This is a genomic window from Selenomonas sp. AB3002, assembly GCF_000702545.1.
Taxonomy (GTDB): Bacteria; Bacillota; Negativicutes; order Selenomonadales; family Selenomonadaceae; genus Selenomonas_B; species Selenomonas_B ruminantium_A.
In genome coordinates this window covers 1-57,671 of sequence record NZ_JNIO01000005.1, presented here as the reverse complement: position 1 = coordinate 57,671, position 57,671 = coordinate 1, and the positions used below count along the sequence as shown (strand labels likewise).

The window sequence follows — 57,671 nt, the reverse complement described above, 5'->3', positions numbered from 1 at the left end:
TCATCTAAAAGCCATCTTGACCACGGCTCAGTTGCCCGGCAGAGTAGAAACCGAGATAAAATCTACTGGCTCCAGCAACAAAGGCTTGGTGCGTGGTGCATCCTATTACGGAGGTGACAGCCATGCTGAGTAACGACACTTGTGAGAAACTGAAGGGCATGGGGCTTGAGGCATTCCTCAAAGGGCTGCGGGAACAGCAGCAGGTCAGCACCTATGCAGATATGCCCTTTGAAGAGCGTCTGGCCATGCTTATCGACTTCGTGTATCAGGATAAGCATGCTACCAAGCTTAAACGCCTTATAAACCAAGCGAAGTTCCGCTTCAAAGATGCCGACAGCAATTCCATAGTCTATGTTAACAGGCAGCTGGACCAGAATCAGATACTCAGCCTGCTTACCTGCCAGTTCCTTGAGACCTATACCAACATCATAATCACAGGCTTTACAGGTTCTGGTAAGACATATCTGGGCTGTGTAATCGGCAAGGCGGTGTGCCGCCATGGCAAGAGTGTCCTCTACATGCGACTGGCCGACTTGTTGGAAAAAATGGCAATCGCTGGAGAAACCATTGGCGGCAAGCTGAAACTGCTAAAAAGGCTGAGCAGGTACAACCTGCTTATCATCGATGAATGGGCTTCACGTACCGTACGCCCGGATGAGGCTCATTTCCTATTTGACTTGGTAGAGCAGCGTTATGGAAACAGCTCCATGCTATTGTGTACGCAGCATCCCATAAAGGAATGGCACAATTTGCTGGGAGGAGATGCCAACGCAGACTCCATTATGGATAGACTGGTTCAGAATGCCATCCATGTCTATACTGGAGAGACAAACATGAGGAACATCCTGAGTCCGTATCCGCTCCACCCAGAGGAGAACCACTAACCGGTTTCCTTCCGTGAATTACTGGTGTCATTACTGTGAACCGGTGGTTCCCTTTTCGTGAACCACCGGTTTCTTTGGCGTGTAATAATCAGTTAACGTAGTGCTGCTCACTTATGGTGGCATTATAGCACCTCTACCTACCGAAATGTGGCCAGGTTAGAAAAGTGGCGAGGATTCAGAACCCCATATTTTTTTTCGCCCTACGAGAAATTTCTGCGTAGAGTAAAACATTGTATAGTTTTCCGACCCTCTACCATATTTATAATATGGGTATCTCTTAGGGAGGAAGGTGATGCCCATAACAAGGTTGGAGCAGCGGAAAAGAAGCCTTGCCGCCGTCAATCGCAAGATTGAAGATATGGAGGCAAAGCAGAGAACCTTGGAGAGAGAGATTGCCCAAGAGAACCAGATAGCTCGAAAACACCAGCGCATTCTGATGGTCTACAAGGCTGGATTGATTTTTGAGGAAGCAGGAATCTTGGAGGATTATGACCATGACAGGATCCTGCAAATATTGCAGGATTACAAAAGGGAGGCAAACTTATTATGAACATCAGCCATCAGGAAGTAGAAAACATTTACCAGATCGTCAGCGGTGACGGGGAGAGGAAAACCGAGCAGCTGGCCAAGAAGAAGGAACAGCTGGAAGTGGTAGAAAAGGATTTGGACAAGCTCCGTGACCGCCGCAATAAGCTGAAAGCAGAAATCAAGACCTTGGAGTATAGCCTGAATGCCAGCAAACACTCCAATATGGTAGGGGAACTCAGCAGCTTCGGCATTGACCTCGAGGACAAGGACACTATGCAAGCAGCCCTCCGGCTCCTTATCGAGAACATGGGCAAGGAGAAAAAGCCGGAAACCGAAAAATCCACTATGCCCCCATCCGGCGATACGGCAGAAGTGAAAATTGCTGCACCTGCCAGCAAGGCCACTTTCTAAGGAGGAAATTCCATGCGTTTATTCATAGCCGAAAAGCCCAGCCTTGCCGAGGCCATTGCCAAGGGGCTGGGCAGTGCGAACAAACAAAGGTCTTGCTTTGTCTGTGGCAATGATGTGGTTACATGGTGCTATGGCCACATCTTGGAGCAATTTGAGCCACAGGAGTATGACGAGAAATACAAATCCTGGGACATCGGCCTTCTGCCCATTATCCCTGACAAGTGGCAGATGAAGGTCAAGGCAAATGCCAAAGAGCAATTCAAGGCCGTGAAGGAGTTCGCCCTGAAGGCCGATATCATTATCAACGCCGGGGACCCGGACAGGGAAGGTCAGCTGCTTGTGGATGAGGTGCTGAACTACATCGGCGTTCTCTCGAAAAAGCCAGTCCAGCGAATCCTCATCAATGCCTTGGATGAGAAGTCCGTCCATGAAGCCCTGAAGGATTTGCGGGATAACAGGGAGTTCATCGGCCTACGCAATTCAGCCCTTGCCCGCTCCCGGGCTGACTGGATTATTGGCATGAACATGACCCGTGCTTGCACAAAACACGCCGAAAAGGCAGGTTACAGCAGCGTGGTCAGCGTTGGCCGGGTGCAGACCCCAACCCTCGGCCTCGTGGTTCGCCGGGAAAAGGAGATTCAGGATTTCCACCCGGTGAACTATTTTCAGGTCAAAGCCACTTGGCAGCACCAGCAAGGGGAGATTGTCTCCCATTGGCAGATACCGGAAGACATGGAGGGACTGGATGCCGATGGCAGACTTCTGGAAAAAGCCCGAGCCGAGGCCATAGTCAGCAAGGTTCAGGGACAAACAGGAGTTATCCGCAAAATGGATCAAAAGGAAGGCCAGTCCCAACCACCGCTTCCGTATTCCTTGTCTGCCCTGCAAATTGCGGCGGGTAAGAAATATGGCTACTCACCACAGCAGGTCTTGGACACTCAGCAGGAACTCTACGAGAAGAAGCTCACCACTTACCCTCGCTCTGACTGTGACTACCTGCCCACCAACCAGCTGGCCGATGTACCGCAGATCCTTGATAACCTTGGCTCCTTGTCAGAGGACTTTGCTAAATTCGTACAAGGAACTGACAGTTCTCTCCGCAGCAAGGCCTGGAATGACAAAAAGATTTCTGCCCATCACGCCATTGTGCCCACCACGGTAAAGGCCAACATGGACGAACTGACGGATATGCAGCGTAACCTCTATGAAATGGTGGCCAAAGCCTACCTTGCCCAGTTCTATCCCCCGCAGAAATTCCTCACTACCCACATTGAGATTGAAGCCACCGGAGAAACCTTCGTGGCAAACGGCAAAGTCATTCTTTCCCCCGGCTGGAAGGTACTCTATCAGGGAGAGCCGACAAACAAAGACGGGGATAAGGAAGAAACAGCCCAGCTTCCAGCGGTGCAAAATGGCGAAAGCGTAACAAACAAGGAAGCCGAACTGGTTACCAAAGTAACCAAGCCTCCCAAGCGTTTCACCACTTCCACCTTGCTGGCTGCCATGAAGAACATCGGCAGTTACGTGAAGGACAAATCTCTGAAGCCCATATTAAAAGACTGCTCTGGCATCGGCACCGAGGCCACCAGAGCAGGAGAGATTGAGCTATTGCAGGAAAGACACTATCTGAAGCTGGAGAAAAAAGAGCTGGTGCCCACAGAAAAGGCCATGATGATAATCCAGCTTCTGCCGGACAGCATCACCTACCCGGACATCACAGCCCTCTGGGAGAAAAACTTAGAGGCCATCAGCAACAGAGAAATGTCCGTGCAGGATTTCTTCGCCCAGCAAAAAACCTATATCCAGCAACTTCTGGAGGATGCCATTCACAGGGAAATCGAGCCTCCCCGGGACATCCCTAAATGCCCCCAGTGCGGCAGACCTCTGAAGCTCATAACCTCCAAGAAGAACGGAAAGAAATATTGGATTTGTACGGACCCGGAAAGAGCTTGTAAATCCATTTTCAGCGATAAGCGTGGAAAGCCTGACTTCAATCCGGCTCCGGCTAAAAAGAAAAACGGCAGCTACGGGAAGAAAAACTTCAAGCGAAAGGCAGGATGATTTATGAATATCGTTATTCTCAGTGGCCGGGTGGCCACTGATATTGACAGCCGTGTAACCAAGGACGGCAGACTGGTTTCCCATTTCAATCTCGCCAGTCCCAAAGGCTTCAAGAAGAACAAGGAAGGCAAGATTCCGGCAGAGTTTCACCGCATAAATGCGTGGGGTAAAATCGCAGAGCACTGCCGGGATTATCTGCTCAAAGGCAGACAGGTAAATGTCCGAGGACACCTTTCCACCAACACTTACACCACCAAAGACGGCAAACGCCTAAATTTCAGCGAAGTAACAGCCGATATAGTTGAATTCGTGGATTATCGTAAAGAAGTTTCCCCTGCCCAGCAGCTTACCCCGGTTGCAGAGAGTGCAGCCATTCCAGTTCCAGAAACAACTGCCTCTATCGGCGTTCCCGCTTTGCAAGATATGAGCATTTCGGCAGAGGCCTATGGCGTGGAAATTCCCTTTTAACAAAAATCAAAAGCAGGAAAATCGACATTTATGTGGAAGCTTCATATCTTAGATGAGTTCATACCATCATATCATCTTTTTTAGGAGGAATTATCATGGCAAGAGTAGTGAATTACGAACAGAAAATTGAGGACATCAAGGCAAAGATTGAGAAGAAAACCGAGGAACTGAAAAACCTCAAGGCAGACTTGGCTAAGCTGGAAGATGCCAAAACCAAGACCGACTTCAAGGTTCTCAACGAGTACCTTGCTGGCAAGGGCATTGCCCCGGATGAGGCTCTTGGCAAACTCAAAGAATTATATGGCGAGTAATCGAGTAGGAGGCTGACCATCTTTGACCAGCCCTCCCAATATTTTTATGCCGTTCCATAACACCACTAAAATCAATCGCCTGGCTTGCCAAGCCCACTCCACTGTATTATAATGACCCAGGTCAATCAAAATACAGAAAAGAGGTTATAAACATGGCAGAAGTAATAAGCAAGTCCGCTCTGGTAGACAAAGTAGCAGAAGCATCCAAGGTTTCCAAGAAGGACACCAAGGCCATCATTGACGCACTTCTCAACACTATCGCTGAAGAAGTCAAGAATGATGCCGAGATCCGTCTCATCGGCTTCGGCACCTTCAAAAAGGCCAAGCGTGCAGCCCGCAAAGGCCGCAACCCTCAAACTGGCGCAGAGATTGAAATTGCTGCAAGCGAGAGCCTTTCCTTCAAATCCAGCGTGAAGTACTAAGAACACCCCAGCCCGCCGCAAGCCTCACAAGGCCCCTGCAGCGGGCTTTTCAATACGCCGAAAGGAGCAGTTTTGCAAGTGAGTACCAGCGATACAAAAGTAATGATTGAAGGCGCCATGAATCTAGAAACTGAATTCCTCATAGCTTCCCTTCAGCAGCCCCGGGAGCACATGCTTGGCAGCTGGCGTTTCGTAGAAGGGCAGTACCATGACATTCCACTGGTGATAGCTGTTACCTCAGTGGGCATGAGCAACGCCGCTGCCGCTACAGCCTTGGGCATTGAGCAATTCCATCCCACGGCCATCATCAGCCAGGGCACAGCCGGAGGCCACGATCCGGCCCTAAAAGCCTACGATATCGTCCTGGGCCAGCAGTCCTTCGATGCCAGTTCTTATCGTACTGCCAAAGAAAAGACTGCTGACTGGAGCCACATGGAGCTGATGGGTACTTACGCCTACAGTCCCGCAGATGGCACCTTCATCCCTCAGGCAGTCCACTATCCTGGAGACTCCAGCCTCCTGAACACTGCTCACATGGTGAGCAGGATCTACACCAGAGGACAGGTCATTGCTGGCACCATAGCCAGCTGCAATACCTGGAATCGGCAGATTGAGCGCATCCAGTACCTCCACGATAACTTCAATTCCTCCTGCGAGGATATGGAGACCGCCTCCGCAGCCCTTGTTTGCCACCAGTACAATATCCCCTTCCTTGGCATCCGCATCCTCTCCAATACCGAGTTCAATGATGAAGACTTCCAGCCAGAGACTGCTCAGGTCTGTCAGCAATTCGTGCTGAATGTAGTTCAGCACCTGACACTGTGATCCTCTTCAGTCTCTCGATTGCCCCAGAAGAAATCACCTCCCCTATCTTTTCATGTTACATGTATAGAATATTCATCACAGAATCAGACTTCCTTGCTTTATCAGCCCCATGATAAGTTCAGAAAGGAGATTTTCACATGGCAATCGTATTTCGCCCTCAAAGAAGCGATCTTGACAAAGCAATGGCTGAAGCAGCCACATTTGACACTGAGGAAGAATTGCTTACTCATGTAAAGAAACTATGGCTGGCTACCTATCCCGATGCAAAATTCAAAGTCAAGCTGAGATCATTGAATGATGAACGCACTGGCTGGGAGAACACAAGGTACGTTTGCATGACCGACAACGGCATAGATGCCCCTTACAGACATCCGAAAGTTGTAGGTATGTGCGATACAGATACCTTCAAAGTCATGTCAAAAGAAGAAGCGCTTACAAAGGTCCACCAGCTGTTGGTTGAATGAAGCGAAACCGCCATCTCCTCCGAAAATCAAAGGCAGCTACGGTTCCTCCAACAATATGATATTTGATACCTGACCAAGAAATGGTCTGTTGCACGTAATCTCAATGTGTGACAGACCATTTCTTTTCTTACAAATAACGCCTTCTCTGCGCTTACAGAACTATTGTTCTATATTATATTTTATGCTATACTATATAGAACATAAGTTCTAGCGAGGTGTGTCGAGGTGACTGATAAGTCATATATCATCATAGACATGAAGAGCTTCTACGCAAGCTGTGAGTGCGTTGCCCGCGGCCTCCCTGCCATGACAACGGATCTGGTGGTAGCAGACCCCGAGCGTGGCAAAGGCACCATATGCCTTGCTGTCTCCCCCTCCCTCAAAGCCAAGGGAGTCAGGAACCGCTGCAGAGTCCATGAGATACCTGCGTGCTTCAAGTACATAGTGGCACCCCCGAGAATGCAGATGTACATAGACTACGCCGCCGCGATATACGGCATCTTCCTCGACTACTTCTGCAGGGACGACATATTCGTCTACAGCATAGACGAATCATTCATAGACGTTACTCCCTATCTGAGGCTGTACAAGAAGAAGCCGCGCGATATTGCCTCCTTTATGCTCAAAGAGATAGACAAGCGACTGGGACTCCCTGCCACCTGTGGTATCGGCACCAACCTGTATCTGGCCAAGATTGCTTTAGACATCACTGCCAAACACGCCCCTGACAGAATAGGCGACCTTAACGAGGAAACATTCAAAAAGACGCTGTGGCACCATCGTCCACTCACCGACTTCTGGCGAATAGGGCCTGGCACACAGCGTACTCTTCACAATATGGGCATCTTTGATATGGCAGGAATTGCTGCCTGTCCGTTTCCCAGGCTCCGTAAGAAATTTGGCATTGATGCCTGCATCCTCTATGACCACGCTTATGGCCGGGAACCGACCACCATAGCCGAAATAAAGGCATACAGGCCCAAAACGAAATCCGTGTCTAATGGTCAGGTTCTTTTGAGGGACTACAGCTACACAGAAGCTCTCACGATACTGAAGGAGATGGCTGATCAGCTGGCGCTGGAGCTGGTGGAACGAGAAGTCATCACAGAATCCGTCACCATGTACATAGGGTACAGCATGCGCTCCGGCATAGTTATCCCCGCCTCTGGAGGAACGGTACGGTTCCCAGAGCCTACGAGCTCCAGCATGGCCATCACCAAGGCTCTCGTAACTCTTTACCATGAAGTCGTGTACCATGACTTCGCTATACGCAGAGTTATGCTCTCAGCCAATCATGTCCTGCCGTCAGCCCAGAGGCAGCTATCCCTGTTCGCCCCCATTATAGATGATGAACGGGAACATCTCCGACAGGAGACCATCCTCAAAATCAAGAAAAGGTTCGGCAAGAACAGTATCCTTAAGGGTATGAACCTCCTAGCCGAGGGCACCACTATCCAGCGGAATCAACAGATTGGAGGCCACAAAAGCAATGGCAGCTATAACTACATTCAACCGAGCAAAGATATTCCAGCCCTTTGATGCTCTGCCTGGGCTGCGAGAAGCACTGGCCCAAAAGGAATGGGAACACGAAAACTTGCAAAATATGGCCGATACCTACCATAATGATGTCTATAGATGTGATAACGAACATCTTTGGTTATCTCTACCAGATTCAAACTGAGTATTAGAATCAGGACGATATCCCTTCATCCTCTTTATTTGGGCGTGTTGGATTATTGTCTATACCACCACCATCAGTTAACTTAAAGACATAATTTTTCTTTCTAAGATGTACGTCAAATTTATCTTTCGATATGTTCAATTCGGTAAATATACTATTGTATATTTTATTTATGTCATCTTCGTTATATTCATATGTCCGTGTATCTGATAAATTCCCCAATAATTCTATCATTTTAATGATTTTATTTGTCCTTGCCTCTGCCAAACGTACAAATTTTTCTCTCTTACTTTCCACAGCCGTACTCCTCCAATTAGTTTACACCTCTTATATCAACTATTTTATGTTTACCTCCAATCAGATCTTCAAATTCCTGTAATTCTCTTAAATATTTCATTCTCTTCTTCTGCGCCTCAGCATGAGCTTCTCCGGAAAACATTCTAGCAGCCATTGCCATGAAATCATCCGTAAATACTTCTCTCACCTTTTCCACGGTTTCTCTAATTTCTTTTTCTAGTTTAATATCATTTTTAATTTTATCTTTTTTATACTGTCCACGCTGGGGGAATTCAACAACTTTTGCCATAGTAAAATCTCCTCTACATTTATAAAAAACTTATTACTATACTCTCAATTCCAGGCGCCTTTTGATAATGTAATTATAGCCCACAAAAACATCTAGGTCAATATTTATTAAATATATATCTATATATTTTTTGTTGTGATATTTTTCATATATCACCGTTGTCTGATAATCAGATAATGAGAAGATAAATTATCTGATTATCAGACAAAGCCTACATACTTTTAACAAAAAAAAGGTGAAGACAAAGCTTCACCTTTTACAAAAATATTTCCTTATAAAACTGTTTTCTATATAAGATTATAGCCACATGACTTGCCTTGCCCGTAATTATTACGACTATTTTCCTGCTCATGAAATTCAGGGCACAAACAATATGAAGCACAAGTACATCGATCCAAGAACGGCGCCGATAGAGGCCATGTCTCCTACTCCTTTGATTTTATGCTCATGTTCCACGAGCTCGAGAATCTTGCGCTGCATCACTTCTTTTTCAAGTGCATCTTCTATATATTGCTTAATCTTAACAAGCCCAGGGTATTGTCTGACATAATCAGCTACCGTAATGATAGCAAAAAAGAGTATGCATGCTCTGTCTATGTTCTCTGGTCTGCTATATAGGCCGGCGAAGAAGAGCCCTCCCAAGTTAAGTAATGATGACAGTAAAGGCATTAACATAACTAGAACAGTCACTATTTGTACTGGCAGCCCCTCCAGCATAAGCAGCATATCCATCATCTTTTCAACAAGTTCTTTTAGGTATTCTTTGGCAGCCTCTTCTCCCATCATTTGAATCTTGATTCTGCTGATCATACGCTTGACGGATAGAATCAGCCAGATTATGGCAAAAGCTTTTAACATGAGTTCGGTCATCTATCATTTTTCCTTTTTAAACTTTAATTGATTGGCGATAGCCAATTAGCAGCCCGTCCCAATACCTGGCGGAGTAACGCGACTGCTCATTATTAACAATCAACCATATTTTGCTGTATTCGAGAAAATATGCTATAATTCCTTTTCGGGATATGCAAATGTAACATTATCGGAGGGATATGTTTTGGCTACTACCAAAAAAACTACTACTACTAAGAAAACCACTACGAAGAAGGCTGCCGCCTCAGAGACCAAGACGGTTGCAGCGAAGACCACAAAGGCTACTGTTACCAAGGCAACTACCACTAAGGCCACTGCCACCAAGAAGAAGTACGTCTATGCATTCTTCAACTGCGACGACAACAAGAGCGCTGCATCCATGAACGTGCGCTACAACAATGAGATGTTCGCTGATACCGCTGCCGGGCGTAAGGCTCTACTCAAGAAGATTGAGGATGAGTGCGCCGCCGGCCGCGTCAACATTGCCGATAAGGTCCTCGTTGAAGAAGCTGTCATCAAGGGCGAGCCTACGGATGCCAGCGCAAAGATCCAGTACGCTTCCATCGAGCGTCTGGTGCTGGTTGGCTAATACGTCAACATATACCATAATATACAGACAAACAAGTCCTCTGCACTGCAGGGGACTTGTTTGTCTTGTGCTGATATATAATTATCACTACTTCAGTAATCTCTGCACAGTGAACGTACTGGCACCCATGATTTCTGCTATTTTCCTGATGGAGTTACCTTCCTTCCTCAGCTTCATAGCCTGCATCTTGGCTCGCAAACCATACTTCTTGGGACGTCCGGTACTTTCCTTACGTTTCGGCGCTTTCTCCGTAAGTAGTTCTCCAAAAGAATCCAATGCTTTCTGAGTAAGCCTCATATTCCAGAAATACTCTGACTCACCTACTATGGCAGGAGAGTCCACAATAAGCTCGTACCAGCTATACAGCGTTCCTGTGTACTCAGCCAATACAGTCAGCTGGCTTTGGTCATCCTTCTTATTTTTCGCTATCTCTCCGTCAAGAAGCCAGCACACGATAGCCTTCTTCATGACTTCAGAGAGCCTGGGACGAGCTCTGTTATTGATATTCTTGCTGGTCAACTTCTTTAGCATGGCCTGCCGCTCCTGTAGTGAAAATTATTTTTCTACACAGATTTTCAAATATATGTGGCAATACAGTACACTATGTTAAGTATGATAACAATCAAGGCGATGTTACCAAATAACGCCGCTATCTTATGCTCCTTGTTGTAGGTCTTCTCGAACAGATCATGCTGGGAAGAGTAGACCTCTATGGCCATAGCTGTCACTCCAATCTCAAAGGTGCCAGTATACTCAGCGGCGCAATACTTCCTCTGGATCTCGACTTCATCTTCTGAAAGAGAAGCAGAATCGCTGAAGGCTATCTTCTTCATTTTGTGGTAGGACTCACCCCATATATGCTTGTACATCTGAGATTCAGAGCCATATGCCCGGACAGCTAAGTAGCAAAGCCAGATACCCAGCATGATGTCCAGGCAGATTTCAACTGCTTCCCTGCCGTCCATGTAGCTCAGAAAGGCACTTACGAGCATGAACGCTCCAACAAATCCACAGTTACCCCTAAAGAAGGAATTTTTAGCCAACATGAGGTACGGCATACGATTGACAACCAATACCCTCAATACTTTTCCTCCTGCATCATGAGCTCAACCTGTTTTCATAATCAATAAATTCTATCACAGATTAATGTTTAATGCAAAATAGTCTATTTCATATCCTCAGGTACTAATGCTGTCTGAATTCGGATGGGGATATTCCTTGCCTTCACCTTATCTTGACGCACCAATTCATTGGTTTTTCCTATAACCTGCTTTGCTATTAAAATATTCTCAGGATTATCAGAGGAAACCGAACCACGATTAATCCACTGCGGATTTGCTTCAACAATTGGCTGCTCGAACCAAACCTTCGTATAAAGCAGTGAATCATAGATTACCCACGGTTTTTTTCTCACATCAATACGTGATAGGTAAATCTTATATTCAACCTGTCCCTTCCCATCTTCAGGTCTGGAATAGAATTCTTTTCGCCAGAAGTAAAAGCCATAGATAGCGTCCCTCTCATAGCTATTCAAAATCTCTAAGCGGTCAACTGCGTAAAACTGGTCGATCAAGGCATCAGCACCATGCCCCACCGGAACGTCTAACCGTTCCCACTTTGCTGCATATGCCGACGAAAAAATGAGACATACAATCAAAATTGCTAAATATATTGCTTTTCTCATGCGCTTATCTCCATATTCACGATTACTGTCAGTTAATTTTGTTAAACATCAGCACTGGTGCACTCTGTTGCCAGTTCTCTATTTAAATCCTACCATTAATTAAAAAAGATTGTCAATATGTACGATAATGTTTAATTATGGTATAATATATCTGTTTGATATACATTTTAAAATCTTTAAGGGGTAAAATCCATGAACCAATTTAAGAAAGAAGTTCTCTCTATTATTTCTAAAGAGGAAAAAATAAAGCTTCCCTATTTGCCAGAAAACTTAAAAGATGAATCTATAACAAATATACTTGGCATGGATATTTATCACATGCTACACGCAATATTCTTGTACACAGAGTTTCCTAACATCACTTCAAGCAAAATTCAACATATCGTAGAATGTAAACAAAAAATAATTTTGACCTCCATACACGAATATCTTTTGGATGTTATCGACGAAACACATCACAGTTCCTTAAACAACATTCCCAAACTTATTGTTTTAATGTGTAATAAATTCGGATTTTGCGATACATACAATAAATTAAAGCCATTCTTTTCAATCGATTATTCCAGAGAACTCAGCGTTACCAATTTAGGAAAAAAATATTATATCTTAACTAATAAAGAAAACGCATTAAATGTAGTAAAGACTTTTTCTTTAGACAACAGTTATTTCCACATTTCCCAAATCGAGGAAGCTATTACATTTAGATTTTCTCGTGACCACAGTGGAATTTATAAAACTAATGAGGCATTACACACTACAGGAATTTATGTAACACAATATTTGGCAACAGAATATATATTAAGACGTTATACAGTTGCCAACTCAATGGAGTTATTTCATTTAAAAGGATTACTATTAAACATCAATGAAATGTACAAGCTATTACCAAATAATTTACATTCTTACTTGGATGCAGAAAAGAACCGTGTTATTGAGAATCTAAATATTAGATTTTCTTGTAATGATATATCGTTAGCATATCCATTTTTATATTTGACGTTATTCAAATGTATAATAGCCATCCTTTTTATCAATCATTTAGAAAACCAACCAACAAATGACTTTACATCACTCAAGGGCAAACATGTTAACAACTTTGTCCTCTGTGGAAAATTATTTAAAAGATACATAAACAAAAAATTCAATCCTCCTGATTGTAATCTCTACACACGTAGAACATTTTTGTACTACTTTGCCGAGACAAATCACCTTTATTTTCGTGAACTCGAAAAAACAAAGTATAATAGCAAACTCTGTAGGCTAAGTATTACTGGGGGAGCAAAAGAGCACCCGCTCAAAATTAATGCAAGTATCCATTATACAAATTTTGACGAATTATATAGGCTTTCTTTATCACAACTAGCAAACTCCTGCAAAGAGGAATGTCTCTTAAAAGAGGAACTCTACTCTTGCTTAAATGTATATAATTATGATACATATAATCCCATAGGTATTTTCCCAACTGATAACGAAAATAAAACTGGCTCAACAACGACCTCAAATCAACAGAAAACGAACTTATTACAACAAGCCACTCCAAAAAAGGCCAGTAAAGATAATCAAGTTAAACGTAAAATAAAGCCTAATGACAATATCAATTTTGATGGTTCTCAACATACTCTTTATATAATGCGTAAAGATCCTAAGTGCATTAATAAACACAGCGTTATTTCTGTTACAGGTATTTTAACAAGTCTAACCGGCCGTCCTATAAGGATAAATGTCAATTATTGCGAGAATTGCAACCGTTTCTATATACATGAAATGGATTTTGACATGTACCGTAAGCGTTATCGCATTCTCCTTGGAAAAATATCACTTGATTTTATTAGTTTCCCGAAGCAAACTGGACAATTCAATCTTGCAGCAGAATCACCATTACGTTTGTGTGGTTACACTGTAAATCAACAGGATAATTATTCCGAATCGGAACGACATGCCATATTAGCCAATATTATGAACCACAAGATAATGAAAAAAGCAGAAATACTTAAGTATCTACACTTCTATATTCAAACTCAGGGAGGAAATAAGCGAAAAGCACTAGCTGTCTCCAAATGGGAAGACGACTTAGATTTTGTCAATAACTATAACTTAAACAAACAACAAAAATACAAAATTAACAAGATTAGTTAAAAACAATCTAAAAGAGACGGGCTCCACAATTTGGGATCCCGTCTTTTTTTTGAGAAAACGGCCAGCTCTCTAATATCACTTTACATAAGGAATTCCGACTTTTTCCCATAGCTGGTTATAAATGCCCCTCGCTGTGCCCTCGTCAGAGCCACATAAAGCAGACATTTCTCTGCCACCAGGGCTTCCTCCCTGGCTATTTGGTCATCTGTTGCAATGACCTGTTTCAGCGGCATTAACCCTTGATTCATACCTGCTATGAACATGTACTGGAATTCCAGCCCTTTGACACGATGCATGGTGGCCAGGCGAATACCGTCCTGTTGTCTGTCATCTGTTTTCTCTTTTTTCAGTTCATAGCAACGAAAGCCCTGAGCCGTGAGAGCCTGGATATAGTTGTCCAGCATGCCATGGGTTCTGGCGGTGAGGCATATATCTTTCAACGGTACGCCGTTAGCTTCCAATTCCTTGACCTGTGTGACGATAAAGTCCAATTCACTGTTGGCGGAGCGGCAATGCTTTACCACAGGAGCCTCGCCGTGGGTCAGTGACTTGCACTTATCGTTAGCCAAGGCCTCGCCGTCCAGATTGTCAAAGTCTATGCCAGACAGGACGGAAAGCGCATAGGCCCTTGTTTCTTCAGTAGTTCTGTAGTTTATACGTAAGATGCTGCTGCGGCCGCGAACTTCTATGCCACACTTGGAAAGGACGGTCTTGTGACGGTAGATGCGCTGATGAGCGTCCCCCACAATAAATATATCATTGGCATGGGATGGTCCTGCAATGCTTCGTATCAGCTCCAGAGCTATCTGACTAAAGTCCTGACCCTCATCCACGATTATATGAGGATAAAGCATATCTTTCGGTTTGATAAGCGTGCGGCACTCATCCATGGCCCAATAAACATCACGTTTCCCCGCTGCCTTCATCTTTCTCTGGTAGATTTCAAAGACTTTCCAAACCTGCTGCCGTTTCTGCCTGTCCAGACGTACGCCACGACCATTGCGGGAGCATCTGATATATTTGGCAACATTCAAGGCATGCTGAGGGATAACCACCCTAGCCCATTCCTCGGCGTAAAAATCCGCAGACAGCCCCAAATCATCAGCCATAGCCTCTGCTACAGCCTCATCCCATACCTCATGCAAAGCTGCTTCATTGTACTCTATCCTGGCCTCATAACCTGCCGTCCGCATAAAATTATTAACCCAGGCGTCCAAATTGATTACTTCTATATGGCGCAGTTCTTCATTGCTGCATATCTTGCGCAGATTCTCCCGGATATCTGCCGCCAGGTTCGCCGTGAAGGTGGTGAACAAAACTCGTTCGTGCCCATTTAGCCCAGCAGCCAGTCTCCTGGCGCGGTGCATAGCCACTACAGTCTTGCCTGTGCCAGCCCCACCTGTGGTCCTGGCGGATCCGTTATAATTATTGTTCACTATCCTACGCTGGGTGGGATGCAGGAATACACGCCACTTTTCCAAAGGACGCCCCAGCATAGCCTGCAGATCTTCTTCTCCTTCCACTACTCTGAAGAACCGCTGATTTTCAGCAGATTCCAGCGCAGCTCTCAGGTCACCTGCTTTCTGTACCTTGTCATCGCGTTCTGCCTGCAGCATTTCAATGACTTCCCTGGCGGGAATGCCTTCCAACAGCCAGGAGAGGCCTTCAAATACATCCGGAGTCAAAATACCTTTGCTGGCTACGAATGCCTCCTTGGAAGTCAAGGAACGTACATATTCCAGCTGGTCTTCCGGTACCCCCAGCTCCAGATACTCCTCTTTGCTCACTTCACCAAAAATGCAGGAGGCCTTTACTGTTTCCACTATCTCCTGAACCGTATAGAGCTGGATAGCCCCGGTAAAGGGATTGATATTGCAGCGCTTACGGGCAGCCCATTTATATGCTTCATCATGATGATCCACCCAGATAAGCATGAACACCCCTGTATTTTCTTCCCGTATGACTATGCCTCGATAGGTATCATCCACACGCACAGACCAGACTTTCTTATCCAGCTTGCTGGCTATTTTTTCATAGTGAATAGCTGCAGACGTAGGATTGCTACGGAATTTCACCAGGAAATCTGATGTATGCTTCTGCGCCTGCGATGGCAACCTGGCAAAGGATTCGAGAAATGTATCACCAATGACTACTTTTACATCCTGCATTTACTCACGCCCTTTCCACAAATATTTCTTCTACGTTTTCAGCCTGTTCGTCAAAGACCTTCCATCCCGCTTTCTGGAAGTTTTCCTTGGCGTCAATACTATCGCTCAGGATAAAGGCTATTTTCCTTTCACTCCAGGCCAACTCTACCATATCAAGCACCCTGCCATTCTCTACCAGTTCATCAGCGATGACATCAGGTATGGGAATATTTCTGTCCTTAAGGGAAGCGACAAATGCCAGCTCTGCCTCATCCGCAAACTCACGCAGCGCCTCCAATGCAACATGCCACCCATTTTTCTCTGTTTCTCCCACATCCGATGCTTCCGTATCTTCCAGTGCTGGCAAAGGCAAGGCCAGATAAGTCTTGTTCACCAGTCCCAGCTCGGAAACAGCGATAAAATTCTCCATAAACTGCATGACGTTGTGGAAATGCCAGAACCCATTCCACTCCAACTCATACTTCTCCGAGCGCAGGTCAGGCCTATCTTCCATTATGGCTGCAGCAACCACGAACTGCTCCGGGCTACTCTTGCCCTTCGCAATATCCAGTCCGGCCAGACAAGTGAAATTTGCTCCATTAGCCCGTGGCTTCCATGAGCCGAACAAAGTCTGCCCGAAGGTAAAGCCCAGCTCGTGGAAATGGCTGTCCTCCCCTATGTCTTCAATCTTCTTGCTCCAACTGTTGAAATCCAGAGCAGAAGTCATCTTACCGGTGTCCAGTAACGACATGGCATAGGCCCTGGCCTGCCCCCGGAACTCGGACTCGGCCCCGGGCAAGGTCAGGTATGCCATGAGCAGTTCAAATGCCTTAGTCTTGGCAGGCTTCAGCGACAAAGCACCGGCTTTCTTTACCATGGGTTCATACATGCTGTCGCCGGAGGGCATTTGGCTCGCATCCAGCGTATTGGTAGCAAAGTCATCCTGCACATGGAAGACTTCCTGTACATCCTTGTAGCTGAGGGACCAAACACGGAAATTGCCGCTGCGGTGGATGGCCTCACGTTTCAAAGTATCATCAGCCACCCTGTCCTTGTGATACATAAAACCATCGGTGAATACGGCCACTGGCAGGTGCTCTCCATCTGAGGTATCAAAGTTAGGCCAAAGGACAAAATCCGGCTTGCAGGGCACACTTACCCCTTGCATGCTGTCCAGATTTACCTGCGGCTCCACTTCCCAAGAATAGGTCTGTCCTTCCTGTCCGTTTTTGTCCTTGATGGTGATATTCAGTATATAGCCCTGCTTGTCATTGACCAATACCTGCTGCACATCCACCTGCCGTGCTTCATTTCCCATCTTTCCCAGAGCCACGATGAACTGCTGCTCCAGCTCGCTGTCAAAGAGATCATTGGTCTTGATGCTGCCCAGGCAGTCTATGGGTTCAATATTATCCTTGCCGCTCAGGATAGAATGAAGCATCTTCATTGCCTCACGGCGGGATATTTCGCCGATATTCTTGCTCTGACGATAGGCATAGAGACAATGATAGCACCCGTCCTTCTTCTCGTCCTCCTTGCACCTGCAATTCTCCAGTACCTGCAACGCCATCTCAAATATTTTCGTCAAGGCATCATCATGCTGCATAAGTTGCTTGAGATAGCCTGTGCCGCCGGGAACAGAATCGTAGATGACCAGATATTGCTTCCGATAATCTCCCTCCTTTACAGGCACTTCACAAATGCTGGCCCGCAGGTGATCCACATTGCCGAAATACTCCTTCATGCCCAGCATGAAGGCCGCAGTGAAGGATTCCGTTTTTACCTTCGTCCCAACAGAAGTTGTTTCAGGAATCAGCAGTCGCAACACTTCTGTTGTGAACTCGCGATAGAGGAACAGGCACTCTTCCTCTGCTTCCTTCTGCAGGGCCTCGTTTTTGTTGGCCTTGCAATAGGGAGCGTGATTTATCTTCCCCTCGCTATCCTTAATCCTGCCGCAGTGTTTGCATACAATGAATCCCTTCCGGGCCTCTGATACACCATTGACGGTCAGTTCCTCCGCTTTGGACACATCAGCCTCGCCAAAGTTGATTTCTCTCAAAGTGGCTTTCTTGACAAATTCATAGCCGAATGGGAAATCATCATTGTTCATGGCATAGGCTTTCTCTATGTCCTTATCCTCGTCCACATCCACCAAAAGTTGCTTCGTGTAGAACCTGACTTCACGATTTTCGCTTCCGTCATCAATGATGCTCTTGTCCATATCCATATTGGAATAGACCATATTCACCCGCAGCATTTCTCTGACCTGGCCTTCATCAGCCCACATGGTGCTTTCACAATGGGGGCAGGCTGCCTTGTTCTTGATGGTCAACTCCTGCTCAGCATGAGCACAGTTGGGGCAGAGACGCCACAGTTCCGGCTTTGCGGTATTTATATCCACCTGATCAATAGTGAACTGATGACCACCAGCATAGAAGCTGTTATTGGGAGCAAACTCGCTGATAGCCACTGAAGCTGCCCGCTTGTACTCATAAACAGAGTTGCTATACTTGGGCTTTTTCTGAGGTTTCTCCTTGTCCTCCTCTTCCTTCCGGAAGAGCACAGCCTTCAAGGTGATGCCTTCTTCCGGGAAAGCATAGTTGGGCAGCAGACCTTCATCAGACAGGAAATTGAAGATATCTTTATTGCGCAGCTGCCTTTTGACATTCACCAAAGCTGTCCGTTCCCGCTGCAGTCCCCTTATTTCTTCCTCATAGGAGCTATCCTTTGGCTTGCTCTCATATTCCTTTTGAAGAATCTTCAGGGCCTTGATATTGGCATCAATGCTGTCAATCTCTGCATTTATTTCCTTAAAGCTCTTCAGTACACGTACCTGCAGGGGAGATTCTTCAAGCCCTTTCCCTTTGGCGAATTCCCGCAGCTCTGCCTCAGCCTGGTCATCCAGATCGCCTTTGAACATGCTGGTAAACATCATGAACAAGGATGACAGCTTCTTCTGTACGTAATTCAGGTAGTTGTTTGGGAAACCGTCCGCCGTCTTGTTTTTGACATTTGTAAGGGCATTCCCCAGGGTTCTGGGAATTGTTCCCTCGGCCACGCCGCTCTTTATCCAGTTGTCCATACAAAAGGCCATGAACTGCCGCTGAAGCACAGCCGAAGCCTTGAGGAAAATGTGAGGGGCTTTGACACTGCCCTGCATCATCTCCAATGGCTCGGTGTAGAAATACAAATCATGAGGCCTGGTGCTTGCCACCGCCAGCACTAGGGAGTTGCCATCCGTACGCCCGGCCCGGCCAGCCCGCTGTAGGAACTGGGCCTGTCCCGGTGGCATACTGCAGAGAATCACAGAGGACAAATCGCCAATGTCGATACCCATTTCCAGAGTGGGCGTGCAGGACAGAATATTGGGATCCCATTCCTGCCTTCCATCCTTTGGGCTGCGCTTGAAGTCATTTTCCACTTTCTCCCGAGCCTCACGCTCAAGAAGTCCCGTGTGTTCCTCGGCATGGATACGCACCAAATCCCCGGAACTATACAGCTCGCCGTAATAACCCAACTCGCTTGCTTCACACTCCTGCATGTATCCCGCGCAGCCCTTGCGTGAGCAGATAGCCCCCTGCATGATATCTATAAAGTCTGCGCTGCACTCGGCTTCGCTGCCACACTTGTCGCATTTCACCGTGGCCACCTGGTCAGAGATATAAACACGTTCTTTGTTCAGGCCGAAAATCTTGATGCTGCCGTCCTTCCCAGGCATTTCATGGACTATATCCATTTTCAAGGCTTCTGCCATGATTATCTCACTGACCTCACGGGATAAATCCTCACGGGTAAATTCGGTTTCCTCCACGCAGTTCTCTATCCAGGCAGTATACTTATAATCCCCCAGAGTATCGAAGTAGTATGGCTTCTTGGCTCTACCTTCCACTTTGCAAACAAATCTTGGAGTATTGCGTCCTGACTTCACTCCTGGTAACCACTTATAGTAATCATTGGAAATCAAATATGGCCTGCCATCCTCCTGACAGTACTTAGTGAACACACCATCATCAAAAGCCCCTTGCTGACGCATGATGTCCAGATAACCATAAACCATCCGCTGGAAATCAAAGGGCTGGGCGTAGCTCATAACTCCCAGTTCATTGATGACGCGTTCCTGCACCTTTTCAGCCAGACTATTGATATCAGCCCTGTCAAAAGTCAGGCATGAACAGCCGGACTTTTCCAGTGTCCTGCCGATGCGGCTAGTGACACCATACTCCAGCATGATTTCATAGCTGATACGACGGCGTATATCCCGAAGCAGGTCATTGGCTGCTTTGTCTGTACCAAGCGCTCTTTTTTCCTTTAAGTCCTTGAATCCCTGGGTCCACTTGAGATTGGGTGGTATAAAGAAGCTGACAAACTTCTCCCGGCTCATCTGCTCCTGCCAATAAGCAAGAAACCCTTCCGTAAACTCTGCCAGGGACTGGCCTGCACCTCCGTTCATCACATAACGCTGCACAGCTCCCCTGAGGCCGAACCGCCAGGTGCGGGAATTGAAGAAACCAGCCCTATGGGCCGCATCCTGCACACTGTCGGAGAAAGTGAGGGTCTTTTTGTCATCATTGAATTTCGAGGCCATGATTTGGGACAGACTGGCACTAATCTCAGATGTACTCCGAAGGCCCATCAGGGATACGCCACGGCGACTGCCGCAGAAGGGGCACTCATACTGGCGATGCTTCTGAGATCCGCTGGTTTTCAGACGCGGTATCAGCACGTCAATATATTCCCCATTGTCATCAGGACAATGGGTTTCATTTTCTTCGTAAGTAATGTGATGGCAATTTGGGCAGAACTTGGCCGGACGCAAGTCCTTATCTCCCTGCCCATCAACGCCTGGATACATCAAGGCGATCTTGTCACTTGTGCTGAAGAAGAGATTATAGAAAGTCTCCAGATTCTTGACCGTGGCATGATGGCCTTCATCCAGTATCCCCGCCCAGCCCGTAGCGCCGCAGTCACGACAGTTGACAATAGGCAGGTAGGACTTCCGCTGTTGTTCATTGAGATCAAGGGACAGCATATAGTCCACATTATGAGCAGACACTCTCCCCAAAAGGCGGCGCAACTCCCTCATCCAGAGCTGTACCTGCACAAACAGGAACGGCCTCAGATGCTCTTCGCTCCCCCTGCGGGCATAGGAAACAAGCGCAAACAAAGAATTGAAGCCCGCTTCTTTATCCTTCCAAGTTTCCATCACAGGATATTTGCGCAAAAGTTCCTGATACAGTCCTTGGCATTGCCAGTAATTGCCCCTCATCAGGCACAATACATCTTGAAAGAAGCCATGCTGCTGCAAAGCCTCCCCCAAGGCAAGACGTGCCCCGGCTTCGGTTTCGTCGCTAAAATCCCACGCCAACTCCGGCAGCCATCCCTCTGCTGCTGCTTGCAAATAGTCCTTTTCATCATCGGCAGCAGAAAACTCATTGAGCTGCTCCACAGTCTCTGCCCCAGGCAGGGACAGATATTTACGTTCTGCATCGGCGAAGTATTCTTCCGGGCTTAATCTGTCCTCGGTGATGACTGCCTCCTCATCAAAAGGCTCTCCAAAGACATCTGAAGCATATTTGCGGATATCCTCATCACTATTCTTGTCACCCATGGTAGCGGAAGTACCCACGCAGCAAAGATAACCCAACGGTGTATTGAGCCGTGCCTTCAGTCGCCGCAGCAGACAAGCCAGGTCCGTCCCCTGGGCACCGTCAAAGGTGTGGAACTCGTCTACCACTATGTACTTGAGTGTCTCAACATTGGTATTGTCCTGCCAGAGAGCGGCATCCTTGGGGCGTACCAGCAGATAGTCCAGCATCTTGTAGTTGGTCAGCAGGATATCTGGGGGCTGATTTATCATGGTTTCGTGGTCAGTGATAACCCCCAGGATATTTGCGTCCTTGTCCGGCTCCATCATCATGGTGGCGCCCTTCCCTTTACCACCGCCTACATACATACCTACGCTAATAGCGGTATCAGTGCCATCGTGCAGCTTAGGACTGCTGTAGATGGCCTTGGCAATACGTCCAGCTTGGTCAGTGGCCAGAGCGTTCATGGGATATATAATCAGAGCCTTTATCCCCGGCTCTCCCCTGTGTTTATAACAGTATTCCAGAACTGGATTCAGGAAGCACTCCGTCTTGCCTGAGCCGGTACCAGTGGCGATAAGGGTAGAGCGTCCATCTTCTCCCGTCAGCCTCTCATAGGCCTTCTGCTGATGGACATAGGGCATAAAAGGCAGCTCCACCCCCTCAAAGCAGTCTGGCATGGTCTCTGCCGTGCGGAAGGGCAGCTTCACCGATATGTAAGGCTCATGATAGACAGCATCATGGCCATCGAACATGGCAGCCAGGGAATCAGCAAAGGGCTCATTGGTCATGGGAAAGGTAGTCTCTATGTAATCCCGGATCCCCTGCTGGAGTTGTTTTGCCAGAATAGATGGAAGCATACGCACTCTCCTATGTCTTACAACCATCAAAAACTACGAAAAAAGCTGTTTGACGCCTTATAAGGTCGTAAATCAGCTTATAAGCCATATATTTCCTAAATATGTAGCTTCACAAATTACTGCTAATATGTCAGAATATGGACAACGAAGTCAACTTGTGAAGGATATGGCTGGGTTCCCGAATGGGAGTAGGCTTATGGCTTAGAATTCCTTTGCCCCTGGGGTTGACTTCCCTTTTTGTTTGGCAACTTATCACGAAGACTCTGAATAATATGTTCAGGGTCTCTTTTTATTTGTTCAAAAATCATGTCAATGGCAGCCATGCTGTATGTATATGTTGGATTTTGGTTTCTTTTGTAAACATAACAATATTTTGTATCAGCCTTAAGATTATAGAATTTTTCAAACAAACCAAAACAAAATCGATTAAACGTATGCCTTTTATCCTCATTAGGTGTAGCAGGATTTATAAAATTAATTTTTCCTTTTTTTATACGTTTATTGATATGGTCTAAACATTTATTCATCGTATACGGGCATTCATTCTGCATATCATGCAATTCCTTTAATATAAAACCAGCCTGTTGTGCATCCTTAGTAAAGGCTATTTTTGCTGTCGCTGATTTAATATCTTTGGTTATATAAAAATCATGCTTAACATGAATAGCATAATTCTCATTATTCTCTTTCAGTATTTCTTTTCCAACCTGCCCCATAGCATTGATAATATGCATAGCCATTTGTTTAGGATAACGTGCCATTACCGCTTCTTCACTAAAATCATTCATCTTTACAGATAAAGTCAAAAAATTATTCCCCAGCTTATCCGTAATATCAACTTCAAATAATTTCAGCAAAATCCTTATATAGTTAAAGACATTTGCTTGAAAAAGAGGCACATATATCTGTTCATACTCCTCTGTAACAAAATGGGTGCTAGTATTCCTCAACTCTACTATTTGCTCTAAATTTTTTCGCAATGGGTCTTTATCATTAGTAAAGACCTTCTTAATGCAATTATCCAAAGTGATAGTACGATTAGGCTTATCATCATAGTATATTGCTTGTTCGCCCTTCTCACGCACCAAATATGCTTTTAGCATAAGCTCCCAAGCATTACAAATAAAGAAGCTGAATCCTTCCACCCTGTAGTGAATAGTTGGCTTATTATAAAGTTCTATTCCTACTATAAAGGCTTCCTGACTCTTTTCTAAGAGCAGTTTTACTATATCCATTCTTTGCCTCCAACATCATACTAAAAACAAATAGATATATAAAACTAGGGCACCGTCAGCAACGGTGCCCATACAAAAGGTAATCCTTTTTGATATAACACCATTATAAACAACTTAGGGCAAAATGTCCAGAGACCAATAAGCGTTATTATTTCCCATACTTCTCGCTAAAGAATTTCCACACCGTCTCGTAATCTTCCTCCCTGTCGCATCTGTCGAAGGGGGCTACATATTCGATGGTGCGTTCTACGGGGCCGCCGGGCTGGGTGTCGTCGGTGTAGGTCTTGCAGTAGGTTTCACCGGGCTTCAGCTGCTGGAGGGTATTTTCCCAGGTGGGGCGATCAACGCCTACGCCGATTAGGCTGCGGTTGATGGTAAAGGCAATGCGGCCATTGGCATCATACCAAGTATCTGCTTCATAGGATTGGAGTACGGGGAACTGGATGCGGTAGATTGTCTTGAGCTGGTCAAGGGTCATCCCAAGGGCCATAGCCGTAAGAACATCCAGCTCTACCAGAGCCTGACGTCGTTCGTAGTCGGTACGCAGAGGAGTATCCCAAGTCCACTTGTCGGTAAGGGTGGTGAACCGCTCGGGACGCAGACGAGGGTCAGATTTTGCCCAAGTGTCTGCGGCGTAACTGTCACGCCAACACTTCTGCCAAAGTTCTTTATATGATTGATTTAAGCACTGTAACAACATCGTTCTGCATATTTGACTTTCGTTGACATTAACACATGGCAGTGGGTATAAATTGCTGTTATTTACTCTACCCGTTCCAGTAACTTTGTAATAAAAATCATATACTAATGAAATCCATAACGAAGAACATTCTTCCAGTAATCGTGAATTATTAAAGCTAACACTGAATGCTAAATTTATGTTTCCGCACTCGGGAGGAGTTATTGCATTTATAAAAGTTCGTTCTCCACCTTGATTAAACAACTCCCTAATCGTAATACGATAAAAACTATTTGCCAAACTCCCCCATGGTGTTTTGGGAATTCTATTCTTATATTCATCCATATCACAAGCAGGTATATAATTTATTCTTTGTCTATAATTTTCCTTTATATTCGTTAAGTCAACAACATCGTAATCACTGTTTAACTCACATATTCTACGAGAAGACTTAAAAATAGGATTACCAACATTTATATGTGGCCCCGAATATATCATCCCCCAATTATTTTCTGGAAAGCTCACTTTCCTTACTATAGTGCCATTGGTTTGTGCATTGGTTTCATGCCACATTTCTGTAAAAAAAACATCATCCTTATAGTCACCAAGCGTTTTATCCTGTCTGCTGAATAATTCCAACACATCCACTAACTGTTTAGAATGAAGCACTGGCAACCTTGCACTTTGCCACTTATCGCTAGCATCAAGTAACTTTGCAAATGTAACTAGTTCCTCTTTATGAACCTTAATTATCCTGTCTGGGTGACCTTTCGTCTCCCATTTATTATCCTTCGTCTTAATCCCCGGCACAGGCAGACTTGCGTCCCCTTCGTAACACTCGTCCAGAGTAGACACGGCATAAAGGTTCGAGATAGTGTCGAAGTTTATCGCTTTGCGTGGACCACCATACACGTTCACAGAGAACGTAGTATGGTGGTGCACTTCGTGGAAAAATTTCAGCTCATTCGCAAACATAAAATGTTTGCGTATTCGCTGATACAATTTTTCCCGAAGTGCACCACCTTTGGGGTCGTCATAGACTCCCTCCGGATGCACAAAACCGCTAAAGCCCTTATCCCGACACAAATTCCATGCCAAAGGCAAGAAGCACTTATAAAGGTTAGTCTGCTGACCTTTAAGCAGAGGATAATTTTCCACAGCATTCAAGAAGTTCTGCAACCCCGACTGCTCGACATACTCCGCCAGATACATTCTCCTTGCTTCAGCATCCGTCAAGGCTGCCGCTCGCTGCTTCGTTGTCTCCGTAGCCGACAGCTTCTTCACAGCGAACATGGGGTTAGCATCAGACAGCAGGCTCTGCTCGTTCCACTCTATCTTAATCCAAGGGGGATTTCCCACCATCAGGTCGAAGCCCTCACGTTCCTTGAAAATATCCGCAAACTCCAGCTCCCAATGAAGGAACTTGTTGCTCTTAGCTATCTCCTTCACCAGAGCCAGCCGGGGGAACAGGGTAATCAACTGCTCCAAGTCCACAACAGTGCCCTGGGGATAGAACTTCCGTATCTTCTCCATCATGGCATCCTGGGCTTCTTCCCTTTGACTGTCAAAGAGATTCATCTGCTTGCTCATCTCATGGTTGAACAAGGATATCTGATAGTTTTCGTCGGTCATAGCAGCAATATTGCTGTTTGTATTCACCACACCCTCGATAATAAAGCCCATCTCTGCCAAGAACTCGTCACGGGTAGGCAGCATATCGGCTTTCTCGATAGGCCAAAACCAAAGAGCACACCAATAATCCATGGCAAATCGAAGCCGTGCATAAGGCCCGGCGTTCTTCTGTTCCTCGGACTTATAGCCTTTGCGGTAGATTTCGTCCTTTCTGCGGATGGAGGTGTGACTGTCCACCGTGTCATCCTTGTGACCGTAGATAGAGAGATTATCCCTTGTCTCTGTCTCTATCTCCTTCCGCAGCTCCACCTGCTGCTCCCACAAGTCATCTATCTTCTGGGACAGATGCAGCATGACCTTGATGTCATCACCGTCATAGGGCTTCGTGAATCCCTTCTGCCATGTTTTGATTTTCTTGATGTTCTCCGGCTCCAAGTCCTTGATGACTTTATCCGTATAGTTTGCCATGCCCGGGTCGCCGGTGAGGAAGTGATAGACCTGCGACTTTGGGCCTCTCCTCTCCGTGAGTTTCACTCGCTCCGGAGCGTTCTCATGCCAGCGGGTACCCTTGGCGGTAGCCTTGAGGGCATCCACATGGTAGCACTCCCGCCTTGCTCCAATAAGGGAGTTGCCATTTACCAGCTGAGTACCGAACCAAGGCACAAGGCCACCCTCATGAATGGTATTCAGCCACAGGGACACCTCTGCCAGTTCTACAGCGGTGGGATTCAAGTCAACGCCGTACACATTGCGGTCAGCGATAAACATCTTGATTTTTTGCAGTTCCTTTTTCCGCTCATCATAGGCGATGGGCTTTTCTCCCTGCTCTACCAGTTCTTTCTGCCGTGCCTGCAAATAGGCTTCCGCCAGTTGATTGATGGCTTCATTCAGGAAGGCCGCACTGCCCATGGCAGGCTCGCACACCGTCAGCTTCAGGATTTCATCAGCCGACTTATCCACCAGCAGTTCCTTCAGGGCATATTTCACCAGACACTTGGTCAGCACCTCCGGCGTATAGTAGGAGGCAGACTTCTCACGCTCACGTCCGGCCAAACGATAGATAAAGGTTCCCTTTTCATATACCCTCAGCTGGCCCTTTTTATCCCCGGTCTCATAGCGGGCACGTTCATCTTCCGTGTAATTGTCCAGCTCCTCAGCCTTGACGAAGTAGCCCACATCAAGCTCATTGAACTTGTCCTTGGCTCTTTTCACCTCATAGAGGTCAGTATCCGCAATGAAACCACGATAGGAAAGCAGGGCCTCGTACACGGCCCCCATCTGGTTGATGCCCAAATTGGCATAGGAAATACGCCCCCGACGGGCATTCTTTTTGCCTGTGTCACGGGTAAGGCTCATAAGGTTGATGATGCGGAGCATGACCCTGTTACGCAGCTTGGCCTCATGCACCATCTTCGTGCGTTCCGGGTCAAAGATATGTGCCTTGAGAGGTGGCAGCAGGAAATCATCCCGGTGACTATTAAGATTGAGCCATTTATTCTGTCCCTCTTCAGTTGCCGGATAGCCAGTATAGATGATATCGAAGAGTTTCCCCAGGGTATCCCCTACGAAAGTACCCTCCAGCACCTTCTCATCCGGCTGAATGGAAATCTGCTCGGCAATCTGACGCAGACTCTCCAGAGAATACCCTGTGACATATGAAGCCGCCTTCATGGGAGCATAGCCCAAATCCTCCCGGGACTCCATAAAGAACACAAAGAGCATACGGTACATATAACGGAGGCATTCAAGGGTCAGCTGCCCGGCAAACTCGGAATCCATCTTAATTTCCTGGCCCTTGTTCACCCGCAAGTCATAGAGAACTTCATTGCCTAATAGCTCAATGCTCTCCCTTAGGGCATACTTCAAGTCTTCGGAAACGCCTTCTGCATTCTTCTCTGATTCCTCATCCAGCTCATCCAGCAGAGACTTTCCCTCTGCAGGGCAAAGACTATCATGGTGAAGAAGCACGGACATAGCCTGCCAGGTGCTGTCATCTTTGCGGCTAAAGATGGTTTCCATATCGAAGGAAAGCATTCGCTTGTAATCCCACTTGTTGCGGTCTACCAGCACAATTTCCTTCAAGCCGATGATTACGAGCCACCGAGGCGGTTCCTGCTGGTCAAAGAGGATTTTGCCCACCAACTCTTCATTGGTCTTTTCCGTAAGGCTGATTTCTCCTAAACTTTCATCAAAAAAATGCCCGGCCATAACACTGGCAGATAAGTCATGGCTGGCCGACAAAAGCACCCACAACAAAGGAGCACCACTTGCCTTCTTTATCTCCAAGGCCACAGGCACAGGAATATCCCCATCCAGCGTGACAGTCTCCGGCTGCAAAGCAGGATAGCCCAGAGCCTCCAGATAATATTGTGCCAGACGCCCTATATGCTCCAGCGTCTCCCCGCTGAAACGTTCACGGCTGGAATGCTCATGGGCTGCATAGTAGTGGTGAACCATGGCCTTCAGCTTAGACCAAGGCGTCTTGCTATCTTCCTCCTTGGCCGTTTCTTTGTATACCTTTATCTGGGAGTCGATGTTTTCGGCAAAGATGGTATTCAGATAATGGTTTGTATAATATTCATTGACATTGTCAATGCCGGTCAAATCTATTTCTTTAGCCACGCTGCTTTCCTCCCCTTGCCGTCAAAACTGCTATCACACGAATGTAGGGAGTGTCTTTAATCATCATAGTTTCTTCTACCCATTTATTAAAGTCTCCAAATAGGACATCCAATCTTCTAATTTCCTCTTCGCGTTTACGCTCACTATATTTATACCTGATACGAGTATATGCTTTATGCCTTTTTTCAAGTCCTGCTAATTTGCTAAGCTCCTCGTCAATATTAGGATTCATCTTATCCTGATACTTCTCATAAAAGCCCGACAGGTATTTTTTAGCCTCTTTCACAACATCGGGAAGCAAAGCCTGGCAAACCTCTTTTTCCTGGCTGTAATGGTTGTCCCTGTCTATAGGATTCGGCAGATCCTTGCCGGAACGCAATTTGCCATAAGAAAGGGCCTCCCTCAAAGGCATAGCCTCCACAAACTTTCCTTTTTCATAGCGAAGCCCAAACCATTCATCCACCAGTGAAGTTGATTTCTGATTTGGGAAGCTGCCGTTCATCAGGAAGATGATATTTCCTTCAGGAAGATCCGACATAACCCCCAAGGGCGCCTCGTCCCTGTTGAAGATAAGGCTGGCCTTATCATTCACCCAATCAAAGATGGGATGCAGGGGCCAAAGATACTGTGCCTCCGGGTAAATCTGTTCGGTCTTTTCCTTCTGGCAACGTTTGACCTCATTCATGCAGTACTCTCTGTCACTGACCAGACGCAGATAGCTCTTGTCCTTAAAAACATCCACTACTTCCTTGGGTAAAGTAGCGGAGAGACGATGCCGCATATCTTCGCTGAGCCCAATCTCCAAGCCCTTGACCGTTTCCAACTTCTGAACTGAATGGTCCTCATTCTGGTTGAAATACTTCATGGCTTGGAAGAGATATTCCGTGTCACTATACAGGGTTTCTTCATCGCTGACCTTGGGCTTTTCCTCCTGCTGAACAGTGGCAGCCGCAAGCAAAGCATCCAGAGGATTGAACTCCGCTATGTTGTCTTCCATCATTTTGCCGAAATCATCGGCACTTTGCCCATCTTCAATGGCCCCTGCAACCACAGCTTCCTCTTCCTCCTCTGCGAATTTGCCCAGAAGAGTGGCAGGGTCACCAATGTTCTTTTCTGCCTGCTCATGCTTCTCTATGAGGATCTCCAAGAGCCTCATATCGCCCTTGATCTTCTCATTGTCAGTCTCCGTGACCAGATAGCGAATATCCGGTCTCTGGGTTTGGCCATAGCGGTCTATACGTCCATTCCTCTGCTGGAACACCATCAAAGACCAGGGCAGGTCGAAATGAATCATGCGATGGCTCATGTAATGAAGGTTCAGACCTTCCGAAGCCACATCCGAGGCCACCAAAATACGCACCTTGGCCTTGGCCCGGCCAAAGTTCTCCACGATACGCTGTTGTTCATCGTCACTCATAGCCCCAGAGATTTTCTCTATTTCTCCTGCTTTCAGTTTCAGGTCAGAGGACAAATTCTTATACAGATACTCCATAGTATCTATACGCTCGGTAAAAATAACGATACGGTCATCATCAGCCTGACGATTCCAGTTATACTCTTTGCTGCCCAGCAGCTCCAAGAGCTTTTGGTAGCGGGAGAATTTCTTGGCAGTTACTTTCTCCAATGCCCCATAAAGAATTTCCAGGCTGCGGATATCCCTAATTTCATCATCAGCGTACTTCTTCCTCAGTTTCTTCAACCGGACCTCGACGGTTTTCATACATGCTGCCGGGCTGGAGAACAAAGCCTTCTCCAAAGCAGTCTTAAAAAGCTGCCCCTTCCCTCGCTTGCTCTCTATATCCATATCCAGCTTGAGGGCAGTGAAAATGTCGTATACTGCTTCTTCCTCCGCTGTAGCCTGGCAGCTCTCCTCTGCCAGATGACGCTCCAGCACCACACCGCTCATCTGATTCTTGACGTCCTTCTTGAAACGGCGGACAAAAAGCCCCTTGATATCCTCGGCAGTATAGTCCTCCGGGTTAGCAACAGCTGTAGGGTCAAGCATATTCATGAGAGAAGCAAAACTCTTGGCCCTACCGTCATGGGGAGTAGCCGAGAGCATAATCATTGTGTCAGACCGATTGGCTAACAGTTCTGCCAATTTGGACCGCTGGGAGTTCCGTTCTCCACGGGTAGCCACGCTCTGTGCCTCATCAATGACGATAATATCCCAAGTGGCACTTTCCAAGTGCTTACGGTAGGCCACATCGTTTTTCAAGGTATCCACGGAGATTATGGTCTTGTCATAATAGAAGAACGGGTTGTAGTTTGAAGGCAGCTTTGCACGAATCTGCCTGATTTTATTGGAATCCAGACGTACCAAAGGAATGGTGAAGCGGTTCCACATTTCCTTCTGGAACTGGGTCATCATGGATTTGCCCGTTACCACCAGTATGCGCTTACCCTTGCCTCGCAAGATAAGCTCACTCATAAGGATACCGGCTTCCAAAGTCTTGCCCAGGCCCACCGCATCTGCTATGAGGATACGCTGACGAGACTGCTTCAAAGCAATCTGAGCCGGTTCCAGCTGATAGTTCATAGTATCCATGGCTGCCTTGTTGCCTACATGTATGTCATTGTCCGTGGGAGTCCGCTGCCTCCATTGGCTCTCCAGATATAGCAGGGTATCGCGATACTTCGGCGACTCATCCACTACCAGCTTGATTTTGGTGGGATCCACAGGAATGATTTCATCAATATCCGCCATGAATATGGCATTTCTATCCTTGACCAGAGAAGACACCCCTGAGCAGTGCAGCGCATACACCCCCATAGAGTTCTTTTCCGCTTTCTTTATCATCCATTCCTCATCACGAATAATGACACGCATCCCAGGTGCAAAGTCTGCCATATGCCTTCACTCCAAATTTTTTGTTTTCGCCGTTACCATAACAGTTAGTAATAGTATACTAAAAATGAGAGAAAATTTCCATCTTAAGCGACTTTAACCAAATATACTAACCTGTTCAAAGCAAAACAGTATCTGATAGCTAAACTGTTGTAAGCATAATCCATTGATGTAGAAAAAATTCGCTCAGCGAATACTTTCATTAACTAAAGTATTCGCTGAGCGAATTTGTGGAATACATTTTATAAAAAGTTTATGGTGGGTAAATTTGTCGGTTAGAATAGCATACAGAGAAAATTCGCCGAGCGAATACTTTAGTAAGATAAAGTACTTGCTCGGTGAATAATTTTATGCCTTATAGTGCTGGATCAGCTTAAATAATGCTGTCCATTGTAATATAACCAGACATAAGCCTCTGAGCCAGGTGCTCACGGAAGAGCATGGTTTCCTTGTTTCTGAGGTCGCGCTTCTGGATGGTGATGCGGGCTTCCTCAAAATCAAAGGGCAGCCCCATGTTGGTGGCCATGTTCTCCATGGAGACTTCAGCCGTGTCAAAAAGCTCAAGAAGCTTCTTCATGTTTCCTTTTTTTATGAGTACACCGGCGTTGTTCTTGCAGGTTTTATAGACATCCTCCAGTTTGATATCAGTCTGCTGCACTTCGGTTTCCGCATTTCCATTCATTTCAGCCTTGCGAAGCCATGTCTTGCGCCGTGACTTAGCATAGTCCTTTTTCACACAAGTTATGAGATAACCTGCACTAAGAGGCTCCTGCTCCGGCTTTCTCTTTTTTAGCTGCTCCTTATAGTAAGCCAAGTTGCTTTTCAGTACGTCCAGGCCATTGCCATTAATAAGTTCGTAGCAAGCTGCTTCCGGCTTGATGCCAAAAGATGAATATTCATCAAAGAGGTGCAGATGCTCCGCGTCGAGGCTGGCAATCTTATCCTCAAGGGTGACAACCTTCTTAGGAGCAGGCAATACCTTACTTTCTACATCGGTAAGATGAATGGAGATGTTGACAGCTGGTCTGCGTCCTTTGCCATCATGGGAGAAGTGGAATTGCTTAAGGGAAGTGTTTTTGCGAATCTGCTGTTCAGCTTTTTTGAGCACATCTCGTTGGAAGTCACGGAAGTTTGGATATGAGGTGACAGGCATATTAAGCCGTTCCTTGAAGCGTTCTATGCTGATGATGTAGGTACCCTCGGCTATCAGTTCTTTGACCACCATGAATACTTTAAGTTGGGTGATACCACGTATAGCTAACATTTCAGTAATATCAACTTCAGTAAATTTTTCTGTGAAGTCCTGCAAATACGGTAGCATCTTGGGGTTTATGGACACTGAGACGGTATCATTGAAATCGTTATATTCAACGGCGTCGTAAAGAGGGACCTTACTCCAGTTTTGCTTATCTTCTTCATTAGAGTAGCGTTTGACAATTTTGAGACTTTTGTCAGATACCTGATCGATGGCTTCACGTATGATGGTACGCCAGCCTTTGTCCTTATTGATATTTAGCTTATCTGCAAGAAGAGAAATGTTGTATTCGTACATCACTTCGTTTGTGATGTAGTTTTCTTTTGCTAGGGATGCCATAGTCAGAAGCCAAATTTTTAATTCGTTTTCCTTCATAGAGTGCCGGGCAAACATGAGTTCGTTGGCAAACTTGGTAGGTGTATCGAAATCAAGAGTTTGGTATATATAATCAGGAGGTGTAGTTATGATGAACCCTTTTTTGGAGGCCATAGATGTAAATCCTTTCTTGAGGCACCATTTTTGATTATTATTATACCTTTTGTGGTAGAATAACGCAATGACTATTTCCCACCGAAAAAGAGTAGCTTATATATTATTATGTTTATATGATAAACATATAATAATATATATAGGGAACGTTATGGTGGGAGGTTTTGTCGGAAGTGGCTCCATCCCAGTAGTAGCAAGGCATGGAGGGGATTCATAGCTTGTTAAATATGGTTTTATGGTGGGGGCTTTTGTCTGAGAAATGATTGTGGTGGGGTTATTTGTCGGAACAAGGCGAAACTCCTTGTATGACATAGGATTAAGAGGCTTTATAGGCTTTATGGTGGGGGAATTTGTCGGTGTATCCTGCCTTGTGGTGGGTGTTTTTGTCTGTTGTGGTGGTATGTTTTGTCGGTATCTAGTTTCCAAGCGGCAGGGAAATTTCCTGAGAAGCTAGCTGTGACAAGGACTGACTGGATTTTTTGTAGTGGGGGATTTGGTCGAAAATTGCTTTGTGGTGGTATGTTTTGTCGGTCATTTGAGGGGAAAATAAGGCAGAAAATATTTTATGGTGGGGATTTTTGTCGGTTATTTTTTTCTGGTGGTATAATTTGTCGCTTTATACACAGACTGATTGTGCATAAGTCTGCTGAATGGCTTAATTAAAGGCTCTGACTTATCCACAGCCTGTTGATAAGTTAAACTGAACTCTGATTAGCCTATAATGTGATGCTTACTTCCGACAAATTAACCCACCACAAAAGTATTTTATTGCATAGACGTGAAAGAACTGACCTGTGTGGGGCCAGTTCTTTTTTCATAGATCAGTTGCTTGGTTCGATAATATAGTCTTGGTATTGCTTCCTGAAGGCGGTGACTTTCTGATTTGGTAAGTACATCACAACAAGCTGAGACGCCTCTGGAGCCTTTCCGGAGAGGTGGATGGTATATCCGTCCTCATTTTCGTCTATGGACTCAATAGAGCCAATTTTGCGGGCTTCTTCCTGCTCCTTCTGGCTTTCATTGTATATCTCGTGGAACTTTTCCAGAACCATTTCCGAGGGTGTCTTGGCCGGGATAGCCATGATGATTTCATTTGTGAAGTGCTCTGACTCCATGTAGAGTTCTTCCTGCACCTCCTGGCTCCACCCAGCGATGCGGGTGGCTGCCTTCAGAGAAAGCTTGCCTTCATCGTACATATCAAACAGGGGAGGAATCAGGCTGGCCATCTTATTCCAGCTGAAAGCAGCCGTGCGTTTCATGCCCATCTGCTCTGCGGCCTTTTCAAGGATCTGCTTTTCGCCGCGTTTCTTGAGGATAGTCAGCTTAGTGCGTACGGCAAAGCTTTTGTCACGGCTGGTGAGGTTGGCTCGCTGGACATAGTTGGTGTCGGAGGCAATTTCCCTGGCCTGGTCATCAGTAAGCTGTCCGAAGGCGTAAACCTTGCACTCGATGGAGAGGTATTTCTCGTCGCCAGTGAGTTCATACAGCACATTGTAGATGCTCTTGCGGGTGTTGCCGGCCAAAATCTGGTAGGAGGTGCCTTCTTCGTCAAGGGCACGCACCACAATGGGCTGTTGCAGGCCGTTGCGATAGATGCTGTCGGCCATGAGCACTTTCTTTTCATTGGAGATGGTGGAAAACTGATTCCAAGCTTCAGGGGTTGGGGCAAGAGAATCGAGTGGAAGAATTGCGTAAGTACCGGTGCTGCCAGTAATGTCTGTGAGGATCTTGTCGGTCTTGGCGGCGGTTTCGCGCGCTTCTTCAGCGTTCTCTACTGTAGAGGATTCCTCCTTAGGTGCAGAGGCTGCTTGCTGTCCCATCAGCCTCTTGCGGGTCATTTCCTTGAATTCTTCATCCTCAAAGCGGTTGCTGACTCCTACGGGCATATTTGAGGTGTCTTCTGTGTTTCCGGACAGGTCAACAAAGGAAATGCCCATCATGTCGTTCTTATTGCTGCTCAATTCTAGTCACCACCTCATCACAGAGTTTTACATAAGCCTTGGAAGCTTTGCAGGCAGGCTTGCGGAAGGTCACGGGAGCACTGAGGTTCTCTGAGTTGATTACATCCTGGTTGTAGGGGATGCGGGTCTCGAAGAGCATCTTGTCCCAGCCATTTTGCACCATGGGCAGGAAATCGTGGAAGGACTTGGTCCTGTCCACCACCTTGGTCATGAAAGCACCGAGAATCTTGAGACCAGGGCGCTGCTTGGCGGTGGTGAGGACAAAGCGGGCCATGGCATTGGCGCCAAGAATGGCATGCTTGGCAGGTTCCACGGGGATGATGACGTAATCAGTGCCCAGGAGGAACATGGCCACCTCGTTGTTCATGGCCGGACGGCTGTCAATGAGGATGTAGTCGTATTTGTCCATGGCCTTGGCTTCCTCGATGATGTCGGCGATGATGTAGGAGTAGCGTACACCGCCTGCATTGAGTTCTGCGTAAGTGCCATCCAGACGGATATCGGAGCAGATGAGGTCGATACGGGGGAACTCGGAAGAGTTCAGGATGAAGTAGTCAAGTTTCACGCACTTGTCTGGGTCATCTTCCTGCACAGCCTTCATGCGGTCTTTCAAGAGGGTACCCAGATAGTTCTCCAGAATCTGGTTCTGGCCGCGTCCCATGTAGTTGAAGGTGTTAGACAGGTTTCCTTGGGGATCTGCATCTATGAGGAGGACGCTTTTGCCTTTCTTGGCCAGCAGGTCCGCCAAGGCTGCCACGCTGGTGGTCTTGCCTACGCCGCCTTTGTTGTTGCAGACGGAAATGACGGTCCCTTTATGCTTCTTGGCTTCCTGTTCCATACTCTCCTCCTTTTCGTATAGTGTGTTCACTGCATCATCCAGAATCTTGGTCTTGGGTACGCCTTTCTTTTCGGAAAGAGTCTTCAGCTTCTCCACGTTGTCGTTGGAGAGGGTGGTGGTGAAGGACTTTCTGTTGGTAAGTTCAGCCATATTCTGCACATCCTCCTTGTTTTGTATAATTAAATTTTTGAAATTTAACTAAGTTATGTATGAATAATAACATGTATAAAGTTAAAAATCAAGTAAACTTAATTAAGTTTATGCTTTGGATATTATATACTGTCTACTTTGTGTCTATTTATTGATTTAATTTTTAGATACTGATATAATCAACTAAAACGGCAGCCGTTGATACTATTCATTACGTTGTCTGAAAGGTGGAAGGTAATATGAAAGACTTTCGTGTAATTGACGGCGGAGATCAGGATTTATTTGATAGGGAAGCGTTGCCAGTGGTACATGCAGACTTGGTGGGTATTGAAGAAATGCTCTGGCAGGACTTGTTTTCCGGGTTCGACGAGCTATATGCAATGACTTATTCTGTGGGGGTTAAGCAGGTTGAGGATGTGATGGAGCATTTCAAGCATGGGGAGGTAATTATCGGCAGTCCCAGTCAGATTCACGCACTCCCCGCGCAGATTTTTGCCAAGCAACAGTACGATATTGGCTATTTTAGCCGCAACGAAGCATTGCAGAAGCGAGTGGAGGACGGAAGTTTTCATTTTTATGTGACCAATGGCTCCCATTCCAAGGTCTATCTGCTGAAGGCAAGTGACGGCAGACGTAGGGTAATTACTACTTCGGCCAACTTTTCGACCTGTGCCTGGGATGGATCCCAGCAGGAAAATTACACTTATGTTGATTCGAAGAAGCTGTTTGATTACTATTATGGAATTTTTGAAGATATACGTCGTGAGAGTTCTGACGAAATAGGCATTGATGCCAAAGAGATCAGTAATGATGGCAAGAATCTTGATGACCTGCCGGTGTTCAGGAAACTCATCCAGCATAATGAGGCTATTGTCATCCATGATGTGGCAAACAGGGAGGAGCAGGAGTATATCTACCAGACCACAGAAGATGTAAAGAAGTGGGCCAGGAGGCTTAATGAAGCAGGGATTGCTCCGGATAAGGATAATGTTATTACTATTGATCCCAAAAAGGTTACCAGGATGAAGCAGGTCATGAAGGAAGAGCATAGCGAGAAGACCAGAAAACTCATCCTCAATCCCGAGCTTTTGGTAGATTGCAGGAAAAAGACCGCTGCCTTTGCAGAAAAGGAAATGGACTTGCAGCCCGAGGAAGATGATGTGAGGCAGGATATAGAGAATCTGCTCCAATATATGCAAGGCACTAAGGAGTTTACCGGTGACACGGCAGAGCTGAGAACTACTTACTGGAAAATCCTTATATATATGTTCAGCGCTCCCTTTATTGCCCCGCTGCGGTATTGTTATCGGGAAATAGCTCCAGCGAACTCCGTGGGCCGTCCGTTTCCCATGTACATGATTCTGAGAGGTGGGAAGAACGGGGGCAAGTCCTCCATCGTCAAGACTATACAATGCATGATGTTCGGCAAGGCTCTGGCCAAGCTTCCTCCTAGTGTAATATCACCTAAATCCTTCGAGGAATATTTGCTTCAGATAAAGGGATGTCCTATACTGATTGATGATGTTACTAACAATCGTCTCAAGTACCTGAAAGACATAGTGAAGAATGAGGATACTCTTCTGAGAGCAGGAGTGATCAATCATGGCTGCTATATTCTGACATCCAATGAATCAGAGAAAGTGGAAGCTGATGTGGCCAAGCGGGTGATAGTTTTCAACATCAGGAACCAGCTCTCCGATGATGCAGCCATACAGAAGGACAGCTCATTGCACAGCCTCCAGAAGAGAATGGGAACCTCGCTGTACAGGAAGTATTTAGCTTACATGATGCCAAAGGTGGAGCACTTAATAGATAACATCAAAAATGAGGGCACGGATAGTTCTGACCTCAGGCCGGATGTTTTCAAGCTGTCATCTGAGACTTTGATGGAGATATTCAACGAACTGGAAATAGCACTCCCGCCAGAACTTAGGGTATACTTGTGGCAGGATTTCATGGGAGAAGCTATCAAGGCAGACAAAGCGGTCAATATCATACGTCAGGCTTATGCTATAGCGCCGGAGGTTTTTACGGTTAATAAGGAAAAAGATTTGCTGCTGATGGATTTGAGCAAGGCTAATCTAAGTCCTAAGGATATTGAGTCATTGAAAAATGAGCTGCCGGTGGATACGGCCCGTACCTGTGTAGGCTCCACCTTGCCTATAAAACTTTCTGCTATTGTCAAATATGCAGGTATAGACTTCCAGCAGGACAACGGCTGGCTGGCAAAACTTCATAAATGGTTCAGGGGGAATTAACTATTACTTATTGCGTACACATATACAGACATGAAGATGAGGAAATGAATCTTTTCCAAAGTGCTTTAGAGGAAATAGACCTTGAAGTCATGGAAGTAAAGGTACACCAGGAAGCTACCCGGGACTTCCTGGTGTATAATAATTTGCTTACAGAGGTTGGCAATGATTCTGCGGTTCTTCTGGTTAAGTCTTTAGAAAGTATTTGTCCTGGCAAAGAGTATATACCTGCCGCCTTGAGAAAATTGCTGGAAACCAGAGTAGTCCTCCTAGTACTGGACTATCCGGTGATGATGACAAAACTTGACTTGGAAACAAATCACCTTTTTCTCCAGCTGCTGATGGAGGTATATTCTAAACCTAAGAATAAACTGGTAGAGCTTAGGGCAGAGAAATCCAAACGACTGGGCCGACGTAAAATCAGGTATCCTGAGAACTGGACGGATCTTTATGAAAAATGGCAGGTTGGAGAAATCACAGCCAGGGATTTCATGAAGGCCACAGGAATAAAAAGGGGCACATTTTATCATATGGCAGCAGAATACAAGGAGTACCTGCGGTCAGGGAATAGTGAGCAGGAACTGTCAACTGAACGTTAAGGAAATAATATGGCAAAGAAATTTTATGCGGTGCTGTATCAGAACGGCCAAGGAAAGATATATAGAAAACTGATAGAATTCAAGTATGCTTCCAAGAGAAAAGGGGTAGTTCTTACCAAAGGGTTCCAATCATATACGGAGGCTGAGATGTGGTTGGAGGATCCTGAGGCATTTCCAAAAGAAAAAACGTATTATGCGGTGAAGAAAGGAAAGCAGCCTGGCATTTACCGCAATTTGGATGATTATCAAGCACAGCTGCAAGGGTATAGGAATAGCGAGGGAAAAGTATTCTATACGGAAGAGGGAGCAAGGGAATGGCTGCAAAGTGGAGGTGATCAGGAAGCTGATGGTACAATAATAGAGCCATTGAGAGATAGGCTAAAAGGCTGGATCAGCCAATATATCCCGACTATCTTTTTGATAATATACAGAAAATGGCAGTTAAGAAATATGTTGCATCAGGTGGCTCAGGAAGCAAACCCCTGGGTATTTTGTAGGATTAATACTAACCATAGATTGGTAATCTATACTGATGCCTCATGCCATAAGGGTGAGAGGGCAGGATATGCGGCAGTTATTATAGACGGCGTGACAGGAGCAGAGTTCTACGTTGGCGGCATAGCCAAGGAAATTGGTGATTCAAATCGGGCTGAGCTATATGCTATCATTTCAGCACTTCGACTGATAGATGTACGGTGCAAAGCAACGGTAGAGATCAGAACAGATGCCAATTCATTAGTTCAGGTGGCAAAACCAAAAAAACTTCGTAAAATCAAAGCCCTGGACTGGGATAGCAGATTCATTCCCAATGCAGACTTGTGGAAGGAGTACTATAAGGTTACACAGCAACGTTCCGTGACAATCACTTGGGTCAGAGGGCACAGTGGTGACAAGTATAATGTTCTTTGTGATAAAATAGCGGGTAACTGTTCATTGCAGTAAAAAATTCGCCGGGCGAATACTTTATCTTACTAAAGTATTCGCCCGGCGAATTTTTTAGCGGAGTATATTCCATGAAGCATCGTAAACCTTCACCTAAAACGGTTCGCTTCTTTTTCAGCTATGAGATCCGACTCCACAATTTGCATTTTTCTTAGTATATCTTCCCGGTCTGCCTCGTCAAGCCAAGGGGCACGGCAGTATAGGTAATACCGGTGGATATCATTGTTTTTCAGTTCCCTAGCCATGGCCAACAGTGTTTTTTGGACAGGCGGCTCCATGGACAAGTAATAGTCTATCAATTTATGGCACTCGGCAGGGAGACCAGAAATAGCCTTTACCTTATCAAGGCAGGTGCTGTCATCATGGGACCTCATTTCACCGAGGCCGTCTTTCAGCCAGGATTCGTTTATATGGAATTCCTTGCAAATAAGCTTTAAGAAGTGGTCTTTGGGGACGACAGCCCCTCTTTCGTAGTTGGTAATGGCAGGTCTGGATGTGCCCAGCATCCGTGCGAATTGTTCCTGTGTTATTTTTCCCGGCAGGCTTGTGCGCACGAGCTTTATCCTGTCTTTTAATAGCATGGTTTTTATATCCTTTCTAGGTGCTAAGAAAGTATAGCAGTTAATGATTAAAAGCAGATTAAATTTTTAATTGCATGAAATTTACAGTCAATTTTTAAGAGGTTTTTAATGAGGTAGTGATAAACTCTGTTCGTGCAAATACATTTTTTTATGTAAAAGATGAACAATGCTAACGGGGAAGGTATGGTGACCTAATGGCCGAAGAAGTGATATCGCTGCAAGAATTAGAGGATGGGCAGATTCGCCAGGCTTACAGTCAGTTGCTTAATCGCTGCCAGAAACTGGAGAAAATCATTGAGCTGAATGATATTTCCAGCCTGGCACAGATTATAGGCAAGTATCAGAACAACTCCAAAGAACTACTGAAACAGATAGCCATGATACTCCCAACTGTGGAGTATGCACCAGAAGAAACAAAAAATCTTATCAAATTGTTGGATTATCTGGAATGTCTTCATGAGAAAATAGAAGCATATGTTATCAAAAGTTCTTTCAACAAGCCGGTGCTGGACAGGGAAGTCTATTTTGGCGAGCAAAGGTCTATGAAGACTATCAGTTTCGTAAATTTCAAGGGTGGAGTGGGCAAGACAACGGTATCTACCAATTTTGCTTATGTCATTTATTGTATGTTCAGAGACAGTGGTATCAGAATTTTGTTCATCGACAACGACAAACAGGGCAATGCCTCTGACTGGTTTGAGGCAGACCGGCAGCATGGCACTATTGCCAATGTGCTCATGGGGGATGTGCCTGTGCGTAAGGTGATCCAGCGTACCCGCTATGAGGGCATAGATCTTATTGCCGCCGATACGGGGCTGATTGAAGCCAATGCCCTCCTGATGCAAGGGGGTAGCTGTAATGAGGCTGTAATACTCCGTGAGGCGCTGCAGGAGGTAGCCGGGGAATATGACCTCTGCATTATAGACAATCCTCCCGACATCAATATGTCAGTTCTGAATGCTTTATCCATCACCGATGATGTAATCATCGTGTCCTTCCCAGAAAAGGATAGTCTGGCCGGTGCCAAGGAGATTATGGGACAGATTAAGCAGGTGAAGAAGATTAACCAAGGCCTCAATCTTTCGGGGATTCTCGTAAACGCTTTCAGCGGTCATCAGGCTGTCTACCAGTGCATTGACGAGATGAAGAACAAGCATCTCCCGGTGTTTAGAACCAAGATTCATTATGCCAACAAGGAAGCAAAAAATTCCCTTAATGTGGCAAGGCAGGGTAAGAAGAGCATTTTTGAAGTCTCGCCCAGTTGCGTGATAGCCAGGGATATATATGACTTCTCTAGGGAATATCTGGGTATAGCGTAGTATGTCGGAGGTATGAACGGATGAAAAGATACTCAGGAGACTTGTTGGCCATATTAGGACATCAGAGGAATGTGGATGTGACGCTGAAGGACTGTGCCTATGAGGTGCAGCTGATAGACGCTCATGACATCGTACCCAACACCAGGAACTTCTACGGGATAAGGGAAGTCGAAGAACTTGCTACACGGATGAAGATTACCGGCCATATCACGCCGCTGGAAGTAGTGGCAAAGGATGATGAGCCGGGGAAATACACCCTGATTTCCGGGGAAAGACGGCGGGCAGCCATGCTTTATCGGCTAGAGCAGGGAGAGATAGATAAGGCGGTCATGCCCTGTATCGTGCGAGAGGATTTGGACGGTACGGAAGAGCTGACAGCTGAGGACATAGAGGCCATAAACATCATTGGTGCCAACGACTACAGGGAGAAAACGCCCTTTGAGAAGTTGGATGAAGTTGTTACCATGCGGCCTATAGCTAGGAAATTGTGGGAAAAGGCCAAGGCAGTAAAGGAAGAGGGGAAGCACCTCAATGACTTCCGGGCATATTTCGCCAGAGAGATAATGGGCATATCCCCATCCTCTTTGCAGCGAATTACCATGCTGGAAAATCTGGTGCCGGAAGCAAGAACAGCTTACGAAGATGGCCTGATGAGAAAATCTGTGCTCTACGAGCTGGCCTATAGGTCAGATGAAGAGCAGACCTCCTATATTGCCGGACTGAGAACGGGAGAAAACGCAGGTACAGTGGCAGAAGTACAGAGAAAAGAGAAGCCCGGTGAGGCAGAGGCTGACGAAGAGCCATACAATATTGAGGTTGTGGCTGAACCTGCGGCCAATACGCAGGAAGATGAATCAGATCCATCTGAAGCAGAAGAATGGCCGAAGGAGGCCCCAGAATCCTCTAAGAGCGTTGATATGGCAGAAGCTGAGGCGAAGGCTAGGCAGTGGGTCAGAGAGGGGCTGCAACGGCTTGTAGAGGAAGCTGCCGGGAAAATGGAAGAGGCCAAGGCAAAGGAAGATAATGCCGAAGCTGCTCTCTGGGATTTGAGAAGGGCTGCTGCTGCCCTTGCAATCGAGGCTATGTCATGAGTCTGAAACGAAAGATAGCAGTCCTGTTTGTGGCTATCATGGCAGGGATGTCCAGCCTTGCCATGGCAGCAGACCTGCCTGTGACATCGCCTTTTGGCTGGCGGGTTCATCCTCTCACCGGTACATGGAAATTTCATGCTGGAGTAGACTTGGGCTATGAAACCGGCTCCGGCGTTCCGGCTCTCTGGGATGGGCAGGTTGTTCAGTGTGGCAATTTCGGCGATGGCTATGGCAATCAGGTCATGCTTTACCATGCGGCAGTGGATGCCTACACGAGATATGCTCACCTGTCGGCCATCTATGTGAATGGAGGCGATGGTGTCAGCCAAGGGCAGGTTATTGGAGCCGTGGGAGCCACCGGGAACGTGACGGGGCCGCATTTGCATCTGGAACTTATTGCCAGAGGGGACGATGGTTCGTATCAGTATATGAATCCTCTGGACTTATGGAAATGATTTCTGTCGCTTTTATGAAGGGGTATGATGGATTGAGATTCAAAGAGCAGGACATTGATAATGAGCAGTTTTACCAGCTGGCCAAGAGCCTTTTCAGCTATAAATGCTTTGATGGCTTGAGCCTGACGGCCAAAGTGATTTATGCCTTTTTGAAAGACCGCATGGAATTGTCCCGGGATAACGGCTGGGTTGAGGAAAACGGCGATATTTTCCTGATGTTCAGCTACAGCTTCATGGCTGAACTGTTGGCCATAAGCAAGTCTACTGTAAGCCGGGAATTCCAGAACCTGATAAGGTACGGCCTCATTGAGACAATCTCGATTGACAAGAGCGGGGCACAGAAGATATATATCAATCGCATAGAGCCACCGAAGTCGATGGCTGATGTGCACGATTTCGAGCAGCGTCTGAACAAGGCAGGTATGGATCGTCTGAAAAAAGAGGCACAGGAACTGATTGCCGAGGCCTATTCCAGGGGAGAGAGGCTTTCCATGGATGAGGCCAAGGCGAAAATACTCACGAGCATCAAGGGCGCAAAGTATAATCCTACCCGTTTCACTGGTGCAACACCCCGTTTCAAGAGTAAGAATACCCGTTGCAGGGGTGAAACGGGCCGTTCCGTAGATGAAACGACCCGTTTCACCCCTGCAACATCCCCCGTTTCACCAGTGAAACATAATAAGACTGATATATATAGTGATACTGATATAGAGAGACTGAAAAGAGAAAAAAATACTACGACTACTACCACAGGGGCAGCCCCGAAGGATGACCCCTTGCAGAAGATCATCTTGTCCTATCGGGATAATATCTCCCCCATGGTGGGACCGGTAGTCACCAATGAGCTGGCGAAGCTCTGCAAAGAGTACGAGGCAGAGCAGGTCAATGATTCCATCACAGAGGCTGCCTTGTCTGCCAAGGGCGAGGTGAGTGTCAAGTATCTGCGGGCTATTCTAAGCCGTTGGAACAAAGAAGGGAGGGAAAAAGCTCCAAGAGCAGTTGCTATGAACAATAAGCCCGCTATGACAGAGAATGCCCCGGAGCCTGATGAAGTATACGATGATGATGGTAATCCGTTGCCACCGCCTCTGCCCGGGGAAAATGCCCAGGAATATTTCAACCGTGTCGGTATCAGTGTATAGGGGGATAGCCATGCAAGCACTGGAAAGCATAGAGGATTGGGATATCAGGGAGTATGTACGCTCTACAGCCCGGAAGTGTGGGGTGAACCTAGATAACCTTACCAAGGGGGAAGTGGTGCCTTTCCCAAGGCCACTCAAGGGTGTGTATGAGCTATCCGAGGCGAAGATTCGGGAGTACAACCGGGAGCTGGCCGAGGTGGAGGAAGCACAGGAGCAGTGCAGCTGCTGCGAGGGATGTTCCTGCCAGCACAAGGACAAGTGGAAAAATCTCATGGTAAAAGCTGAGTGCTGGAATGATGAAGTCCATCTGGCTCTCAACAACTGCAAGTTCACACAGCAAAAGAGCAGGGATAAGAAACTCAAGTCCTTGATGGAGGCTGCCCATATACCTGAGAAATACAGGGAAGACACATGGGAAGACCTCACAATACAACAGGGCAATATGCGGGCCGTAGCCCTTGCAAAAAAGGCTGTGCAGGATGGCAGGAGCCTTTATCTATGGGGCAAGTGCGGAACTGGCAAGACTAAGCTGACTTCCGTAATTGCCAATGAGCGGCTGAAAAAGGGGCTGCCTGTTTTGTTTGTCTCTCTGCCGGAGTTATACAGTGGGATCAAGGCAAATTTTGAAAAGGGTGGCAACAGCCGTGAGTTGCTGGAGCTTGTGAAGAAAGCCGAATGCCTGATTCTGGATGATATGGGAGCCAGCAATCGGACGGAGTGGTCGGTGGGGATCCTGCAAGAGCTGGTTGATTACCGCTATGCCAATGACTTGCAGACCATTATAACCTCGAACAATTCCATGGCTGAAATGAAATCCTATCTGGTAATAAGGGACAAACAGGGCAAGCCAATAGATGAGAAGCAGTCAGCCAGGATAACATCACGCTTTGAAGAAATGTGCCACATGGCAAAGTTAGATACGCCGAGTTTCCGGCAGAAGCAGGAGGACATTCTACGATGAACGCCATCAATCCAGACCTTGGCCTGTATGTGGCTGAGCAGATACTTATCCAGAGATTCAAGACCAGCGAGAAGGAATTAGTCCAGCTGGGGCAATTGGCACGGTTCTGCAAGCTGGAGCCGGAGGACAGCAAGCGTTACCAGACCTACCTCAGCCTCCAGCGATACAAGATAAACATGGCCATGGTGGATATTGTCATCATGGGGCTGACACAGGAAATGAGGGATTTCGTCAAGGCCAGATACCGGGATGACAAGAGCTTCCATAGGATTGCCATAGAGCTGTTTGTCTGTGAGGCCACGCTGCATAAGTGGAACCGCTTCATTCTCCAAGCTCTTGCCACCATGAACAGCTATACCCTGACTGGGGATGATATCTACCGTCCTAACGTGGTAAGGAACATGATTCATCTTCTTGATTTGCGTATAAACACTTTTCAAGAGACGAAAAAGTTGGAGTATAACAAGATATGGCTGGCTTCCTTGGTGGATAAACGCCGGAGATACCGAAAACTGCTGGAAACCCTCATGGAGGTACAGGCGGCCTATAGGGAGTCAGACACAGAGGACAGGAACTATGTGCGGTATCAGGTGATAAACGAGAAAATCTGCCACAGCAATGAGAATGTCAGCCAGATAGCCGGAAGATGTGGCGTGTCACTGTCTACAGTCCATAAGCACCTCAAAAGCTACATGGATGTGGTGCAGAAGTATATTGCCTAAGGGAAGGAGATTTGCAATTGGAGACAAAACTGCAAAGATTGATAGATTGGCTGGATTTGGAAAGAAGGTTTCCTACGGAAGAAGAGCGATATAGAAAATATCTGCTGTTTCTGGTGGTCATAAAATTAACGTCGTTCATGATGCTGGGAACCGATATATTGGGGCAGGGATGGGGCAACTTATGGTCCAAGGTGGGCTTAGTTCTGCATATTTCTTTTTTTATTTTGACAATCTGCCTATATATGATGAACGGGGTCTGGTCATTCCTAATCAGGACATTGCCTTGTGTTGTGTCAAGTGCCTTGGTGATAGTGGCTGGCTGTATAGTTGTCGGACCCGTCGCCCTTATACCTGCTTTGGTTTTAACTGTTTTGTATAACCGAAAGCGGTTCAATCAATACTTCAAGCATAAGAGCCTCTGCCTGTACGTTGTGATTACCTACATCATAACCAGTGACACGGCGGAAACATTGTATGAAAATATGTTTGTTCGCTCTTTGGGGGAGGGGAGGATGTTAAGGCTGGCAATGCTTCTGATTAGCTGCGTTCCTCTGGTGTTACTTTGGATAGTACTCAAGAGAGAAGCAGCAAAAGGAAAGAGTTTCTTGGAGACTGTAAGGGCTACAACACTAATAGTCCCGTCCTTCTTGGTTTGCGTGTTGGGCTGTATGACTCTGTGCCCTCTAAAGTTCTTATCCGATAATTACATTTTCGGGGAGACTGACCATGACTTCCTAGCGATGGACTGAAGGGGATAACTGTAGATAAGAAAGTTCAAAAGCCATGGATGGGGGCAAAAAATATATAGCATGATTCAAAATATAATCAAGGTGTCCGACGGGGCACTTTTTTTTATGCTCATTTTTAGGGATTTTCGTCAATCCCAAAAGTAAAAAACAATTTGGGATGAAATTCATCCCAAATTAAAAATAACTATATTCATTCACCTGTAGCTTGAGTAAAACATCGAAGAGTTTGCGAAGCAAATTTTCCACTAGACTATAAAGCGTAGTCGGGAGGGAATAGGAATTGAAGTGGATAGATACATCGAAGAAATCTCACCGTTTTATGGTGGTTATAGGGATTTTTGTAGTGGTGCTTGGCCTCTGGCGGTGCTTATCCTATGTGCCCAGGCTCCCGGCAGAGTACCGGGTGCTTTACTACAACCATACTGACAGCCTTCCCCGTGGCCTTTATCTGCGGATGCCCCTGCGGGAGTTGCAGGATGGGGATTATGTGGTCTTTGAGCCAACGGAAGCAATTACGGATGTGGCATTTGAGCGAGGCTGGCTTTCTCCCGGAGTGAGGTTTTTGAAGCAGGTGGGGGCTGTGGCCGGGGAAAGCTATGAGATAGAGCCGAACACCTTGCAGTTCGAGGCAAATGGAAGATATATCGGTCAGGCCTACTCGGAAGATCGTGAGGGGAGACCGATGCCGGTTCTTCGGGGCATTTTCCTTGTGCCGGAAGGAGAGTTCCTTCCCATAGGCACTAATCCAAGAAGTTTTGATGGCAGGTACACAGGTACGGTGCCAATTACAAATATCACGGCAAGGGTGATTCCCCTGCTCACAGGAACGTGGATGCCGTAAGGAGGAAGTTTTTTGCAGGACAGAGAGATACAGCACTATCACATGACGGGCTATGATGCGTTCTTCCAAGAAGCCCTGCCACCTATAAAGGACACTTTGGATAAAACACTGGGGGACAGGGAAGGTCACTTTGCCATGGCCATAGTGGAAGCAGTCCAGAATGCTGCCATGTACGCCCGGAAAAGCCCGGAAGAGGTGGCCATAGATATTGACCTTGTGGCTACTGAATCAGATATTACCGTCAAGATTACGGCAGATACAAAGGAGTTCGATGTGCTGGCTTATCGGCAGAGGCTTGGCAGGATGGCCAGGGATAAGCACCAGCGGGAAAAGGAATGGGCAGACATAATCAAAGGAACCCAAAAAAGTCGAGGCTATTTCACCATGCTCATGGCGGTGGAATGTCTATATTTAGATGTGACCGGCAAAAGTGTCACCCTTTGTGCCACAAGGCCATATAAGCCGGGGCATATTTCGAAGAAAATCAAGGATATAGTACCAAGGTTCATGCTGGAGCAGAACGGCGTAATCATAGAGGGGGAGGATCTTCTTTGAGTTTTGTAAGCAAGCAGAAGGACAAGGCTGTCATAAAGGTGCCGGGGGCGTATATGTTTACCATCTGCCCCAAGGTAGAGGCAGAACTGAAGGATTGTCTGAAAAGAGGCTGCCAGAAGGTGCAGGTGGACTTAGAGAAAACGGAAGTCTTGACTTCTGCGGCTATCCGTCAGCTGGCTGGTTTCTGCCGGTTGGTGGAAGAGGAAAACTTTGGCCTATACAATGCGACTGGCTGGGTGCTGGGCACAGTCAAGGCCAATAATCTGGAAAGATGGATGAAAGCGGTATAGGAGGGGCAAATGGAAGCAGAAGCATTGGGAATCAAACGGAGCCACATCGCCATAGTGACGGCAGTGATGGTCACGGTCATAATCGCTGAAATAGTGGCCTGTCTTTGTATGACAAGCGTAAGACCGGCAGAAAGCCTTGTGGTGGATTATGAGGCAGCCAAGGAGAGCATGGCAGAATTGGAGACGGAACTGAGGGTGACGGATAGAGCCAAGAGAGAAAATGCAGATGCGTTCAAGGCACTGTCGCTTCTGATGACAGGCAGACCGGCAGAAGTCAGCTTTGAAACCTTGGCAGTGCAGGCCGGGGCAGAAGATGGCAGCTGGGCAAACGTATCTGTTCAGGCGAAAAATGAGGAAGCATTGCAGAAATACATGAACAATCTCACGGCTAGTGATAGTTTCAGCGGCGTGGCTATTGCAAGCTCCAAAAGAAACCCGGATGGCAGCATCAATGCAGTTCTCAGCGTACAGAAGGGGGAGGCAAGATAAATGGCAGGGATTTTAGATAAGATGCGAGGCTTTGCAGCCGTTATTGGTATCCTGGGAGTGGCCCTCATTGCCATGACGGGCTACACGATTCATACCTTTCACAGCCAGCAAGAGAGGCACGGCCAGATTGCCGTCATGACCCATACCATAGAGGAATGGCAGGAAAAAGCCGACAGGCTCAACAGTGAAAAGCTCAGGCCGGTGACAGCAGAACAGGCCAAGGAGGTCAAGAGTAGGATTATCTTTGCCGCACAGGGGAATCAGTTGAATCTTTTGGGGTCAGCTGACCACGCTGACGAAAATGGACGGCTCTGTGAGCTGGATGTCAGCGGGGATTGGGGCAATATGGTGAATTTCCTCAAGAATTTCGGATCTGGTGATGCCTTGGTGGGTATCAAGGGACTGGCTATGAATATGGAAAAGGGCAAGATTCAGGCTCATGTGGTCTATGAGATTTATACAAAGTGAGGGACATGTATGTTTAGGCTTGCAGAGAAGAAAAGAAAGAGTGCCAGCGTGATTGGCATACTGGCTTTGGGGTTGTTTTCAATGATGTTTCTGACAGGAAGCACTCAGCCAAACGGGGAGAAGGAAGCACTTGTCCAAATTGAACAAAGTGAATATAAGTCGGATGATATTCAACTTGTTCAAATTGGACAAGTTGAACAGGCAAGTGTAGATATGGGAGTTAATCCCTTTGTGGAAACGGCTTCGGAGACTGGTTCCCAAACAAATGAGGCAGGAAACAAAGGCGGCAATTACCGTAATCTGCCAGCCATCCCGATAGTTTCTCCACCGTCCCAGCCCCGTCCTGTGCTGCCGTTGCCTAGTATTCCTCGCGCAACGTCACAAAATCAGCCAGCAGTGGCAAGTGCTCCGGCTAAGGTCGCAGAGCCTGCCCCTGCAGAAAACAAGGAGGCAAAAATCGCTTTCCTTGGTGGTGGGGAGATCATGTTTGCCCATGGCATAGAAAATGACAAGTGATTAGGAGGCAAGAATTTATGTCGATTCAAAAGATGTTTAGAAGGCCGGAAAAATATAACCAGTCGGCAGGCTCTAATCCTGCTACTCCGGCAGAAAAGGCTGCGGCTGTCTGGGACAGACGAGTAGGAAGTGCGGTGACACAGGCCTATAACTGGCGAAGGGCAACAATCCTCATGGGGATTGCTTGTCTGGTGTTGGCTGGCGGCCTTGTGGTTCAGTCCCTCAAAACACAGGTCATTCCCTATGTGGTGACGGTAGACAAGAACACCGGGGAAGTAGAAAAAGCCGGGGCTTTCACGGGGGCAGATTATACTCCCGGCGAGGCCGAGAAGAAGTATTTCATCACCAAGTTTGTCCTGAACGCCCGTTCCGTGGTTCTCGACCCTGTAGCCCAGACCAATGACCAGCGGGAAGCGGTGGCCTATCTCACTACCAATGCAGCCAACAAGTATGAAATGGTGAAGCAGAATGAGAAGTTCGATGATAAATTCGGCAACTGCACGGTAACGCCTCACATTGTATCAATTCAGAAGGTGCCGGATTCTGAGACATCTTATCAGGTGCGGTGGACGGAGGAAGAGTACGGCATCCGCTCTGGGGACAAGAAGACCCGGAACATGAGCGGCGTGTTCTCCTATACCATGCTGCCGGTGGAGGGGGATGCCCTGCAGGTGAATCCCTTGGGGCTGTTCATCACTGGCTTTGACTTCTCCAATGATGCCAGCCAGGTCAACAGCGGAAGCGAAAGCAAAAAGAAAAGTTGATTTCAACCAAGACGGTCATATGAAATTTATGGAGGTATAGAAAATGTTGAATAGCAAACTGAAGAAGATCATCTGCGGGGCACTCCTTTGCAGCACCTTTGCCATGCCCTATATGCAGAGTGTGGAGGCTGCCAAGGCATCTGATGTAAATGCAGAGGCACAGCAGACAGAGAAAAACCAGAAGGAAGTGCAGGATAAGCTCACGGCCTTGGAAAGTAAGCTTAAAGCCGTGGAGGCAGACAAGAGCGGCGAGGCCAATACTGCCGCCATCAGGGAGATTACCGAGGAACTGAAAGAACTGCACAGGCAGATGGAAAGTTCTGCTGTTGCCCAGAGCCGTATCATGGAGGCGTTGGACGATGTGCAGTACAAGAACAAGGAAATGGAAAGATTCATGGAAGATCCCTCAGACGGCTACTATGGCACGGCGGCCACGGAGAAATATCTGGTTTATCCGGGAGGCGATGGCAGCACTCCCAGCTACACGCAGGATGCTATCAATGCACAGGGCAATTCAACCATGGTTTTTGCCTATGCTCCAAACCAGCTTTATAAAATCTACTGCCGTCGGGGCTATCTGACAGACCTGGCTTTCCACAAGGGGGAGAATATCAAGTTTGTGGGAGGCGGTGACACGGTAGGCTGGACAGTGATCAACTCCACCGTGGACGGGGTCCCTCACCTTTACATCAAGCCGGTAGTGGAAACCAGCACCACCAACCTTATTGTCACCACGGAAAAGCACTCATACCAGCTTATCCTGAACACCTCCAACTGGTATAACCCCATGGTCATTTGGACTTATGAGGCGGAGAATATGGCAAATGGCCTGATGGAAATGGCAAAGGAAGACCGTCTTACCACGGGGCAAGTAGCCGCTACCAATATTGCTAATCTGGATTTCAGCTATCATGTGTCCGGCGGGGAAAGCTCCAGCCGTCCTTCCATGGTCTTCTCGGATGGAGAAAAGACATTCATCAAGTTCGACAAGATGGTAGCCAGGAAATACCCCCTATTCATCAAGGAGAAGGGCACCAAGGATATGAAAATCACCAATTACAAGGTCAAGGACAACTACTTCATAGTGGAAAAGGTCTTTGACAGGGCCCAGATTCGCCTTTCTGACAGTGAAATCATCACAATTAGGCACGGCAAGTAAGGGGGAAGAACATGAACAACCTTTTAGGTAATGCCCAGACATTCTTCAAGCGTAGATGGGGGAAAAAGAACGAGGATGATGTAGACGACGAGACTGAATTTGATGGGGACGAGGCAGACAAAAGCCCTGGCAAGGTCAGCATGAACGGTGGAAGCCATGGCACAGTCTTCGGCATAAACCGCAAAATCGTCACAGCAGTTGTTGTAGGCGGTTTTCTGGTGGTTGGCATGGCTACTATCTTCAACATTACAGACAAGAATGACAAGGCACAAGAAAAGCCCCAGCAGACACAGGAAACGGCTGCCAATCCTGACGGCCTGATGAAAAACGACAAAAATGCAGTGGGCAGCTATGACCAACTTTTAGATCCCAGACGTCAGCAGATGGGAAAACCGGGTAGCCATCCCAATAATTCCGGCAATGCGGAGGTTAATGGGCAGAATGGAGATAATCCAAATAATCCCCAGCAGGTTCAACAAGCCCGGGCGAATATGACCATACCGGCTATTCCGCAGGCTCCGTATTCCGCTCCCGTGGCTTTGCCTAGTCAGGCAAATGCTGCTCCTGCTGTCCAGTCTGCTGAAGAACGGGAAGCGGAACAGGCCAAGAAAGCCATGGAAGACCGCTTCAAAAGTGCCATAGACTTTGCTCTGGGCAGAAGCGGGGGCAATAACACAGATATGGTCACGGCTGAAGCTGGAGCACCTGCTCCGGCAGGGGCGATGAATGGCGGTTCGGCGAATTCCGGCCTCGTGCAGGTGGGTTATACAGCTCCCAGTGACACGATCCTCCAAGCCGGTACGGTTATCCCGGCCATGCTCTTTTCCGGCATCAACACGGACACCCCGGGACAGATTACGGCAGAGGTTCAGGCAGATGTCTTCGATAGTGCCACAGGTACAAGGCTCCTGATTCCGGCTGGCAGCACCTTGGTGGGCAGCTATGAGCAGGGGGAGGCGGCAACTACCGGCAGGGTAAGTCTGGTATTCACCACTCTCGTCATGGCAAACGGTGGATCCTATAACCTGGGAGACAGCCTAGTCGCTTTGGACAGCAATGGTTACAATGGCCTCCATGGTAAGGTCAACCACCATACCGGCAGCAAAGTCGGCGGCGGCATGTTTGCTTCAGCCTTGGCTGCTCTCGGCTCCTACGCTTCCGGCAATGTTTCCACCCAGAACACCTACACCGGCGGCCAGCTGGCCATGCAGGGGGCACTGGCGAACCTGATGCAGACGGCTTCCACCCTCTTCAAGAAGGGTGCAGACAAGCAGAACACTGTCACCATTGCTCCTGGGCAGCAGTTCAATATCTTCGTCACCAAGCCTATTTCCTTTGGTATCTGAGGGAGGGGTGAGCGTGGAAGATAGACAGCTACAGACAAAGGTGATGCTCTACATCATCGGCGTTGTGCTCATAGGCATCCTGCTCGGCTCATGGTACGGCACCCAGCAAGTGGGTGCCGATTGCCATTATGCAGAGTACCTTGGCGGCCTTCACATCGGCAGCATTGCCATCTATCAGCCCTTTGGCATGGTGGCATGGAAGAAAAACGCCGAGATTATGGCACAGATTACACCCCAGGTCATGAACGCTCACTTTTTTGACCTCTACCTCGGGGGCTTAATAGGAGGCGGCATTGGCTACATGATCAGCAAGAAATACCAGCAGCGTACCTCCCACGGCACGGCGGCCTGGGCAACGGCGGAGGACATCAAAAAAGCCAAGCTCAACGCCGAGGAAAATGGCGTGGTGTGCGGCAGAAATCCCTATAACCATCAGATTATGCTCCACGATGGCCCCGAACATATCCTGCTGCTGGCTCCTACTCGTTCAGGTAAGGGTGTGGGTGTCATTACCCCCACGGGGATAATCTGGAAACACTCCATTTTCTTCTTTGACCCGAAAGCGGAGTTATGGAACATGACCTCCGGCTGGCGAAAGAAGCATCACAAGCAGAAGGTCATGAAGTTTGAACCACTTTGCAAAGACGGGTCCGGGGCACGGTGGAATCCCTTTGCGGAAATCAATTTCCAGAGCACGGATGAAATGGATGATGTGACCACCATTGCGGAAATGATGTGCAAGACCGGCGAAAAAAGCGGCGGTGATCCCTTCTGGGAAAATTCGGCGGTGGCCTTGGTTAAGGGGGTTATCATGCACCTTCTGTACAAGCATTATCAGGAGGGCAAAGACCTGCCCAATCCCTCAGATGTTATGAGCTTCTTGTCCTCTCCCAACATGGACACCGACCATCTTTTCGCCAACATGAAGATATATCCCCATATCAGCCCCAAGGAGTTCATGGAGGTTGAGGAATGGGAAAATGTCATGGACGAAAATGGCAAGCCCCGGCTGGATGAAGAGGGAAAGCTAGTCCGCAAGCTAAAGAAAAAGTGGCGTAATCCCCTGAAGGAGATCTACGGGGAGTACATACCCGACCTGAAGCCCTATAAAAAGGCCTTGGGAATACAGCCAGACACGGAGGAATGGTTCAAGGTTAAAACCTTGGAGGACTTGCGGCTGGCCATTGTGGAGTATGAGAAGCAATGCAAGCCGGAAGATAAGCTGAACTGGGAGGCTCCCGATATCTCGGGCTATAAGGACAAAAGCGAGATTGACATGGGTATATCCATGGCTGATGCCAAATCTCCGTGGTATCACCTGCTGGTGCATCCGAAGGTGGCTGAAAGTGCCAGCAATATGTATAACGGTGCCAAGGAAACAAGGGCTTCCATCATGCAGACTACTCAGACTAGCCTTGACCTGTACCAGAACCCACTTATCAAGGCCAATACGGCCATTTCGGATTTCACCGTCCGTGACCTCTTAGACCCCAAGCAGACGGTTTCTCTCTATCTTGTGTTGCAGCCCAACGATGTAGAGAAGCTGCGTCCTCTCACAAGGCTGTTCATCAGTACCATGATGTCGAAGCTCGTCCGGGATATGGATTTCGGTGAAGGGGGGGGCACTACCAATGTGGTGAAGCAGCGACTGCTGTTAATGTTGGACGAATTTCCCCAGCTCCGAAAGATGGAGCAGATAGAAAACCAGCTGGCTATCTGTGCTGGTTACGGCGTGAAAATCTGCATTGTAGCTCAGAACATTGGGCAGCTTAACCAGCTCTATACCAAGGAGAACGGCATTGCTGCCAACTGCCATGTGCAGATCTACTACACACCGGCAGACAACGATTCAGCCAGGATGCTCTCGGACAAGCTGGGGGATGCTACCATTACCACCAGCAGCATATCCAGTTCCGGCAAGCTCTTCGAGAAGAACACCTCTGTATCTGAGAACGCCAGAAAGCTCATGACCCCGGACGAGGCTTCCCGCATGGACGAGAAGAAGGAACTGGTCTTTGTCACCGGCAAGCGGCCAATCTTTGCCGACAAGATCCGCTTTTACGAGGAACCATACTTTGTGAAGCGTGTATCGGTGAAGGCACCGCCTTTTTCTGATACTTGCACTGAGGTCAAGGATTACAGCCAGCTTTTCGCTATCCATGAGCCGGAACGCCGGTCACAGGAGGAAAAACGCCGGAAGGTTGAGCTTGCTCGTCTGGAAGCCGAAAAATCCTTGCAGAAAGAGGCCGGGGCACGGCCAGAGGGTGGAGAGCAGGAGGAAAAAGCTAAAAATAAAGTGCTCGATATGGCTCCTGAAAATCTGGCACCTGTGGAGCCTGAGGTTGGGGAAGAAAAAGAGGTACAGGCACCGAGTGAGCCAGCCCAACCTATGGAGGAAGAGCGGAAGCAAGGCCAGCTTACGGAAGCAGAGAGAAAGCAGGAGGCTGAGGCCTTTGCCAAGGCGGCTATATGCGTGAGCCGTCAGCCTCACAGGCGGCCAAGGCCAATGTCACAGGAGGCAGCAGATGAAAAAGAAGCAGGAAACACTGAAATTGTCGAGCCTGACAGACCTGAAGAACCGCAAGATGAAGACCATAGCGGAACCCAAGGGTCTGGACAGCCAGCAGAACCTTTTGAAGAAAGGCCACGGCCAGAAGGTGCGGACAAGGTAGAAGCACCAGCTGATGAAGGGGATGATGACGATGATGAGTATGGCTTGGATGACGATGAAGAATGGCAGAAATACCAACAGAGCAAGAAGGTGGGCTGATGGCGAATACACAGCTGGTCAATGAACGTTATGTGCAGATGCTTGAATCTAACATGGGGCCGCAGCTGATGGCCTATATGCAGGATGAGACGATTACGGAAATCATGCTCAACCCTGACGGTCACATCTGGATAGATACCCATGACCGGGGCCTGGTGGAAAGCCCCATCAACATGAGTGCCAATATAGCCAAGCAACTTATTTACAATGTGGGTTCGCTGGCTGGCCGGGTAGTCCCGGCAGATTTCCCGGAGTTAGAGGCAGAGATTCCTGCGTCCCGGCTCTTTAGCTCCTGCCGTTTTCAGGGCGAGCTGCCACCGATTGTGAAAGCCCCGTCTTTCAATATTCGCAAATTCGGCAAGAAGCTCTTCACGTTGGATGATTATGTGGCACAGGGCACCATGACGGAAGTGCAGCGGCAGACCATCATGACGGCCATCCGGGAGCATAAGAACATCATTGCTGCCGGGGGCACGGCTTCAGGTAAAACCACCCTCCTGAATGCCATCCTGGCTGAGATTTCCCAGATGAATGAGCGGATAGTGATTATCGAGGACACCTCGGAACTTCGCTGTAAGGCACCCAATCATGTGAAGCTGCAGACCGCTCCACCAAACATGGATATGGATATGCTGCTTAGAATCACCCTCCGCAAGTCTCCCAACAGGATTGTGGTAGGGGAGGTACGTTCCAAGGAGGCCATGACCCTGCTGGAGGCATGGTCAACAGGCCACCGGGGTGGCTGCTGTACGGTGCATAGCGAATCGGCCTATGACACCCTATCCCGCTTAGAAGAACTGACCTCCCGTGTCTCTATGACCCCCCAGAAGGAAACGGTGGGCAGAGCCGTGGATGTGGTGGTCTATCTGCGGAAGAAGGTCACCAAGCGGTTGATTGAGGACATCATTCTGGTGAATGGTTACAACAAACAGACCGGGGATTATGACATCGAGAAAATCGGCTGAGTAAAACATCGTAGAGTTTGCGGGGCAAATTCTCTCGTAAAATTATGCTTGGATAGAAAAGGAGGTAAGTTCAACATGTACATGGATTCTATCAAAAAAGTCAAGAAGAAGGGAGCCACTGCGGCTGCTAAGGCACTCATCTTTGCCAAGGAAAACAAGGCTTTCATGTTCAAATTGGGGCTGATGGCAGCGATGGTGGCCGTGCCTGATGTGGGATTCTGCAATTCAGCGTCCAACATTCAGGTGACACCCTTGCAGAAGCCGGTGCAGATGTTCACCGACCTGATGACCGGCCCGATTCCTGCTTGCTTCACGGTTATCTCCGGGGCAGTAGGCGGCCTTTCCTGGGGCATGGGCATGGAGCAGCAGGTCACCCAGCGGGCTATCAAGTGCGTTGGCGGAGGTGCCATTGCCACTTCCGTAGGCAGTGGCATGAGCTGGATTGGCATTGACGGCGTTTCCAGCTGCCTC

50 protein-coding genes (1 of these 50 running past the window's edge) are annotated in these 57,671 nt (G+C 47.2%); 35 read left to right on the top strand and 15 right to left on the bottom strand.

Translation table 11 applies throughout. From position 1 onward, the window contains the following. The 11 genes from istA to P159_RS0105245 form a co-directional block, all read left to right on the top strand. Positions 1–133: the 3' portion of an IS21 family transposase gene (istA, locus tag P159_RS0105295; protein WP_029542142.1), read on the top strand. 1,430 nt of this gene lie to the left of the window's left edge; only the last 133 of its 1,563 coding nucleotides appear in the window; its start codon lies off the left edge, out of view; it ends in the stop codon at positions 131–133. Further along, positions 123–884: an ATP-binding protein gene (locus P159_RS0105290; protein WP_029542140.1), complete on the top strand. Its 762-nt coding sequence runs from the start codon at positions 123–125 to the stop codon at positions 882–884. Before istA ends, P159_RS0105290 begins: the two co-directional genes overlap by 11 nt. A 292-nt stretch (positions 885–1,176) precedes the next feature. Then, positions 1,177–1,434 carry a hypothetical protein gene (locus P159_RS0105285; RefSeq protein ID WP_029542138.1) on the top strand — a complete coding sequence of 86 codons (258 nt, stop codon included), beginning with the start codon at positions 1,177–1,179 and terminating at the stop codon, positions 1,432–1,434. Next, entirely contained in the window at positions 1,431–1,823 is a 393-nt protein-coding gene (locus tag P159_RS0105280) for a hypothetical protein (protein WP_029542136.1), read from the top strand. Before P159_RS0105285 ends, P159_RS0105280 begins: the two co-directional genes overlap by 4 nt. A gap of 12 nt (positions 1,824–1,835) precedes the next feature. Beyond that, a complete protein-coding gene (locus tag P159_RS0105275) occupies positions 1,836–3,884 on the top strand; it encodes a DNA topoisomerase III (protein ID WP_072004118.1) in 2,049 nt (682 codons plus the stop codon). Between the two features lie 3 nt (positions 3,885–3,887). Then, positions 3,888–4,352 (top strand): single-stranded DNA-binding protein, encoded by a 465-nt coding sequence (locus tag P159_RS0105270; RefSeq protein ID WP_051650150.1) that lies wholly within the window; start codon positions 3,888–3,890, stop codon positions 4,350–4,352. A gap of 95 nt (positions 4,353–4,447) precedes the next feature. Continuing rightward, a complete protein-coding gene (locus tag P159_RS0105265) occupies positions 4,448–4,663 on the top strand; it encodes a hypothetical protein (protein WP_029542132.1) in 216 nt (71 codons plus the stop codon). A 152-nt stretch (positions 4,664–4,815) separates the two neighbouring features. Beyond that, the gene (locus P159_RS0105260; protein WP_072004117.1) at positions 4,816–5,085 is read left to right on the top strand and encodes an HU family DNA-binding protein; all 270 of its coding nucleotides are present in this window, start codon (positions 4,816–4,818) and stop codon (positions 5,083–5,085) included. A 78-nt stretch (positions 5,086–5,163) separates the two neighbouring features. Then, positions 5,164–5,910: a 5'-methylthioadenosine/S-adenosylhomocysteine nucleosidase gene (locus tag P159_RS0105255; RefSeq protein ID WP_185753621.1), complete on the top strand. Its 747-nt coding sequence runs from the start codon at positions 5,164–5,166 to the stop codon at positions 5,908–5,910. A 137-nt stretch (positions 5,911–6,047) separates the two neighbouring features. Then, positions 6,048–6,374 (top strand): hypothetical protein, encoded by a 327-nt coding sequence (locus tag P159_RS0105250; RefSeq protein WP_029542127.1) that lies wholly within the window; start codon positions 6,048–6,050, stop codon positions 6,372–6,374. Between the two features lie 225 nt (positions 6,375–6,599). After that, a complete protein-coding gene (locus P159_RS0105245; RefSeq protein ID WP_221174058.1) occupies positions 6,600–7,913 on the top strand; it encodes a DNA repair protein in 1,314 nt (437 codons plus the stop codon). 151 nt (positions 7,914–8,064) lie between these two features. On the opposite strand, the gene P159_RS20905 is transcribed toward P159_RS0105245, so the two are convergent. The 3 genes from P159_RS20905 to P159_RS0105230 form a co-directional block, all read right to left on the bottom strand. Next, complete coding sequence (locus tag P159_RS20905) at positions 8,065–8,352, bottom strand: hypothetical protein (RefSeq protein WP_072004115.1); 288 nt, start codon at positions 8,350–8,352, stop codon at positions 8,065–8,067. Between the two features lie 16 nt (positions 8,353–8,368). Further along, complete coding sequence (locus P159_RS0105235) at positions 8,369–8,641, bottom strand: hypothetical protein (protein WP_029542121.1); 273 nt, start codon at positions 8,639–8,641, stop codon at positions 8,369–8,371. 357 nt (positions 8,642–8,998) lie between these two features. After that, complete coding sequence (locus P159_RS0105230) at positions 8,999–9,511, bottom strand: hypothetical protein (protein WP_029542120.1); 513 nt, start codon at positions 9,509–9,511, stop codon at positions 8,999–9,001. 184 nt (positions 9,512–9,695) lie between these two features. On the opposite strand from P159_RS0105230, the gene P159_RS21140 reads away from it, so the two are divergent. Next, a complete protein-coding gene (locus P159_RS21140) occupies positions 9,696–10,100 on the top strand; it encodes a hypothetical protein (RefSeq protein WP_318253508.1) in 405 nt (134 codons plus the stop codon). Between the two features lie 87 nt (positions 10,101–10,187). Here the strand turns inward: P159_RS21140 and P159_RS18430 are convergent, their stop codons facing one another. The 3 genes from P159_RS18430 to P159_RS0105210 form a co-directional block, all read right to left on the bottom strand. Then, positions 10,188–10,631 (bottom strand): helix-turn-helix domain-containing protein, encoded by a 444-nt coding sequence (locus P159_RS18430; RefSeq protein WP_037376976.1) that lies wholly within the window; start codon positions 10,629–10,631, stop codon positions 10,188–10,190. Positions 10,632–10,675: 44 nt separating this feature from the next. Continuing rightward, a complete protein-coding gene (locus P159_RS0105215) occupies positions 10,676–11,182 on the bottom strand; it encodes a hypothetical protein (protein WP_029542116.1) in 507 nt (168 codons plus the stop codon). A gap of 83 nt (positions 11,183–11,265) precedes the next feature. Next, a complete protein-coding gene (locus tag P159_RS0105210; protein ID WP_029542115.1) occupies positions 11,266–11,784 on the bottom strand; it encodes a hypothetical protein in 519 nt (172 codons plus the stop codon). 192 nt (positions 11,785–11,976) lie between these two features. On the opposite strand from P159_RS0105210, the gene P159_RS0105205 reads away from it, so the two are divergent. Further along, on the top strand, positions 11,977–13,920 hold the full coding sequence (locus tag P159_RS0105205; protein WP_029542113.1) for a hypothetical protein: 1,944 nt from the start codon (positions 11,977–11,979) through the stop codon (positions 13,918–13,920). Positions 13,921–14,000: 80 nt separating this feature from the next. On the opposite strand, the gene P159_RS0105200 is transcribed toward P159_RS0105205, so the two are convergent. The 8 genes from P159_RS0105200 to P159_RS0105165 form a co-directional block, all read right to left on the bottom strand. Further along, positions 14,001–16,088, bottom strand: coding sequence for a UvrD-helicase domain-containing protein (locus P159_RS0105200; RefSeq protein WP_029542111.1), 2,088 nt, complete (start codon positions 16,086–16,088; stop codon positions 14,001–14,003). A gap of 4 nt (positions 16,089–16,092) precedes the next feature. Then, complete coding sequence (locus tag P159_RS0105195) at positions 16,093–22,512, bottom strand: DEAD/DEAH box helicase (protein ID WP_051650148.1); 6,420 nt, start codon at positions 22,510–22,512, stop codon at positions 16,093–16,095. Between the two features lie 194 nt (positions 22,513–22,706). After that, on the bottom strand, positions 22,707–23,747 hold the full coding sequence (locus P159_RS0105190) for a DUF3644 domain-containing protein (protein WP_037376975.1): 1,041 nt from the start codon (positions 23,745–23,747) through the stop codon (positions 22,707–22,709). 148 nt (positions 23,748–23,895) lie between these two features. Then, the gene (locus tag P159_RS0105185) at positions 23,896–28,680 is read right to left on the bottom strand and encodes an N-6 DNA methylase (RefSeq protein ID WP_221174057.1); all 4,785 of its coding nucleotides are present in this window, start codon (positions 28,678–28,680) and stop codon (positions 23,896–23,898) included. Next, entirely contained in the window at positions 28,673–31,531 is a 2,859-nt protein-coding gene (locus tag P159_RS0105180; RefSeq protein WP_029542104.1) for a DEAD/DEAH box helicase, read from the bottom strand. Before P159_RS0105180 ends, P159_RS0105185 begins: the two co-directional genes overlap by 8 nt. Before the next feature lie 370 nt (positions 31,532–31,901). Next, positions 31,902–33,272, bottom strand: coding sequence for a replication initiation protein (locus tag P159_RS0105175; RefSeq protein WP_029542102.1), 1,371 nt, complete (start codon positions 33,270–33,272; stop codon positions 31,902–31,904). Between the two features lie 821 nt (positions 33,273–34,093). Next, positions 34,094–35,233, bottom strand: coding sequence for a ParB N-terminal domain-containing protein (locus tag P159_RS0105170; protein ID WP_029542100.1), 1,140 nt, complete (start codon positions 35,231–35,233; stop codon positions 34,094–34,096). Continuing rightward, positions 35,220–36,221, bottom strand: a complete 1,002-nt coding sequence (locus P159_RS0105165; RefSeq protein WP_029542098.1) for an AAA family ATPase — start codon at positions 36,219–36,221, stop codon at positions 35,220–35,222. Before P159_RS0105165 ends, P159_RS0105170 begins: the two co-directional genes overlap by 14 nt. A gap of 239 nt (positions 36,222–36,460) precedes the next feature. Here P159_RS0105165 and P159_RS0105160 point away from each other — a divergent pair, with 239 nt between their 5' ends. The 3 genes from P159_RS0105160 to P159_RS0105150 are packed head-to-tail and all read left to right on the top strand — an operon-like array spanning position 36,461 to position 40,017. Next, a complete protein-coding gene (locus P159_RS0105160; RefSeq protein WP_029542096.1) occupies positions 36,461–38,479 on the top strand; it encodes a hypothetical protein in 2,019 nt (672 codons plus the stop codon). Beyond that, entirely contained in the window at positions 38,461–39,075 is a 615-nt protein-coding gene (locus P159_RS0105155) for a hypothetical protein (protein ID WP_029542094.1), read from the top strand. Before P159_RS0105160 ends, P159_RS0105155 begins: the two co-directional genes overlap by 19 nt. A gap of 9 nt (positions 39,076–39,084) precedes the next feature. After that, positions 39,085–40,017, top strand: a complete 933-nt coding sequence (locus P159_RS0105150; protein ID WP_029542092.1) for a ribonuclease H family protein — start codon at positions 39,085–39,087, stop codon at positions 40,015–40,017. Positions 40,018–40,106: 89 nt separating this feature from the next. Here the strand turns inward: P159_RS0105150 and P159_RS19155 are convergent, their stop codons facing one another. Then, the gene (locus P159_RS19155) at positions 40,107–40,598 is read right to left on the bottom strand and encodes a helix-turn-helix transcriptional regulator (protein WP_051650147.1); all 492 of its coding nucleotides are present in this window, start codon (positions 40,596–40,598) and stop codon (positions 40,107–40,109) included. Between the two features lie 194 nt (positions 40,599–40,792). Between P159_RS19155 and P159_RS0105140 the strand changes: the two genes are divergently transcribed. From P159_RS0105140 to P159_RS18415, 19 genes are all read left to right on the top strand, one after another. Then, positions 40,793–41,917 (top strand): ParA family protein, encoded by a 1,125-nt coding sequence (locus P159_RS0105140; protein WP_051650146.1) that lies wholly within the window; start codon positions 40,793–40,795, stop codon positions 41,915–41,917. A 20-nt stretch (positions 41,918–41,937) separates the two neighbouring features. Then, on the top strand, positions 41,938–43,008 hold the full coding sequence (locus tag P159_RS0105135) for a ParB N-terminal domain-containing protein (RefSeq protein ID WP_080705925.1): 1,071 nt from the start codon (positions 41,938–41,940) through the stop codon (positions 43,006–43,008). After that, positions 43,005–43,463, top strand: a complete 459-nt coding sequence (locus P159_RS0105130) for a M23 family metallopeptidase (RefSeq protein WP_185753620.1) — start codon at positions 43,005–43,007, stop codon at positions 43,461–43,463. The genes P159_RS0105135 and P159_RS0105130 overlap by 4 nt, the downstream gene beginning before the upstream one ends. Positions 43,464–43,495: 32 nt before the next feature. Then, positions 43,496–44,605 (top strand): replication initiator protein A, encoded by a 1,110-nt coding sequence (locus tag P159_RS19150; protein ID WP_029542084.1) that lies wholly within the window; start codon positions 43,496–43,498, stop codon positions 44,603–44,605. Positions 44,606–44,615: 10 nt separating this feature from the next. Then, the gene (locus tag P159_RS0105120) at positions 44,616–45,566 is read left to right on the top strand and encodes an ATP-binding protein (protein WP_029542082.1); all 951 of its coding nucleotides are present in this window, start codon (positions 44,616–44,618) and stop codon (positions 45,564–45,566) included. Further along, positions 45,563–46,288, top strand: a complete 726-nt coding sequence (locus tag P159_RS0105115) for a hypothetical protein (protein ID WP_029542081.1) — start codon at positions 45,563–45,565, stop codon at positions 46,286–46,288. The genes P159_RS0105120 and P159_RS0105115 overlap by 4 nt, the downstream gene beginning before the upstream one ends. Before the next feature lie 17 nt (positions 46,289–46,305). Then, positions 46,306–47,037 carry a hypothetical protein gene (locus P159_RS0105110; RefSeq protein ID WP_029542079.1) on the top strand — a complete coding sequence of 244 codons (732 nt, stop codon included), beginning with the start codon at positions 46,306–46,308 and terminating at the stop codon, positions 47,035–47,037. Positions 47,038–47,317: 280 nt separating this feature from the next. Continuing rightward, entirely contained in the window at positions 47,318–47,878 is a 561-nt protein-coding gene (locus tag P159_RS18420) for a S26 family signal peptidase (protein ID WP_051650145.1), read from the top strand. A 12-nt stretch (positions 47,879–47,890) separates the two neighbouring features. Further along, the gene (locus P159_RS0105100; protein WP_029542076.1) at positions 47,891–48,433 is read left to right on the top strand and encodes a hypothetical protein; all 543 of its coding nucleotides are present in this window, start codon (positions 47,891–47,893) and stop codon (positions 48,431–48,433) included. After that, complete coding sequence (locus tag P159_RS0105095) at positions 48,430–48,723, top strand: hypothetical protein (protein ID WP_029542074.1); 294 nt, start codon at positions 48,430–48,432, stop codon at positions 48,721–48,723. Before P159_RS0105100 ends, P159_RS0105095 begins: the two co-directional genes overlap by 4 nt. Positions 48,724–48,732: 9 nt before the next feature. Further along, positions 48,733–49,212 (top strand): hypothetical protein, encoded by a 480-nt coding sequence (locus P159_RS0105090; protein WP_029542072.1) that lies wholly within the window; start codon positions 48,733–48,735, stop codon positions 49,210–49,212. Then, positions 49,213–49,680 (top strand): hypothetical protein, encoded by a 468-nt coding sequence (locus P159_RS0105085; protein WP_029542071.1) that lies wholly within the window; start codon positions 49,213–49,215, stop codon positions 49,678–49,680. A gap of 9 nt (positions 49,681–49,689) precedes the next feature. Further along, positions 49,690–50,196, top strand: coding sequence for a hypothetical protein (locus P159_RS0105080; protein ID WP_029542069.1), 507 nt, complete (start codon positions 49,690–49,692; stop codon positions 50,194–50,196). 17 nt (positions 50,197–50,213) lie between these two features. Next, positions 50,214–50,960 carry a VirB8/TrbF family protein gene (locus P159_RS0105075; RefSeq protein ID WP_072004114.1) on the top strand — a complete coding sequence of 249 codons (747 nt, stop codon included), beginning with the start codon at positions 50,214–50,216 and terminating at the stop codon, positions 50,958–50,960. Between the two features lie 43 nt (positions 50,961–51,003). After that, complete coding sequence (locus tag P159_RS19145) at positions 51,004–52,119, top strand: TrbG/VirB9 family P-type conjugative transfer protein (RefSeq protein ID WP_051650143.1); 1,116 nt, start codon at positions 51,004–51,006, stop codon at positions 52,117–52,119. An 11-nt stretch (positions 52,120–52,130) separates the two neighbouring features. Beyond that, positions 52,131–53,465, top strand: coding sequence for a TrbI/VirB10 family protein (locus tag P159_RS0105065; RefSeq protein WP_029542066.1), 1,335 nt, complete (start codon positions 52,131–52,133; stop codon positions 53,463–53,465). Between the two features lie 13 nt (positions 53,466–53,478). Beyond that, the gene (locus P159_RS0105060; protein WP_029542065.1) at positions 53,479–56,235 is read left to right on the top strand and encodes a type IV secretory system conjugative DNA transfer family protein; all 2,757 of its coding nucleotides are present in this window, start codon (positions 53,479–53,481) and stop codon (positions 56,233–56,235) included. Next, positions 56,235–57,200: a P-type conjugative transfer ATPase TrbB gene (gene trbB, locus P159_RS0105055; protein ID WP_029542064.1), complete on the top strand. Its 966-nt coding sequence runs from the start codon at positions 56,235–56,237 to the stop codon at positions 57,198–57,200. The genes P159_RS0105060 and trbB overlap by 1 nt, the downstream gene beginning before the upstream one ends. Positions 57,201–57,275: 75 nt before the next feature. Beyond that, a partial coding sequence (locus P159_RS18415) for a hypothetical protein (protein ID WP_037376974.1) occupies positions 57,276–57,671 on the top strand: 396 nt, incomplete at its 3' end.

Coding starts and splice junctions, on each gene's coding strand:
- P159_RS0105290 (WP_029542140.1), top strand. CDS start 123: ATGCTGAGTAACGACACTTGTGAGAAACTGAAGGGCATGGGGCTTGAG.
- P159_RS0105285 (WP_029542138.1), top strand. CDS start 1,177: ATGCCCATAACAAGGTTGGAGCAGCGGAAAAGAAGCCTTGCCGCCGTC.
- P159_RS0105280 (WP_029542136.1), top strand. CDS start 1,431: ATGAACATCAGCCATCAGGAAGTAGAAAACATTTACCAGATCGTCAGC.
- P159_RS0105275 (WP_072004118.1), top strand. CDS start 1,836: ATGCGTTTATTCATAGCCGAAAAGCCCAGCCTTGCCGAGGCCATTGCC.
- P159_RS0105270 (WP_051650150.1), top strand. CDS start 3,888: ATGAATATCGTTATTCTCAGTGGCCGGGTGGCCACTGATATTGACAGC.
- P159_RS0105265 (WP_029542132.1), top strand. CDS start 4,448: ATGGCAAGAGTAGTGAATTACGAACAGAAAATTGAGGACATCAAGGCA.
- P159_RS0105260 (WP_072004117.1), top strand. CDS start 4,816: ATGGCAGAAGTAATAAGCAAGTCCGCTCTGGTAGACAAAGTAGCAGAA.
- P159_RS0105250 (WP_029542127.1), top strand. CDS start 6,048: ATGGCAATCGTATTTCGCCCTCAAAGAAGCGATCTTGACAAAGCAATG.
- P159_RS0105235 (WP_029542121.1), bottom strand. CDS start 8,641: ATGGCAAAAGTTGTTGAATTCCCCCAGCGTGGACAGTATAAAAAAGAT.
- P159_RS0105230 (WP_029542120.1), bottom strand. CDS start 9,511: ATGACCGAACTCATGTTAAAAGCTTTTGCCATAATCTGGCTGATTCTA.
- P159_RS18430 (WP_037376976.1), bottom strand. CDS start 10,631: ATGCTAAAGAAGTTGACCAGCAAGAATATCAATAACAGAGCTCGTCCC.
- P159_RS0105210 (WP_029542115.1), bottom strand. CDS start 11,784: ATGAGAAAAGCAATATATTTAGCAATTTTGATTGTATGTCTCATTTTT.
- P159_RS0105205 (WP_029542113.1), top strand. CDS start 11,977: ATGAACCAATTTAAGAAAGAAGTTCTCTCTATTATTTCTAAAGAGGAA.
- P159_RS0105200 (WP_029542111.1), bottom strand. CDS start 16,088: ATGCAGGATGTAAAAGTAGTCATTGGTGATACATTTCTCGAATCCTTT.
- P159_RS0105195 (WP_051650148.1), bottom strand. CDS start 22,512: ATGCTTCCATCTATTCTGGCAAAACAACTCCAGCAGGGGATCCGGGAT.
- P159_RS0105190 (WP_037376975.1), bottom strand. CDS start 23,747: ATGGATATAGTAAAACTGCTCTTAGAAAAGAGTCAGGAAGCCTTTATA.
- P159_RS0105180 (WP_029542104.1), bottom strand. CDS start 31,531: ATGGCAGACTTTGCACCTGGGATGCGTGTCATTATTCGTGATGAGGAA.
- P159_RS0105175 (WP_029542102.1), bottom strand. CDS start 33,272: ATGGCCTCCAAAAAAGGGTTCATCATAACTACACCTCCTGATTATATA.
- P159_RS0105165 (WP_029542098.1), bottom strand. CDS start 36,221: ATGGCTGAACTTACCAACAGAAAGTCCTTCACCACCACCCTCTCCAAC.
- P159_RS0105160 (WP_029542096.1), top strand. CDS start 36,461: ATGAAAGACTTTCGTGTAATTGACGGCGGAGATCAGGATTTATTTGAT.
- P159_RS0105155 (WP_029542094.1), top strand. CDS start 38,461: ATGGTTCAGGGGGAATTAACTATTACTTATTGCGTACACATATACAGA.
- P159_RS0105150 (WP_029542092.1), top strand. CDS start 39,085: ATGGCAAAGAAATTTTATGCGGTGCTGTATCAGAACGGCCAAGGAAAG.
- P159_RS19155 (WP_051650147.1), bottom strand. CDS start 40,598: ATGCTATTAAAAGACAGGATAAAGCTCGTGCGCACAAGCCTGCCGGGA.
- P159_RS0105140 (WP_051650146.1), top strand. CDS start 40,793: ATGGCCGAAGAAGTGATATCGCTGCAAGAATTAGAGGATGGGCAGATT.
- P159_RS0105135 (WP_080705925.1), top strand. CDS start 41,938: ATGAAAAGATACTCAGGAGACTTGTTGGCCATATTAGGACATCAGAGG.
- P159_RS0105130 (WP_185753620.1), top strand. CDS start 43,005: ATGAGTCTGAAACGAAAGATAGCAGTCCTGTTTGTGGCTATCATGGCA.
- P159_RS0105120 (WP_029542082.1), top strand. CDS start 44,616: ATGCAAGCACTGGAAAGCATAGAGGATTGGGATATCAGGGAGTATGTA.
- P159_RS0105115 (WP_029542081.1), top strand. CDS start 45,563: ATGAACGCCATCAATCCAGACCTTGGCCTGTATGTGGCTGAGCAGATA.
- P159_RS0105090 (WP_029542072.1), top strand. CDS start 48,733: ATGGAAGCAGAAGCATTGGGAATCAAACGGAGCCACATCGCCATAGTG.
- P159_RS0105085 (WP_029542071.1), top strand. CDS start 49,213: ATGGCAGGGATTTTAGATAAGATGCGAGGCTTTGCAGCCGTTATTGGT.
- P159_RS0105080 (WP_029542069.1), top strand. CDS start 49,690: ATGTTTAGGCTTGCAGAGAAGAAAAGAAAGAGTGCCAGCGTGATTGGC.
- P159_RS0105075 (WP_072004114.1), top strand. CDS start 50,214: ATGTCGATTCAAAAGATGTTTAGAAGGCCGGAAAAATATAACCAGTCG.
- P159_RS19145 (WP_051650143.1), top strand. CDS start 51,004: ATGTTGAATAGCAAACTGAAGAAGATCATCTGCGGGGCACTCCTTTGC.
- P159_RS0105065 (WP_029542066.1), top strand. CDS start 52,131: ATGAACAACCTTTTAGGTAATGCCCAGACATTCTTCAAGCGTAGATGG.
- trbB (WP_029542064.1), top strand. CDS start 56,235: ATGGCGAATACACAGCTGGTCAATGAACGTTATGTGCAGATGCTTGAA.